The sequence below is a fragment of the Flavobacterium panici genome (assembly GCF_024499525.1).
In the GTDB taxonomy this organism is placed as follows: domain Bacteria; phylum Bacteroidota; class Bacteroidia; order Flavobacteriales; family Flavobacteriaceae; genus Flavobacterium; species Flavobacterium panici.
The window spans coordinates 1-57,671 of record NZ_CP100437.1 but is presented as its reverse complement, the minus strand read 5'-3'; the positions used below and the strand labels follow the sequence as shown (position 1 = coordinate 57,671).

The 57,671-nt window shown below is 34.4% G+C and carries 53 protein-coding genes, 5 tRNA genes and 3 rRNA genes (1 of these 61 running past the window's edge); 26 read left to right on the top strand and 35 right to left on the bottom strand.

Going from position 1 to position 57,671, the window contains the following annotated elements:
* Positions 1 to 1,961 carry the 3' portion of a DUF7619 domain-containing protein gene (locus NLJ00_RS00305; protein WP_256635861.1) on the top strand. Its footprint begins 1,177 nt before the window's first position, so only the last 1,961 of its 3,138 coding nucleotides appear in the window; the start codon falls outside the window, past its left edge; it ends in the stop codon at positions 1,959 to 1,961.
* A gap of 69 nt (positions 1,962 to 2,030) precedes the next feature.
* On the opposite strand, the gene NLJ00_RS00300 is transcribed toward NLJ00_RS00305, so the two are convergent.
* Positions 2,031 to 2,240, bottom strand: coding sequence for a hypothetical protein (locus NLJ00_RS00300; RefSeq protein WP_053474283.1), 210 nt, complete (start codon positions 2,238 to 2,240; stop codon positions 2,031 to 2,033).
* A gap of 149 nt (positions 2,241 to 2,389) precedes the next feature.
* A complete protein-coding gene (locus NLJ00_RS00295; protein ID WP_256635860.1) occupies positions 2,390 to 3,088 on the bottom strand; it encodes a hypothetical protein in 699 nt (232 codons plus the stop codon).
* 156 nt (positions 3,089 to 3,244) lie between these two features.
* On the opposite strand from NLJ00_RS00295, the gene NLJ00_RS00290 reads away from it, so the two are divergent.
* Positions 3,245 to 3,571 carry a winged helix-turn-helix transcriptional regulator gene (locus tag NLJ00_RS00290; protein ID WP_180859828.1) on the top strand — a complete coding sequence of 109 codons (327 nt, stop codon included), beginning with the start codon at positions 3,245 to 3,247 and terminating at the stop codon, positions 3,569 to 3,571.
* Between the two features lie 126 nt (positions 3,572 to 3,697).
* Here NLJ00_RS00290 and NLJ00_RS00285 read toward each other — a convergent pair whose 3' ends face one another.
* From NLJ00_RS00285 to NLJ00_RS00270, 4 genes are all read right to left on the bottom strand, one after another.
* Positions 3,698 to 4,777, bottom strand: coding sequence for a cell division protein ZipA C-terminal FtsZ-binding domain-containing protein (locus NLJ00_RS00285; protein ID WP_256635859.1), 1,080 nt, complete (start codon positions 4,775 to 4,777; stop codon positions 3,698 to 3,700).
* Between the two features lie 255 nt (positions 4,778 to 5,032).
* A tRNA-Leu gene (locus NLJ00_RS00280) sits at positions 5,033 to 5,115 on the bottom strand.
* A gap of 43 nt (positions 5,116 to 5,158) precedes the next feature.
* Positions 5,159 to 5,231, bottom strand: a tRNA-Lys gene (locus tag NLJ00_RS00275).
* 40 nt (positions 5,232 to 5,271) lie between these two features.
* Positions 5,272 to 5,344 (bottom strand) — tRNA-Lys (locus NLJ00_RS00270).
* Positions 5,345 to 5,471: 127 nt separating this feature from the next.
* Here NLJ00_RS00270 and NLJ00_RS00265 point away from each other — a divergent pair.
* Positions 5,472 to 5,990: a shikimate kinase gene (locus NLJ00_RS00265; RefSeq protein ID WP_256635858.1), complete on the top strand. Its 519-nt coding sequence runs from the start codon at positions 5,472 to 5,474 to the stop codon at positions 5,988 to 5,990.
* Here NLJ00_RS00265 and NLJ00_RS00260 read toward each other — a convergent pair.
* Together NLJ00_RS00260 and NLJ00_RS00255 are read right to left on the bottom strand one after the other, a co-directional pair.
* Positions 5,982 to 6,482, bottom strand: coding sequence for a phosphoribosyltransferase domain-containing protein (locus tag NLJ00_RS00260; protein WP_256635857.1), 501 nt, complete (start codon positions 6,480 to 6,482; stop codon positions 5,982 to 5,984). The genes NLJ00_RS00265 and NLJ00_RS00260 overlap by 9 nt on opposite strands.
* Positions 6,483 to 6,672: 190 nt before the next feature.
* The gene (locus tag NLJ00_RS00255; RefSeq protein WP_053474277.1) at positions 6,673 to 7,062 is read right to left on the bottom strand and encodes an RNA-binding S4 domain-containing protein; all 390 of its coding nucleotides are present in this window, start codon (positions 7,060 to 7,062) and stop codon (positions 6,673 to 6,675) included.
* A 79-nt stretch (positions 7,063 to 7,141) separates the two neighbouring features.
* Here NLJ00_RS00255 and NLJ00_RS00250 point away from each other — a divergent pair, with 79 nt between their 5' ends.
* Positions 7,142 to 8,275, top strand: a complete 1,134-nt coding sequence (locus tag NLJ00_RS00250; protein ID WP_256635856.1) for an FKBP-type peptidyl-prolyl cis-trans isomerase — start codon at positions 7,142 to 7,144, stop codon at positions 8,273 to 8,275.
* Between the two features lie 75 nt (positions 8,276 to 8,350).
* Here the strand turns inward: NLJ00_RS00250 and NLJ00_RS00245 are convergent, their stop codons facing one another.
* The 4 genes from NLJ00_RS00245 to NLJ00_RS00230 form a co-directional block, all read right to left on the bottom strand.
* Positions 8,351 to 9,304, bottom strand: coding sequence for a transketolase family protein (locus tag NLJ00_RS00245; RefSeq protein ID WP_256635855.1), 954 nt, complete (start codon positions 9,302 to 9,304; stop codon positions 8,351 to 8,353).
* A gap of 74 nt (positions 9,305 to 9,378) precedes the next feature.
* Positions 9,379 to 10,227, bottom strand: coding sequence for a transketolase (locus NLJ00_RS00240; protein WP_053474275.1), 849 nt, complete (start codon positions 10,225 to 10,227; stop codon positions 9,379 to 9,381).
* Between the two features lie 239 nt (positions 10,228 to 10,466).
* Entirely contained in the window at positions 10,467 to 10,769 is a 303-nt protein-coding gene (locus NLJ00_RS00235; RefSeq protein ID WP_180859822.1) for a hypothetical protein, read from the bottom strand.
* A gap of 116 nt (positions 10,770 to 10,885) precedes the next feature.
* Entirely contained in the window at positions 10,886 to 11,758 is an 873-nt protein-coding gene (locus NLJ00_RS00230; RefSeq protein ID WP_256635854.1) for a polysaccharide deacetylase family protein, read from the bottom strand.
* Positions 11,759 to 12,195: 437 nt separating this feature from the next.
* On the opposite strand from NLJ00_RS00230, the gene tgt reads away from it, so the two are divergent.
* The 10 genes from tgt (at position 12,196) to NLJ00_RS00180 (ending at position 22,546) form a co-directional block, all read left to right on the top strand.
* Positions 12,196 to 13,326: a tRNA guanosine(34) transglycosylase Tgt gene (gene tgt / locus NLJ00_RS00225; RefSeq protein ID WP_035649585.1), complete on the top strand. Its 1,131-nt coding sequence runs from the start codon at positions 12,196 to 12,198 to the stop codon at positions 13,324 to 13,326.
* A gap of 116 nt (positions 13,327 to 13,442) precedes the next feature.
* Positions 13,443 to 14,531 (top strand): LptF/LptG family permease, encoded by a 1,089-nt coding sequence (locus NLJ00_RS00220; RefSeq protein WP_056201516.1) that lies wholly within the window; start codon positions 13,443 to 13,445, stop codon positions 14,529 to 14,531.
* A complete protein-coding gene (locus tag NLJ00_RS00215; RefSeq protein ID WP_256635853.1) occupies positions 14,518 to 15,405 on the top strand; it encodes a DMT family transporter in 888 nt (295 codons plus the stop codon). The genes NLJ00_RS00220 and NLJ00_RS00215 overlap by 14 nt, the downstream gene beginning before the upstream one ends.
* Before the next feature lie 112 nt (positions 15,406 to 15,517).
* Positions 15,518 to 16,471: an acetyl-CoA carboxylase carboxyltransferase subunit alpha gene (locus tag NLJ00_RS00210; RefSeq protein ID WP_256635852.1), complete on the top strand. Its 954-nt coding sequence runs from the start codon at positions 15,518 to 15,520 to the stop codon at positions 16,469 to 16,471.
* A 140-nt stretch (positions 16,472 to 16,611) separates the two neighbouring features.
* Complete coding sequence (gene dnaB, locus NLJ00_RS00205; RefSeq protein WP_053474270.1) at positions 16,612 to 18,156, top strand: replicative DNA helicase; 1,545 nt, start codon at positions 16,612 to 16,614, stop codon at positions 18,154 to 18,156.
* Positions 18,157 to 18,343: 187 nt separating this feature from the next.
* On the top strand, positions 18,344 to 18,697 hold the full coding sequence (locus NLJ00_RS00200; protein ID WP_053474269.1) for a hypothetical protein: 354 nt from the start codon (positions 18,344 to 18,346) through the stop codon (positions 18,695 to 18,697).
* A 17-nt stretch (positions 18,698 to 18,714) separates the two neighbouring features.
* Positions 18,715 to 19,356 (top strand): hypothetical protein, encoded by a 642-nt coding sequence (locus NLJ00_RS00195; protein ID WP_180859818.1) that lies wholly within the window; start codon positions 18,715 to 18,717, stop codon positions 19,354 to 19,356.
* Positions 19,357 to 19,377: 21 nt separating this feature from the next.
* The gene (locus tag NLJ00_RS00190; RefSeq protein WP_256635851.1) at positions 19,378 to 20,166 is read left to right on the top strand and encodes a sensor histidine kinase; all 789 of its coding nucleotides are present in this window, start codon (positions 19,378 to 19,380) and stop codon (positions 20,164 to 20,166) included.
* A 111-nt stretch (positions 20,167 to 20,277) separates the two neighbouring features.
* Positions 20,278 to 20,943, top strand: a complete 666-nt coding sequence (locus NLJ00_RS00185; protein ID WP_053474266.1) for a response regulator transcription factor — start codon at positions 20,278 to 20,280, stop codon at positions 20,941 to 20,943.
* 343 nt (positions 20,944 to 21,286) lie between these two features.
* On the top strand, positions 21,287 to 22,546 hold the full coding sequence (locus NLJ00_RS00180) for an asparagine synthetase B (RefSeq protein ID WP_256635850.1): 1,260 nt from the start codon (positions 21,287 to 21,289) through the stop codon (positions 22,544 to 22,546).
* Between the two features lies 1 nt (position 22,547).
* On the opposite strand, the gene NLJ00_RS00175 is transcribed toward NLJ00_RS00180, so the two are convergent.
* From NLJ00_RS00175 to thrS, 9 genes are all read right to left on the bottom strand, one after another.
* Positions 22,548 to 23,354, bottom strand: a complete 807-nt coding sequence (locus NLJ00_RS00175) for an endonuclease/exonuclease/phosphatase family protein (protein ID WP_256635849.1) — start codon at positions 23,352 to 23,354, stop codon at positions 22,548 to 22,550.
* Positions 23,355 to 23,406: 52 nt separating this feature from the next.
* Positions 23,407 to 23,637 carry a hypothetical protein gene (locus NLJ00_RS00170; RefSeq protein ID WP_053474263.1) on the bottom strand — a complete coding sequence of 77 codons (231 nt, stop codon included), beginning with the start codon at positions 23,635 to 23,637 and terminating at the stop codon, positions 23,407 to 23,409.
* A gap of 14 nt (positions 23,638 to 23,651) precedes the next feature.
* On the bottom strand, positions 23,652 to 24,320 hold the full coding sequence (locus NLJ00_RS00165; protein WP_053474262.1) for a DNA-binding transcriptional response regulator: 669 nt from the start codon (positions 24,318 to 24,320) through the stop codon (positions 23,652 to 23,654).
* Between the two features lie 430 nt (positions 24,321 to 24,750).
* Entirely contained in the window at positions 24,751 to 25,185 is a 435-nt protein-coding gene (locus NLJ00_RS00160) for a carboxymuconolactone decarboxylase family protein (RefSeq protein ID WP_053474261.1), read from the bottom strand.
* Between the two features lie 79 nt (positions 25,186 to 25,264).
* Positions 25,265 to 25,837: a Crp/Fnr family transcriptional regulator gene (locus NLJ00_RS00155; protein WP_256635848.1), complete on the bottom strand. Its 573-nt coding sequence runs from the start codon at positions 25,835 to 25,837 to the stop codon at positions 25,265 to 25,267.
* 123 nt (positions 25,838 to 25,960) lie between these two features.
* Positions 25,961 to 26,305, bottom strand: a complete 345-nt coding sequence (rplT, locus tag NLJ00_RS00150) for a 50S ribosomal protein L20 (RefSeq protein ID WP_008464948.1) — start codon at positions 26,303 to 26,305, stop codon at positions 25,961 to 25,963.
* 101 nt (positions 26,306 to 26,406) lie between these two features.
* The gene (gene rpmI / locus NLJ00_RS00145) at positions 26,407 to 26,604 is read right to left on the bottom strand and encodes a 50S ribosomal protein L35 (protein ID WP_007810722.1); all 198 of its coding nucleotides are present in this window, start codon (positions 26,602 to 26,604) and stop codon (positions 26,407 to 26,409) included.
* A 104-nt stretch (positions 26,605 to 26,708) separates the two neighbouring features.
* The gene (gene infC / locus NLJ00_RS00140) at positions 26,709 to 27,260 is read right to left on the bottom strand and encodes a translation initiation factor IF-3 (protein ID WP_073489566.1); all 552 of its coding nucleotides are present in this window, start codon (positions 27,258 to 27,260) and stop codon (positions 26,709 to 26,711) included.
* Between the two features lie 22 nt (positions 27,261 to 27,282).
* Entirely contained in the window at positions 27,283 to 29,229 is a 1,947-nt protein-coding gene (thrS, locus tag NLJ00_RS00135) for a threonine--tRNA ligase (protein WP_053474258.1), read from the bottom strand.
* Between the two features lie 1,074 nt (positions 29,230 to 30,303).
* On the opposite strand from thrS, the gene NLJ00_RS00130 reads away from it, so the two are divergent.
* The 6 genes from NLJ00_RS00130 (at position 30,304) to pafA (ending at position 37,351) form a co-directional block, all read left to right on the top strand.
* Positions 30,304 to 31,817, top strand: a 16S ribosomal RNA gene (locus NLJ00_RS00130).
* Between the two features lie 122 nt (positions 31,818 to 31,939).
* A tRNA-Ile gene (locus tag NLJ00_RS00125) sits at positions 31,940 to 32,013 on the top strand.
* Between the two features lie 156 nt (positions 32,014 to 32,169).
* Positions 32,170 to 32,243 (top strand) — tRNA-Ala (locus tag NLJ00_RS00120).
* Between the two features lie 137 nt (positions 32,244 to 32,380).
* Positions 32,381 to 35,262, top strand: a 23S ribosomal RNA gene (locus NLJ00_RS00115).
* A 181-nt stretch (positions 35,263 to 35,443) separates the two neighbouring features.
* Positions 35,444 to 35,553 (top strand): 5S ribosomal RNA (gene rrf, locus NLJ00_RS00110).
* The 16S, 23S and 5S rRNA genes sit together here with 2 tRNA genes alongside, the layout of an rRNA operon.
* Positions 35,554 to 35,731: 178 nt before the next feature.
* Entirely contained in the window at positions 35,732 to 37,351 is a 1,620-nt protein-coding gene (gene pafA / locus NLJ00_RS00105) for an alkaline phosphatase PafA (protein WP_256635847.1), read from the top strand.
* A gap of 119 nt (positions 37,352 to 37,470) precedes the next feature.
* Here pafA and ald read toward each other — a convergent pair whose 3' ends face one another.
* Entirely contained in the window at positions 37,471 to 38,589 is a 1,119-nt protein-coding gene (gene ald / locus NLJ00_RS00100; RefSeq protein WP_256635846.1) for an alanine dehydrogenase, read from the bottom strand.
* A 199-nt stretch (positions 38,590 to 38,788) separates the two neighbouring features.
* Here ald and NLJ00_RS00095 point away from each other — a divergent pair, with 199 nt between their 5' ends.
* Positions 38,789 to 39,247 (top strand): Lrp/AsnC family transcriptional regulator, encoded by a 459-nt coding sequence (locus NLJ00_RS00095; RefSeq protein WP_053474073.1) that lies wholly within the window; start codon positions 38,789 to 38,791, stop codon positions 39,245 to 39,247.
* Positions 39,248 to 39,303: 56 nt separating this feature from the next.
* On the opposite strand, the gene NLJ00_RS00090 is transcribed toward NLJ00_RS00095, so the two are convergent.
* A complete protein-coding gene (locus NLJ00_RS00090) occupies positions 39,304 to 40,752 on the bottom strand; it encodes a glyceraldehyde-3-phosphate dehydrogenase (RefSeq protein ID WP_256635845.1) in 1,449 nt (482 codons plus the stop codon).
* Between the two features lie 210 nt (positions 40,753 to 40,962).
* Positions 40,963 to 42,363 carry a trypsin-like peptidase domain-containing protein gene (locus tag NLJ00_RS00085; RefSeq protein ID WP_256635844.1) on the bottom strand — a complete coding sequence of 467 codons (1,401 nt, stop codon included), beginning with the start codon at positions 42,361 to 42,363 and terminating at the stop codon, positions 40,963 to 40,965.
* A gap of 171 nt (positions 42,364 to 42,534) precedes the next feature.
* Here NLJ00_RS00085 and dapF point away from each other — a divergent pair, with 171 nt between their 5' ends.
* From dapF to NLJ00_RS00060, 5 genes are all read left to right on the top strand, one after another.
* Positions 42,535 to 43,317 carry a diaminopimelate epimerase gene (gene dapF / locus NLJ00_RS00080; RefSeq protein ID WP_256635843.1) on the top strand — a complete coding sequence of 261 codons (783 nt, stop codon included), beginning with the start codon at positions 42,535 to 42,537 and terminating at the stop codon, positions 43,315 to 43,317.
* Positions 43,318 to 43,390: 73 nt separating this feature from the next.
* Positions 43,391 to 43,924 (top strand): GNAT family N-acetyltransferase, encoded by a 534-nt coding sequence (locus NLJ00_RS00075; RefSeq protein ID WP_073484255.1) that lies wholly within the window; start codon positions 43,391 to 43,393, stop codon positions 43,922 to 43,924.
* 10 nt (positions 43,925 to 43,934) lie between these two features.
* On the top strand, positions 43,935 to 44,975 hold the full coding sequence (mltG, locus tag NLJ00_RS00070; protein ID WP_256635842.1) for an endolytic transglycosylase MltG: 1,041 nt from the start codon (positions 43,935 to 43,937) through the stop codon (positions 44,973 to 44,975).
* Positions 44,976 to 44,977: 2 nt separating this feature from the next.
* The gene (locus NLJ00_RS00065; RefSeq protein ID WP_256635841.1) at positions 44,978 to 45,895 is read left to right on the top strand and encodes a DUF2279 domain-containing protein; all 918 of its coding nucleotides are present in this window, start codon (positions 44,978 to 44,980) and stop codon (positions 45,893 to 45,895) included.
* A 99-nt stretch (positions 45,896 to 45,994) separates the two neighbouring features.
* Complete coding sequence (locus tag NLJ00_RS00060) at positions 45,995 to 46,639, top strand: hypothetical protein (RefSeq protein WP_053474066.1); 645 nt, start codon at positions 45,995 to 45,997, stop codon at positions 46,637 to 46,639.
* Between the two features lie 49 nt (positions 46,640 to 46,688).
* Here the strand turns inward: NLJ00_RS00060 and scpA are convergent, their stop codons facing one another.
* From scpA to dnaA, 11 genes are all read right to left on the bottom strand, one after another.
* Positions 46,689 to 48,812: a methylmalonyl-CoA mutase gene (scpA, locus tag NLJ00_RS00055; RefSeq protein ID WP_256635840.1), complete on the bottom strand. Its 2,124-nt coding sequence runs from the start codon at positions 48,810 to 48,812 to the stop codon at positions 46,689 to 46,691.
* 2 nt (positions 48,813 to 48,814) lie between these two features.
* The gene (locus NLJ00_RS00050) at positions 48,815 to 49,564 is read right to left on the bottom strand and encodes an energy transducer TonB (RefSeq protein WP_256635839.1); all 750 of its coding nucleotides are present in this window, start codon (positions 49,562 to 49,564) and stop codon (positions 48,815 to 48,817) included.
* Between the two features lie 31 nt (positions 49,565 to 49,595).
* Positions 49,596 to 50,960 (bottom strand): methylmalonyl-CoA mutase subunit beta, encoded by a 1,365-nt coding sequence (locus NLJ00_RS00045; protein WP_256635838.1) that lies wholly within the window; start codon positions 50,958 to 50,960, stop codon positions 49,596 to 49,598.
* 16 nt (positions 50,961 to 50,976) lie between these two features.
* Complete coding sequence (locus NLJ00_RS00040) at positions 50,977 to 51,309, bottom strand: FtsB family cell division protein (RefSeq protein ID WP_053474062.1); 333 nt, start codon at positions 51,307 to 51,309, stop codon at positions 50,977 to 50,979.
* A gap of 204 nt (positions 51,310 to 51,513) precedes the next feature.
* Positions 51,514 to 52,122, bottom strand: coding sequence for a uridine kinase (gene udk / locus NLJ00_RS00035; RefSeq protein ID WP_053474061.1), 609 nt, complete (start codon positions 52,120 to 52,122; stop codon positions 51,514 to 51,516).
* A gap of 249 nt (positions 52,123 to 52,371) precedes the next feature.
* Positions 52,372 to 53,253: an SDR family oxidoreductase gene (locus tag NLJ00_RS00030; protein WP_253788571.1), complete on the bottom strand. Its 882-nt coding sequence runs from the start codon at positions 53,251 to 53,253 to the stop codon at positions 52,372 to 52,374.
* 74 nt (positions 53,254 to 53,327) lie between these two features.
* The gene (locus NLJ00_RS00025) at positions 53,328 to 54,455 is read right to left on the bottom strand and encodes a methionine aminotransferase (RefSeq protein WP_256635837.1); all 1,128 of its coding nucleotides are present in this window, start codon (positions 54,453 to 54,455) and stop codon (positions 53,328 to 53,330) included.
* 33 nt (positions 54,456 to 54,488) lie between these two features.
* A complete protein-coding gene (locus NLJ00_RS00020) occupies positions 54,489 to 54,959 on the bottom strand; it encodes an energy transducer TonB (RefSeq protein ID WP_082356481.1) in 471 nt (156 codons plus the stop codon).
* An 18-nt stretch (positions 54,960 to 54,977) separates the two neighbouring features.
* On the bottom strand, positions 54,978 to 55,691 hold the full coding sequence (locus NLJ00_RS00015; protein WP_073484276.1) for an SAM-dependent methyltransferase: 714 nt from the start codon (positions 55,689 to 55,691) through the stop codon (positions 54,978 to 54,980).
* 75 nt (positions 55,692 to 55,766) lie between these two features.
* Positions 55,767 to 56,234 (bottom strand): low molecular weight protein-tyrosine-phosphatase, encoded by a 468-nt coding sequence (locus NLJ00_RS00010; protein WP_256635836.1) that lies wholly within the window; start codon positions 56,232 to 56,234, stop codon positions 55,767 to 55,769.
* Positions 56,235 to 56,243: 9 nt separating this feature from the next.
* The gene (dnaA, locus tag NLJ00_RS00005; protein ID WP_011921525.1) at positions 56,244 to 57,671 is read right to left on the bottom strand and encodes a chromosomal replication initiator protein DnaA; all 1,428 of its coding nucleotides are present in this window, start codon (positions 57,669 to 57,671) and stop codon (positions 56,244 to 56,246) included.

Here is a 57,671-nt window from a genome sequence, read left to right as displayed (position 1 = left end):
TAAAAGTTTTAAGCATTCAGGATGTTCCGTTAGTGACCGCCGACTTTTCAAATTGCAATGCGCTTACTGTTATTAGTAATACTAGTGAAGCATTGAATTCAATAAATGTTCAGGGATGTGCTGCGCTTGAAACACTTGTACTTGCCGGCACAGCCGTTCAAAAAGCGCCTATAACTTCATTGAATCTATCTGGATTGACTAATTTGAAACTTTTAAACTGCAGTTATAGCAACATCAATTCAGTTGATTTAACAAATTGCAGTGCGTTGATAAATGTATTTTATTCTGATATGCCTTTAGCGACAGCTGATTTCTCTGATTCGCCAAATATTACAGTTTTAAATATTACTAAAACTGGATTGCAAAATATTGATGTTTCGAATTTTTCAGCCTTTCAATCCTTGACAGCAAATGATAATCCGAATCTTAAAACGGTATTTGCAAAAAATGGGAGAGATGAAGATTTGTTTATTAATAACGGAAACTCGAATTTAATTTTTGTTTGTCAGGATGATACAGATGTAGCTGATACAAAAAGTTATTTGGTAGGTATTGGTTTACCGACAGTTGTTGTAAACTCATATTGCAGTTTTAATCCAGGCGGAAATTATAACACCATAACCGGAACAATTGCTTTTGATGTTGATAATAATGGCTGTGATGCTGCCGATTCAAAACAAGCGAATGTAAAAGTGAATTTAAACGATGGTTCTTCTCTAAGTTCAACTTTTACAGATTTAAACGGAAAATATACTTTCTTTACCGATGCCGGAAACTTTAATATAACCACAGCGGTTGAAAATCCTGCTTTCTTTACTGTTTCGCCAACAACGCCGATTGTTTCATTTGCAGATAACAACAATAATACCGCACAGCAAAACTTCTGTGTAAGCGCATTAGGAACAAACAGCGACGCTGAAATCGTGATTGCGCCTATATATCCTGCAAAACCCGGATTTATGGCCTGGTACGAGATTTTGATACGAAATAAAGGAAATCAAACGCTAAATGGTACAGCTAACTTTACCTACAATCAAAATGTATTGCATTATGGAATAGCAACGCTGGCGCCAAATGTTCAAACTCCAGGAAATCTTGGTTGGAATTACGCTAATTTACTTCCATTTGAAACTAGGAGAATTTATCTGGGATTAAATGTAAATAGTCCGGTACAGGTTCCGCCGGCAAACATTGGGGATATTTTAAACTTCACTGCTTCAATAAATCCTATTGCAGGAGATAGTAATCCGGCAGACAATCAGTTTGTTTTTAATCAGGAAATAGTGGGTTCATTTGATCCAAATGATATTACTTGTTTAGAAGGTGAGAGCGTTTCTCCTTCAACAATTGGGAATTATTTGCATTATGGAATCAATTTTGAAAATACAGGCACGGCTGAAGCCGAAAATGTGGTTGTAAAGGTTGTTATAGATCAAAGTAAATATGATATTAATTCACTTCAGTTATTAGATGCATCGCATGCAGTACATGTTGTCATAAAAGGAAATACTGCCGAATTTGTTTTTGCAAAAATTAAATTGAGTACCTCAAAAGCGCCGCCGGTTGGAGGTCATGGAAATATTTTGTTTAAGATAAAAACACTGCCTTCGCTTCAGTCAGGGGATGAGGTTGGACAAGATGCCAGTATCTATTTTGATTATAACGAAGCAGTTGATACAAATATAGCCGAAACCATTTTTAAATCATTAGGAAATAAAGATTTTGAAAAAGACAGCACGATAAATATATATCCAAATCCAACAAAAGGCGAGGTGTTTATTAATTGTGATAATACCATAAAAAGAATTGAATTGTTTGATATTCAGGGAAGAATTCTTCAATCTGTAATTGAAAACAAAAACAGTTCAAAAATTAATTTATCCAACAAATCAAACGGATTGTATTTTATCAGAGTAACTTCTGAAAAAGGAATCTCAGTTGAGAAAATAATTAAGGAATAAATTTAGGTTACAATTTTTATTCTGATTTAAAAGCCTTTCAAAGTTTGATGACTTTGAGAGGCTTTTTTATTAAATTTTGAATTTCTCAATTCGTTTAGAATATAAATTAACACCAAAAATTATTGCTCCCATAACGAATGGAACAAAGTGAGAAATTTGCCAAAAAAGATCAGTTCCAGTTTTCAATCCTTCATTTGATACTTCAAATATGCCCAATCCTATAAAGAATAAGCAGATAACAAATAAAACAAATTGAATTTTATAGTTTATCTTAATCATAGTTTTTAATTTTATAAGAAAAATCAACTAATTTAATTTGAAATGCTTTAATAAAAAAATATTTTGGGAATTGTTTATACAAGAAATTGTAATTTGTTGTTATCAGCTTTTGTGAAGTAAAAGAAATCTTGAAATTGATAAATTTCTATTTAGCTGTCCAAATTCAAAAGAACTAATTGATTCTGAATGGTTATTAATTCTTGCATCGAATTTTTTAAATCAGCCGGCATAGCATCAATTCCCTTTTGTTTGGCATAAAACTCATTTTTATCTTTGTAATGTGTAATACTCACTAAAAGGTTCTTATCTTGAAAAACAGGTAATCTTGGGAAATCATTTTCAGCCATTTCGCTTACCCAAAGTGTTATATCTTCTATTTTTAAATTTTTAAGAAAAGGAATATACGTAGTTTCAAATAGTTCAATAACCTTTTCAAGTGTGTTGTTGCAAATATAAAAATCAACAACGCTGAATGTTTTATCCGTTTTCAGCAACCCACTATTGATTTCTTTTTTTAACGGTCGCAACAAATAAACATTATCAGAGTTTATCATCATCTCGTTTGCTGCTTTGCCATATTCTTTCCAGGTTGTGCTATTGATATAAAAATCATTCAGGAATTCTAATCTTGTTTTCATATCAGTAAAACCACGAAACCAAACAAATCGGTCGTTTATGTTTTCAATTTTGAATTCTCCCAATGTGTAACCGCCTAATTCGTTCATTGGCGTAACAAATTTCGAATGAAAATAATCGCGAAACTTATTGGTCAAATTTGGTTTTAATAAATAATTCCGAATTTCTAATACTTTTATGTTTTCTGAATTTTGTTGGGTTAGATTACTCATATTGGTTTATGTATAATTAATTGCTGCCATTTTCTTCTAAAGGTCTTAACAAATAAAGTAATTTAATATCTTTATCGCAAGTACGTACATTTTAGTTCTTTAGGTTCTAAAAGTATACTATTGTTGATTATTAGTATTTTATATAATGAAATAATAATGGAGAAAAGAAATATTAAAGTATATTGCCCGGTTGATTATGCTTTTCAAAGAATAGGCGGGAAATACAAAGGAAGAATTTTGTGGTATTTAAAAGATGGTTTGATGAGATATGGTGAATTGAAAAAAGCTGTTGAAGGCATAACGCCAAAAATGCTTACCCAAACACTCAAAGAGTTAGAAGCTGATGAGCTGATTTCAAGAAAGGTTTATCCCGAAGTTCCGCCTCGTGTTGAATATACGCTTATTGAAAATGGACAAGAATTAATTCCTTTTATCAATCAAATGAGAATTTGGGGAGAAAAGCAAATGGGTTTGAATAAATGATTCAATTGTTTTTGATTTAGTTTTACTTACTGATGCGGAAATATAAAATAGTATAAAAAACAATAAAAACGCCTTTAAATAAGGCGTTTTTATTATAAATAAGTATTTATAGTGTGTATCCTAAATCTAGAACATTGTTAATGCTTTGTCAGAACCCGCTTTTATTCCTCGATTATTCATTTTCTTTACAAGTTCATTTATTTTATTTCTTTCGTTTGTAACATTAATAGGGTTCATGTCTTTGTCTAAGATTTTCCCACCTAAACGTTTCTGGCAATATTCCGCTGCACTTAACATAACTTCAAAAACATTCTTAGGATCTGCGCTTCTTGGTACAGAGAAACCAAAAATCAAATTTTGAGGATTCATGTTACCATCTTTAATTTCTTCGGGCAAAAAATATCCAGGCTCTGTTGTTGTCCATACACTAAAATATTGGTCATGGCCATAATCTGTATTGTTACTCCAATGAAATAAGTCTCCATCACCCCAGCTTAGTCCGACACTTTGAAGAGTGTCCCAAGTTTTAAGACCATCAAACTGCTTGTTACTTTGTAATACAATTATCATATTTATATTAAATTCATTATAAATACTTACAAGCTCTTTAGCTTTTTGAATAGCACTTTCTATAGATTCACTTTGTTCAAGTCTTATTTTGGTTGGATATTTTTTAATTCTTTTTTCAAGTTCAACAATATATCGTTCAAGTTTTTTGGGTGTGTATTCTGGATTTTGCTCATTAAATATTCCCTGAACATCAATTGCTACTTGTAGTTTACTATATATTTCTGGTGTTCCTCCCGCGTTAGCAAAAGTCCACTTGTTGTCTTCAGGCGAAAAACCATAAATAGTAGATTGAAAATTAGTTCTCCAATCATAGTCAAACATTTTAGAAAAGTCTTCTTTCTTAAAATTTTCACCATTTAAAGGTATTAAATTAATGATCCAATCTTTATTTGGATCTGCTTTATATTCAATACTTCCATCTTCAACAGGTATATTGTGAAATGATAGCTTTGTTGTGTCTAATATATAAGTAGCATCTTCTGATGGCTTATCAAGATTTAAATCTTTGATTCTTTCTTTACTTTGAGATTGAGTTGACATAAAATATTTATCATGTTCCGATTCTGAATTTGACTTCAGAAAAGAATAAGCGATAAACCCCACTAATAAAAGACCTGCAATAATGTAGATTGTCATTCTGTTCATTGTTTTTTTTGTTTGAGAATCTATTTCGTAACGTTGGATGTCGAAACAAAAGATGAAGACGAAGTTAAGAATTATATTAACTCTATAGTATTAAAGTAAAAGTTAGATTTAAAAATTGAAAGATCTCGATGGAATTTAAAAAATTATCATGAATACTGATTTCGCAAAAAGAAAAAATCTCGAAAGAATTTTCGAGACATAAAAAAAGCCTGAGAATCTTTTCTCAGGCTTTTCCTTTTTTTAAAGTGACCATGGAGGGATTTGAACCCTCACGCCCTTGCGAGCACCACCCCCTCAAGATGGCGAGTCTACCGTTTCTCCACATGGCCTAAATGCAAAAAAGGTCAAGTAAATTAATACTCGACCTTTTTGTGACCCGACTGGGGCTCGAACCCAGGACCCCATCATTAAAAGTGATGTGCTCTACCGACTGAGCTATCGAGTCATTGCTTTCAAGAAACTTATTTTGTTAATCACAAATTTTGTGACCCGACTGGGGCTCGAACCCAGGACCCCATCATTAAAAGTGATGTGCTCTACCGACTGAGCTATCGAGTCATATTCGTTTCTTGAATGCGGGTGCAAATATAAGGAGTTTATTTTATTAATTGCAAGCAATTTTATTATAAATTTGTCTTTTTTTAAACAAAATTTACAATCCCCTAATTTATAGTGTTTTATTAGAATGAAAAAAATCGTCTTATTAGGTTATATGGGCTGCGGAAAGTCAACAATTGCCCAAAACCTTTCAAAAATTACAAATATTCCATTTTTAGATTTAGATAAATGTATCGAAAAAAAAGCAAATTTGTCCATAAATGAGATTTTCGAACAACATGGAGAGATTTATTTTAGAAAATTAGAACACGAAATGTTTCTAGAATTGCTGCAATCTTCAGAAAACACCATTATTGGTTTAGGCGGAGGAACTCCTTGTTATGCAAATAATCATTTATTATTGCAAAGAGAGGATATTACATCTATATATTTAAAAGCTTCAATAGAGACTTTATATAATAGATTAGTTCACAATAAAAGTAAACGTCCTTTAATTGCGAATATGGATGAGGAAGAAATGAAAGAATTTATCGCAAAGCATTTATTCGACAGAAGTTTTTATTACAATCACGCACAACACAAAGTTGTGGTAGATAATAAAACCGTCGATGAAACAGTTGATGATATTTTAGAAATCTTAGCTTAGAAAGGCGTAATTGTCTCCGTTTTCATCAAAAACAACCTGAACGTGCTCTAATAAAGATGTAGATAAAGAAATTCCTTTAAAATCGGCTTTTACAGGGTATTTTTTATGATTTCGGTCTACAAGTACTGCAGTTTTGAATTTTTTAAGCGGAACGTCCAGAAAATGACGAACAGCGTAGATTAATGTTGTTCCTGAATTTAGGACATCATCAACCAGGACTAATCCTTTATTAGAATATTCTTCTGCAGTTAAAGAAGTCTGAATAGGCAGCTGCGGATTTTGTTTGTCAACTCGTACTTCGCATAGAGAAATTTTTAGAGTAGATATGTCGCTTAACACCGAAGCAATTTTTTGAGCAAAAACAGAACCGCTGGAAGCAATTCCGGCAATTACAACTTCTTCTTCGTCTACAAACGTCTCGTAAATTTGATAAGCGATACGTTTTATTTTGTGTTCGATTTCCTGATTGTTTAAGATGATGTTTTTGCTCATGATTTATTTTTTTGCTAATATAACTAATTTAAATTCCAATATAAAAAATCCAAATTCCAATTTTTATAAAGGAAATTCCAAATTTTTTAAATCCCAAATTCCAATGTTGAGCTTTTGATTTTAGAGTGTTTGGGATTTGCAATTTGAATTTTTGTGTTTTTATAAAGTTTTGGAATTTAAAAATTGAAATTTACTCCGTTTCTTCTTCATCAATAAAATCGCTTCCATAATCGTCAATATCTCTTCGGTCTTTTTTAGTCGGTCTTCCGGTTCCGGCTTTACGATAATGTTCTTTGGAGAGTTTTAATAACTCTAAATGTTCGTAAGCTTCTGCAGGGGTTTCATTCTTACGGTAAATGTCAACAAGTTTAGCTCCCACACGACTTTCCGGAATATCGAGTACGGTTATAATTTGTGTAATTTGATCTTTTCTAAAAGTAATTCTATCAGTAGGAAAAACTTCTTTAGATGGTTTTGCAACTTGCCCATTTACCGTAACATGGTTCTTTTTACAAGCCTCAGTTACCATGTTTCTGGTCTTATAATAACGCACGCACCATAAGTATTTATCTATTCTCATAATTTTTCTAAAATCCAAGTTAAATTCTTTACAAAAATAAATCAATATTGTATCTTGCGCACCTAAAAAATTAACAATAATGAATAAATTTAAATATTATTTTATTTTATTAATTGCAGTTATAGCTGTAGTTTCTTGTAGTAAAGACCATGATGATCCGGAAACAGTTCCTTTGAGAGATTATAAAGAACAATATAAAGCTGACAACGATTCTATTGTTAAATATTTAAATACTCATTATATAAAAGAAGTAACGGCTAATTTTGATATAACGATTGAAAAAATTCCGGCAGGAGGAACACAAACTTCAATCATGAATCAAACAGTATATCCTTTACTATCCAGAGATGTTTATAATCACGATGTTACTTATAAAGTGTATTACTTATCTTTAAATAAAGGTAGTGGAGATTCTCCAACAAATACGGACAAAGTTTTTGCTTCCTATACAGGAAGTTTGCTAGACGGGACTGTATTTGATTCTTCTTATGGTGTAGGAAGAAGTTTTGAATTGTATTTGTATGCAGCACAATCTGTAATTGATGGATGGGGCGAAATTTTCCCTCAGTTTAAAACAGGTACACCTAGCGCTCCGGGTCCTGATGGTACAATAACATATACAGATTTTGGTGCGGGAGTAATGTTTTTACCTTCCGGATTAGGATATTATGGTTCAGGACAAGATGCTATTCCGGCTTATTCACCTTTAGTGTTTAGTTTTAAATTGTTCAGCCTTCAAAGATTAGATCATGATTTTGATGGTGTTTTTGATTATCAGGAAGATTTAAATGGAGATGGGTATATTTATGATTTTAGAGATACTGCAAGATATCCAACTCCGCCGGCAACAATGGTGGCAGATGATACAGACAAAGATGGTGTTCCGGATTGTGTAGATACTGATGATGATGGAGATGGTTATTCTACTTACTACGAAATTACAAAACCAACAAACCATATTGGCTGGGTAGATGGAGTATTTAATGGTTCAAGTACGTATTATCCTTTTGATCCTGTTGTAGACAATCCAAGTACGCCAAATACAGACGAAACGGAGCCAAGAGGAATTCCTAGAAGACCAACTGGTCCTCTTAAAACTGAAGGGCAGCCAGAATCAATTGATAATCCTAAAAGTTTTTTACCAGCAGATTATACAGCTGCAGGAAGATTAAGAATTCATTTGGATAAATCGTATCCTTATCAAAAGAAATAATAAAATATAAGACATAAAAAAACCTCGAAATCACTTTCGAGGTTTTTTATTTTTATAAAGTAAGAAAACTAAAAATTATTTTCTTTTAATAACTCTTTCTACAGCTTCAACAATTGCTTGATTGTTTAATTTGTATTTTTCCATTAATTGCTCTGGAGTTCCAGATTCACCAAAACTATCTTGTACTGCTACAAATTCTTGCGGAGTTGGATTGTTTAAAGCTAATACTCCAGAAACGCTTTCTCCTAAACCTCCAAGGTAGTTGTGCTCTTCAGCAGTAACCACGCATCTTGTTTTAGCAACCGATTTAAGGATAGCTTCTTCGTCAAGTGGTTTAATAGTATGAATGTTGATTACTTCAGCAGAAATTCCTTTTGCTTCAAGAGCTTCAGCAGCAATAAGAGCTTCCCAAACCAAGTGCCCTGTTGCAATAATAGTAACATCAGTTCCTTCGTTTAATAAAATTGCTTTTCCAATTACGAATGGTTCGTCAGCAGGAGTGAAGTTAGGCACAACCGGACGACCGAAACGTAAATAAGCAGGACCATGATGATCTGCTAATGCTAATGTTGCAGCTTTAGTTTGATTGTAATCGCAAGTATTGATTACAGTCATTCCCGGTAACATTTTCATTAATCCAATATCTTCTAAGATTTGGTGCGTTGCACCATCTTCTCCTAATGTTAAACCAGCGTGAGAAGCACAGATTTTTACGTTTTTGTCTGAATAAGCAACAGATTGACGAATTTGGTCGTAAACTCTTCCTGTTGAAAAGTTAGCGAAAGTTCCAGTAAATGGAATTTTTCCTCCAATTGTTAAACCTGCAGCGATACCAATCATGTTTGCTTCTGCAATACCAATTTGGAAAAAACGCTCCGGGTGATTTTTCTTGAAATCGTCAAATTTTAATGATCCAATTAAATCTGCACAAAGTGCTACTACATTTTCATTTTTTTGACCTAGTTCAGTCATTCCCGCTCCAAAACCAGAACGAGTATCTTTACTTCCTGTATTTTCGTATTTTTTCATTTTATATTTTGCTGTACGCAATAGGCTGTAGGCAATAGGCATAAAGCATACTGCTTAAAGCTTAAAGCTGGTTTTTAATAGTCTGCTAAAGTTGAGATGTTTTGACCTAAAGCACCTGCTAACTGGTCGTTGTTTGGTGCTTTACCATGCCATGCATGAGTATGCATCATAAAATCAACACCATTACCCATTTCAGTATGTAGTAAAATGCAAACTGGTTTACCTTTTCCTGTTCTTGATTTTGCATCATTTAAACCTGCAAGAATTGCATCAATGTCGTTTCCTTTTTCGATATCGAGAACATCCCAGCCAAAAGCTTCAAATTTAGCACGGATACTTCCCATTGGTAAAACTTCGTCAGTTGTACCATCAATTTGTTTTCCGTTAAGGTCAATTGTCGAAATTATGTTGTCTACTTTTTTAGCAGAAGCATACATGATAGCTTCCCAGTTTTGACCTTCTTGTAATTCTCCGTCTCCGTGTAAAGAATAAATTAAATGATTGTCTCCATTTAATTTTTTAGCTTGAGCTGCTCCAAGAGCTACAGATAAACCTTGTCCTAACGAACCAGAAGCTATACGAACTCCAGGTAACCCTTCGTGAGTTGTAGGGTGTCCTTGTAAACGTGAGTTTAATAATCTGAAAGTTGCAAGTTCTGAAACAGGGAAATAACCGCTACGTGCTAATACGCTATAAAAAACTGGAGAAATATGCCCATTAGAAAGGAAGAAAAGATCTTCTCCAATTCCGTTCATATCAAAACCTTCTTTGCGGTCCATAATATTTTGGTATAGTGTAACCAAAAATTCAGTACAACCTAGTGATCCACCTGGGTGGCCAGAGTTTACAGCATGTACCATTCTAAGAATATCTCTTCTTACTTGGATCGTTAAATCGCTTAATTGTTGTGTGTTAGGCTTCATTTTATATGTAAAAGTTAAACTGTTGCAAAAGTAATCGTTATTTTGCGGGGAGACAAATGATTTTCTGCTTTAGTTTATCACAATTGTTAAATTCTGTTTCTTTTTTTATTAATCTTAAAAAAAAAGCCAATTTGGTTTAGAATTTTTAAATTCCACATTTTAGATGTTATGATTTCCAGTAATTTGCTAAACAAAAAAAGCCCCTTAAGGAGCTTTTGGAATAATCGAACGATATAAAGCTAATTATTATCGCCCTCGCTGTAGAAATTATTTTCTTCGTCTTCTGAACCTATTTCTTCCTGATCATCATCAAGTTCAGAACCCGGAACATCAAGATCATTTCCAAGTTTATCACTATTTTGTTTCCATTCATGATTGTCCTGATTAATGATTCTTTCGCCAGAAATGCCTTCCGGGTCAATATCTTCTAATTTATCTTCCTGATTGTAAATATCTTCATTTGCCGGATAATCCAGGTTTTCCAGATTTCTTTCAATTTGTTCATCCCTGATTTGATCTAATTTTTCTTCTGAGTTTATCATGATTTCTTTATTTTAATATTTTTTATAAAGTTATGAAATCAATGATTTTTGCTTCTTATACTTTTAATAACAGGATATTGTAATATTCACATTAAAATAGAAAATTATCTCATTGTCTAAATTGACAAATCATCTAATTGTCCAATCTCTTTCCAGGTAATTAATTGAATTCCGTTTTCTTTTAATTTCGTTTTGCATTCATCGCTTGTAAAATAATCAAAATCAATTTGACGCCATTCTGAACCAAAATTGGGATGATTTACAGTAATCCCCTGCATTTCAAAATCATCAAAAGCAGGATGAAGCAGGAAAACATTAAATCCTGTAGTAATACTGTCTAAAGCTTTTTCGTAAGATTTTTTAAGTTCTCCTTTTTCGAAATCATTATAATATCCAATTAAAAGATTGTCTGCTAAAAGAGTATTCTCAAAATCATATTTTTCATCAGATAAACTAATGGATTCTACAAAATCTTTATTGATGAAAACAGGTAAATTGTATGTTTTTCCGAGTTCTTTATAAATATCTAAAATTTCTGGAGTTACGCCAACACTGCACATATGCGAGTCAAGATGTGTAGGCTGAATACCAAATTGCAAAGCTTTTTCAATTTGGGCGATTAGTTCTTTTTTGATTTCAGAAGGTTTTGCATTTTCTTTAAAATCCTTTCTGGTTTTATAAAAATAACCGTTTTGATCGACTAAACCCGGAACTTCAGAAACTGGAAGAACAGGTCCGAATTTATAATTTTCCCATTCGCAAGTTAATGTCAAATGTATTCCGCAATCATAATTTGGATTGCTTTTCGCAAATACTGCCATTTCATAAAACCACGGGCAAGGTACCATTATACTATATGAGTTTACAGATCCGTTTTGAAGTGCTTTAATCGTTGCCTGATTTTCGGAATGTGATAATCCGGCATCATCCGCATGAATGATTAATAGTTTTGAGTTTTCAGGATATCCAAGTTTTTGAGCTAAATTCATTTTATTTTGTTTGAGTTAATGGCACACGGGTTTTCATGGCTTTAAACAGGTTTTGTTTTTTGTTTGATGGCTCTGCTTTGTGAGCGCTTCGACTTTCCTCAGCCTGACAATGTTGAATTTTTTGTTCTTCAAAGAATTTTTAATACTATTCAAATTTAAAAATTTCTCGTGTAACGGTCACGTCTTTTTTGCGTTAGGGATAGAAGCGACATCCTTTTGTGACAAATGTTTGGGCTTAATTAACAATGAGTTTTTCTGGAACAAAAGATATAGCGGATAGCCCGACCGAAGGGAACGCCCAATAGAAGTTAAATGTTATACATAATGTGGTTAGAAGTTTTGTTTTTGAATTAACTCAATTTTATAATGGACAAATTATCTAATTAATTAAATTTCCCTGAAATTAACTTATCTTTGCCGACTGAAAAAAGAAACACATGAAGTTTGATTTATTACAAAAAGATCCGCAGTCTAAAGCAAGAGCGGGAAGTATAACTACTGATCACGGCGTAATCGAAACGCCTATTTTTATGCCTGTTGGAACAGTGGCTTCGGTAAAAGGAGTGCATCAGCGTGAATTAAAAGACGATATAAATCCGGATATTATTCTGGGAAATACGTACCATTTATATTTACGTCCGCAGACAGAAATTCTTGAAAAAGCAGGAGGATTGCATAAATTCATGAATTGGGATCGTAATATTTTGACAGATTCGGGTGGATATCAGGTTTATTCTCTTTCTTCAAACAGAAAAATTAAAGAAGAAGGAGTGAAGTTTAAATCGCATATTGACGGTTCTTACCACTTTTTTACTCCGGAAAATGTAATGGAAATTCAGCGTACTATTGGAGCCGATATTATTATGGCTTTTGACGAATGTACGCCTTATCCTTGCGATTACAGATACGCACAAAGATCAATGCACATGACACACCGCTGGCTGGACCGCTGTATTAATCATTTAGAAAAAGTTCCTTATAAATACGGTTACGAGCAGACCTTTTTTCCAATTGTTCAGGGAAGTACTTATAAAGATTTGCGTCGTCAGTCAGCCGAATATATTGCTAATTCTGGGCAACAGGGAAATGCAATTGGAGGATTATCAGTAGGAGAACCTGCAGAAGAAATGTATGCAATGACCGAAGTTGTCTGCGAGATTCTTCCGGAAGATAAACCTCGTTATTTAATGGGAGTAGGAACTCCTATTAATATATTAGAAAACATTGCATTAGGAATAGATATGTTTGACTGTGTTATGCCAACACGTAATGCAAGAAACGGTATGTTGTTTACGGCAAACGGAACAATCAATATCAAAAACAAAAAGTGGGAAGCTGATTTTTCTCCTATTGATGAAATGGGGCATACTTTTGTAGATACAGAATACACAAAAGCATATTTACGCCACTTATTTGCCGCTAACGAATATTTAGGAAAACAAATTGCCACAATTCATAATCTTGGTTTCTATATGTGGTTGGTTCGTGAAGCTAGAAAACATATCTTAGCAGGCGATTTTAGACCATGGAAAGAAATGATGGTTAAAAATATGAGTCAAAGACTTTAAAAAAAAAGAGTTTCAAGTTTCAGGTTTCATGTTTCACGTTCTACAGAACTTGAAACATGACCCGAGGCAACGCCGAATTGGCGAAGCAAACCTGAAACAACAAAAACAAAAACTATATGCTGTCAATAATAGATAAATACATCTTAAAAAGATATCTCGGAACTTTCTCTGTGATGCTGCTTTTGTTTGCGCCAATTGGAATCGTAATTGACGTTTCTGAAAAAGTAAATAAGATGCTCGAAAACAAGATTCCATTTATGGATATCGCGTTCTATTATTACAATTTTACGATCTATTTTATAAACTCTTTATTTCCGATATTTTTGTTTTTATCGGTAATCTGGTTTACTTCAAAACTGGCAAATAATACAGAGATTATTGCAATTTTAAGTTCAGGAATTTCATTTACGCGCTTCTTACGTCCTTATATCATAGGTGCAACAATCGTTTCGATTTTCGTTTTGCTGATGGGATTTTTTATTGTTCCGGCTGCAAGTGAAGGGTATAATAATTTTAGGTATACTTATTTGAAAGGAAATGGAAAGGAACTCATGCGGGGTGAAAACACCAATGTTTACAGACAGATCAATGATCATGATTTTATTTTTGTAAACAGTTTTAATGAAGAGTCTAAAACAGCGTTTAATTTTACGTTAGAGCATTTTGAAAAAGATAAACTAACGTATAAAATTACAGCAAGCCGTATTAAATGGGACCCGAAATTAAAAACCTATATTTTGTATGATTATACAAAAAGAACTCTAGCTGATTTAAATGATGTAATTGAAAAAGAACCTGAGAAAAAAATAAAATTTAAGTTTGAACTTGCTGATTTAACGCCTGTTGTTTATATAGCAGAAACATTGACTTTAGGCAAATTAATTGATTTTATTGAGAAAGAAAGAAAAAGAGGTTCAGGAAACATCAATACCTATTTAGTAGTTCTTTATAAAAAATACAGTATTCCGGTTTCTGCCTTTATCCTGACTATTATTGCAGTATCCGTTTCTGCAATGAAACGCCGCGGTGGTATGGGAATGAATTTAGCAATTGGAATCGCAATTGCGTTTTCATTTGTATTCTTTGATAAAATATTTGGTACTCTTGCCGAAAAATCTACTTTTTCACCTTTATTAGCTGTTTGGTTCCCCAATATTGTTTTTGGAATTTTGGCAGTTTACTTATTACGTAATGCGAAACGATAATTTAAAAAGTTACTTAAACCTTCATTTAATTGTTTTTATTTGGGGATTTACCGCTATTCTTGGAGCTTTAATTACAATTGATGCCGAAAATTTAGTGTGGTTTAGAATGTTGATTGCCGGAATTTTTCTTGGTGGATTTATTCTTTATAAAAAGCAGTCTTTTAAAATATCAGCACAATCTTTTGCTAAATTAATTTTCGTTGGGTTATTAATTGCACTCCATTGGATTTTCTTTTTTAAAGCCATTCACGTATCAAATGTTTCTATAACATTGTCGATTTTTTCGCTTGGCGCTTTTTTTGCGTCTTTATTAGAACCGCTTTTTTACGGAAGAAAGATTTTATGGTACGAAGTTTTCTTCGGATTAATCATTATTGCCGGACTAGGATTGATATTACAGGTTGAAATTAAATATCTCACAGGAGTTTATTATGCCTTAATTTCGATAATTCTTGGGGTTTTATTTACGCTGATGAATGGAAAATTAATCTCAGATCACGAACCTTCAGTTATTACATTTTATGAATTTGGTGCAGGCGTTTTCTTTATCTCCATTTATTTTTTAGTGATAGGAAAATTCAATGCAGACTTTTTTGTAATGTCATTAAATAACTGGATTTTGCTGTTAATTTTGGCTTCTGTCTGCACGGCTTATGCCTTCACCGCTTCGGTAAAAGTAATGCAGCGTTTAACCCCTTACACTGTAATGTTAACCACTAATTTAGAGCCGGTTTACGGTATTCTTTTGGCTTATTTTATCTTGGGTGGAAAGGAAAAAATGAGCACCGAATTTTACATAGGGGCTGTAATAATTGTTATTACAGTTATCTTAAATGGTGTTTTTAAACATTATAAGAATAAAGAAAAAGTGTAGTATTTGCCTTATTTTTAAATTACATTTTTACATTTTAAACACGAAATAATCACACGAATAGTATAATATTTTTATATTTGCGATTCGATTTAAAAACAAAATTCAAAAATCCATGGAATATTTAGATTTTGAGCTTCCAATAAAAGAACTTGAAGAACAGTTAGAAAAGTGTGTTATAATTGGAAAAGAATCTGACGTTGATGTTACGCCAACATGTAAAGAAATCAACAAGAAATTAGTAGAGACTAAAAAAGAAATATACAAAAACCTTACGGCTTGGCAGCGTGTACAATTGTCAAGACATCCAAATAGACCTTATACTTTAGACTATATCAGAGCAATTTGCGGTGATACATTCTTAGAACTTCATGGAGACAGAGGTTTTAAAGATGATAAAGCAATGGTTGGTGGTCTTGGTAAAGTAAACGGGCAATCGTTTATGATCGTTGGTCAGCAAAAAGGTTTTAATACAAAAACACGTCAATACCGTAATTTTGGTATGGCAAATCCGGAAGGATACCGTAAAGCTTTACGTTTGATGAAAATGGCAGAGAAATTCGGAATCCCGGTTTTAACTTTAGTAGATACTCCGGGTGCATATCCGGGACTTGAAGCGGAAGAAAGAGGACAAGGAGAAGCTATTGCAAGAAACATTTTCGAAATGGTTCGTTTACAAGTGCCAATCATTACTATTATTGTAGGTGAAGGTGCTTCTGGAGGAGCTTTAGGAATAGGTGTTGGAGATAAAGTTTATATGTTAGAGAATACTTGGTATTCTGTAATTTCTCCAGAATCATGTTCGTCTATTTTATGGAAAAGCTGGGAGTACAAAGAACGTGCTGCAGATGCTTTAAAATTGACTTCTTCTGACATGAAAAAACAAAAATTAGTTGATGATGTAATTCCTGAACCACTAGGCGGAGCGCACTACGACCGCGAAACTACTTTTAAAACAGTGGCAGAATACATTACCAAAGGATATAACGAATTGAAAGACTTATCAACAGCCGAGCTAATTGCCCAAAGAATGGACAAATACAGCAACATGGGCGAGTATAAAGAGTAAATTCATATAATATGATTAAAAATCCGAAGCCCTGCGGTTTCGGATTTTTTTTTGGTTATCAACAAATCAAGATTATTTATAAACAATTATTAGTTATAACTAGATAGCAGATTTTTTTTAAATTTTGCTACTTTCGCTATATGGAAAATTTCAAGAATGTAAATCCTGTAAAGGTAGATAAAACCACTATTATTAATCTCGAGAAAGGGAAATTGCCACCGCAAGCACTTGATCTGGAGGAAGCTGTGTTGGGAGCAATGATGATTGATAAAAAGGGGGTTGACGATGTAATTGATATTTTGCAGCCCGATGCTTTTTACAAAGATGCACACCGACATATTTTTGAAGCGATTTTACAGCTTTTTACCGAAACTCAGCCAATCGATATCTTAACAGTTTCAACTCAGTTAAAGAAAAACGGAAAGTTGGATTTAGCAGGTGGAGATTTTTATTTGATTCAGCTTACTCAAAAAATTGCTTCTTCAGCGCATATCGAATTTCACTCGCGTATTATTCTTCAAAAATTTATTCAAAGAAGTTTGATTAGAATTTCTTCAGAAATTATAGAAGAATCATATGATGAAAGTGCAGATGTTTTTGATTTATTAGATAAAGCGGAATCTAAATTATACGAAGTAACACAGGGAAATATTAAACGTAGTTCTGAAACTGCACAAAGTTTAGTTTTACAAGCTAAAAAGAAAATTGAAGAAATTTCTAAAAAAGAAGGATTAAGTGGTGTAGAAACTGGTTTTCATAATCTGGATAAGCTAACGTCTGGATGGCAGCCGAGTGATTTAATTATTATCGCGGCCAGACCAGCGATGGGAAAAACGGCATTTGTACTTTCTATGGCTAGAAATATTGCTATTCAATATGGGCATGCAGTAGCTTTATTCTCTCTGGAGATGGCATCTGTTCAGTTAATTACAAGGCTTATTTCTTCTGAAACAGGATTGTCATCAGAAAAATTACGTACAGGTAAATTAGAGGCTCATGAATGGACAATGTTGAGTACTAAAGTGAAAGATTTAGAAAAAGCGCCTTTATTTATTGATGATACACCCTCACTTTCTATTTTCGATTTAAGAGCAAAATGCCGTCGTTTAGCATCGCAGCATGGTATTAAGATTATCATTATAGATTATTTGCAATTGATGACTGCTGGAGGAAATAATAAAGGAGGAGGAAATCGTGAGCAGGAAATTTCGACAATTTCCCGAAACTTAAAAGCTTTGGCAAAAGAACTTAACGTCCCGGTTATTGCACTTTCTCAGCTGTCGCGTGCTGTAGAAACACGTGGTTCTAGTAAACGTCCGTTGCTATCAGATCTTCGTGAATCTGGAGCAATTGAACAGGATGCCGATATCGTTTCGTTTTTATACCGACCAGAATATTACAAAATTGAGGAATGGGATGATGAAGAGGCTTCGCCAACAGCTGGTCAGGCCGAAATTATGATAGCCAAACACCGTAATGGTGGTATTGAAAACATCCGTTTGAAATTTTTAGGACACTTAGGAAAATTTGATAATCTTGATGAATTTTCGGGTAGTTATGATGATTTACCATCAAAAATGAATCATGATGATAATCCGTTTATAACTAATAATCTTCCTTCGGCAAATGAAGCCTTTGGAAGCAATTTAAATGATGACGATGACGACAGTGATGTTCCATTTTAATTTAAATAAAATTCTAAATAAAAAAATCTTTATGAGCAGCCAGCTTGTAAAGATTTTTTTTTATTCAGCGATTAATCACGTCCATATATAATTTCACAAAATAATATTTCTACATAAAAATTAATTCGGTAGATTAGCAAAACCATAAACAATTCTAAAACTATTAACTAATTAAAATTCAAAAACTATGAGCGAAAAAAACTTTCCGGGGCCAATCCAAATCCCGTTGGCTACTGCAGAAGTATGGGAAAAAAGATACGAGGATGATACCACAATCGAAACCCGAGAAAACAAAGTAAAATCTTTTTTAATCCCACGAGAAAGCTTAGAAAATGTACTTGCACTAAATACAGATGCTGTTCGTGCATATATTGGTATCAATGATCAACAAGAAAAAACCTTACTTTTTGTTGGTGCACAATATGATAAAGAAACGGGTAAATATGTAGATGTTTACGGGCATTCATCATCTCAGCAAAATAGAGCAGAATCTGCTGATGATATTGTGTTCGATGGCACACGTCCTAGTCCTCCATATTAATATTCAGCATATAAAAAATGAATGAAGAATTATTAATATACTCGACGTATACCGTTTTATTAATAAACCTAATAGTCTATTCATATAGCTTTTTCCGAAAGGGAAAAGCTAATGTTTTTTTTGTCTCTTATTTAGCTTTTTGCTTTACTATGCAATTTAGTATGGAACTATGCTATCACCTTGGAATGACGAATTTAATTTTTGTCAATATGTTCTTTATTGGACAAATGATATTACTTGGAATTTTTTATAATTCACTAACTCAGATAAAGAGCCAAAAAATATTTATAAAAATTAGCCTTACCATAGCATTGTTAGTTTTAGCGATACAATTTTATATAGATTCAAGTGAGTTTTTTAAGTTTAATTTGTTTGAAATTACTTTGACTAATCTGCTTATTGTAATTTATGCCTTGTTTCATTTTTATAATATGCTGACAGAAAATAAAAGTTATTATTATACTACCGTAGGTCTTGTCTTTTACTTACTAGCAAGCACAGTGTTGTATTTAATTGGAAATTTTTCTTTAGGACTTAGCAGCGAACTTAAATATCTGACCTGGATATTAAATGCTTTTTTAATTTTAATCTATCAGTTTTTCATTTTATACGATTGGATAAAAAGTTTTTACAAAAGTTCGGTTAACTTAAAATCTTAATGTTTAATATAGAATTTTGATATGAATACCCATTCAATCCCTGAAAAAGAACTTGTTGCCATTATATTGTATATCTCTCTTTTCTTTATAATTGTAGCAGTTGTATTGATAATATTTTTCTATTTCTCCAGAAAAAAAATAATACAGAAAGAACTCGAGAAAAAAGATCTTGTATTACAGTATCAAAAAGAACAGCTTCACGCCATTATAGTGACACAAGAGGAAGAACGTAAACGTATTGCACAAGATTTGCACGATGATATAAGTTCAAAACTTAATATTGTTTCTTTAAATACGCATTTACTTTCTGCACCTAATTTAACCGAAGCAGAAACTATCGAGATCACAGATAATATTATAAACCTGACGGCAAAGGCCTTAGAGAATTCCAGAAAAATTGCTCATAATTTATTACCGCCGGTTTTTGAGAAATTCGGATTAAATGCCGGTGTTGAAGAATTATGTGAAGAATTTGAAAGCAGTAAATCAGTTAAAACCTATTATAAAAATGAAATTGATTTTGATGATAACCTTGATCGTCATTTGCACATTTTTAGAATTTTGCAGGAATTGATGAATAATTCGCTTCGACATGGAAAAGCAACAGAAATTTGGATTGCGTTTAAAGATAATAACGGAGTAAATACTTGTTATTATGAAGATAACGGAATTGGTTTTGACAGCAAAAATAGCGAAAATCAAAAAGGACTTGGAATGAAAAATATTGACAGCCGGGTTTCCTTTTTAAACGGAACTATAAAAATAGATTCAGAAATAAATAAAGGTATTGCTGTAATTTTTACCTTTTAATATAAATTTTAGTAAATAATTATGCTTTAGGATCAATAAAACAAGGTTGTGTAGTTATTATTAATTCATATTTTGTAATTTCGGGAAACCAAATGACCAAAAACAAACAAAATGAATGCCGTAATTAAAATCGCCTTAGTCGATGACGAAGTATTGTTTCGGAAAGGAATAGCTTTTTTATTGCAAAGAGAAGACAATATTGAAATTATTTTTGAAGCTTCAAACGGTGAAGAGCTGGTTAACAAATTACAAAATAATGATGTCAAGCCAGATATCATTATCATGGATTTGAAAATGCCGGTTTTAAATGGCGTCGAAGCAACAAAAATTATTCGAAAATCTTTTCCCGATATTAAAATTATAGCACTGACCAGCTATGATTCAAAATCATTTATTGCAAATATGATTCAGGTTGGGGCAGTGGCATACCTCATTAAAAACACAACTCCAAAAGATCTAATCAAAACGATTAATGAAGTTAACAGAAAAGGATTTTTTTACAACGAAAATGTATTAAAAACTATTCAGGAAACTATTGTATCTTCTAAAAACTCGAAAGGGAATCTTGAAACAAGTTTTCTTTCTCCGCGTGAAATTGAAATTTTACAGCTTATCTGTCAGCAAAAAACAACTACAGAGATAGCAGAACATCTTTTTTTAAGTCCGCGAACTGTAGAAGGACATCGTAATAATTTATTGCTAAAAACAGAATCACGAAATATTGCCGGTTTAGTTGTTTATGCTATTCAAAATGAAATTGCTGTTTTGACATTATAATTTTAACTTGTTAAAAATTGAATGGATAAAACATAATAAACAATTATTGTAAAAACGAGTACACAAATACCTATTTTTTGCATTATGCTAAATTCTTTTGGTTGATTATTTTGGTTGTAATTCATTTGGTTTGATTTTAATCGATTAATTTGGTCGATTTTAGATTCCAAATTTAGGCAGAAAAAGTTGTCATAGTTTACGTATTTTTACCTGTTTTTTACAAAATTTCAATCTTTCAACTTTTTTGTATTCTTGTTAATTAACAGTTTTATATTATTATAAAACTAGTCTTCTATTGTGATTTTATAAGCTTCCTTTATATCTTTACTTAAAATATTTTTTGATGAAAAAAAGTTTAGTTTATATTTTCATTTTATTGCTTTCCTTTAATGCAAAAGCTTCGTTTATTTTACTCCCGATGGATGAAACAACGCAGCAAAATCACTTAAAAGCTTACGGTATTACCTATTGGTGTTTGAGCAGAGATTACAAAGCTAGTTGGTTGCTTAATTACCGCGGAGGTTCCTTTTTATTGCCGGATGCTGATGAAATTCGTAAAGAATGCAAAATTCGAGGTGTTAGCTTTGAGATACTTTCAGATAGCGAAGAAGCCTCAATTTTAAATGATATTTCGAGTCCATCTCAAAATATGGAATCAGTTGTTCTTGAAAAAGCTCCAAAAATTGCAGTTTACACTCCAAAAGGAAAACAACCTTGGGACGATGCTGTAACTTTGGTTTTAACTTATGCAGAAATTCCATTTACCCCAATATATGATGAAGAAGTTTTAAGTGATCAATTATTACTGTATGATTGGCTGCATTTACATCACGAAGATTTTACCGGACAATATGGAAAGTTTTATGCTGCTTATAAAAATACACCTTGGTATATCGAGCAGAAAAAGGATGCAGAAGCTTTAGCAACTAAATTGGGTTACTCTAAAGTATCTCAGGAAAAAGGCGCAGTAGCAAAAAAAATAAGAGATTTTGTTATCGGCGGTGGATTTATGTTCGCCATGTGTTCAGCAACTGACAGTTTTGATATTGCGCTTGCAGCAGATGGTGTAGATATTTGCGAAACCATGTTTGATGGAGATCCAAGTGAATCTAATTATCAATCAAAACTAAATTATGCAAACTCTTTTGCATTCAAAGACTTTATTTTAGAGCGAAGACCAGAAGTTTATGAGTTTTCGGATATTGATATGACAGGTAAAAGAAGAGTCCCAATGGAAAAAGATTACTTCACCTTAATGGAATTTTCTGCAAAATGGGACCCAATTCCAAGTATGTTATGTCAAAATCATACCCAATTAGTAAAAGGATTTATGGGACAAACGACTTCTTTTAATGAAACTTTGGTGAAATCTAATGTATTAGTGATGGGAACTTGTGAACTAAATGGTGAAGCAAGATACATTCACGGAGAAAAGGGAAAAGGAATGTTTACCTTTTTTGGAGGCCACGATCCCGAAGATTTTCAGCATCAGGTTGGAGATCCGCCAACTGTTTTAGATTTACATCCTAATTCTCCAGGATATCGTTTAATCTTAAATAACGTTTTATTCCCTGCCGCAAAAAAGAAAAAGCTCAAAACATAATTTAATTCAGGGAAAATTCAAGCCAAATAGGAATATGATCGGATATTTTTCGGGCATCCTGCAGTGAATTGAATTTTTTATAGAATAAAATTACACCAGAATCAATGTGATTTAATCTATTTGGATTATAAAAAGTATTATCAAATTCAGAAGCAAGGCAAATATCTCCATTACATTTTTGCTTTAAAGTAGTTTTTTGCTTCTGCAGCGTCGAAGTATATCCCATTTTCTTTAACGGATTAAAAACAGTATGGGACTCTGGACAATTAAAATCTCCTGTAAATACTAAATTGAGATTGGGATATTGCTGTGGCAGAAATTTAAAATATTTAATTTCAGTTTCCGGCTGTTTGCTTTTTGTGATTGCATGAAAATTGACCAGAGTAAATGTTTTTTTATTTACTTCGAAAGTTGCAAAATAAGGTTCACGATCAATTTCTAAATTATACTTTTTTTCAAGCCATGGCTCTCCTTTTAATTTTGCTCTATTTGTTTTCCAAAGAAAAGCATAGCGCTCTTTTTTATAGCTGGTTCCACTTGTAGGATCACTAATAGTATAATCCCATTTTGCCCCTTTTTCATTTAGCAGTGCAGCAAGTTTTGCAACAGTCTGCGAACCGCCATATCCGGCAACAACTTCCTGAATGGCAACAATGTCATAATCGCGTACCGTATTAGCTATAAAATTTAAAGTAGATTGTGATTTAGATTTTCCAAAGTTTTCCAAATTCCAGGAAATAATTTTAGTCTGTGCTAAAGATTGTAAAGAAATGAATAGTAAGAGAACGTACTTTATAACGATTTTCATGAGGCTTTAAAAAATCAAATATAAGCATTTCGATATTTTTAAATCAAAATACTTAAAGCTTTTTATATCTATTTTGTAAAGCTTTTCCAATAATTATTATTTGCAGAACAAGAAGTGCAGGAATAAAAATAATCTTCCAGTCTATTTCAAGCCAGCCCGTTTTTTCAGAAACATAAGCAAAACATATAGACAAGAAAAGACAAAGCAGTAATGTTTTTATGATAATTTTATTACTGGCTGTGTTGATCTTCGATATCAGATTAAATTTATATTTAAGTTTCATAAAGTTTAATAGAATTAAATTAAGCCGAAATCTTTGGCTATAGCAATTAAGTGCACATTGTTATTAGCTTTAAAATATATTTTTAATTTATTAATTCGTTTCTCAATGCTGCTGGTTCCGTTTGGAGTTATCGATTTTGCCTTAAATTCATTTGAAATGTTTCCTAAAATATAGCCTCTTGCCATTAAGGTTAAAATAGAAATGTCATAAGATTCAATTTCAATTAAAGATTTATCATTAAAACTAAAGCTCAAATCTGAAGAAAGTATTTTCTCTTCATTTTTATAAGCCTTTTGCATAGCAATTTTTAACTCCTCAATACTGTTTCTTCCTTTAGAAACATAAGCCGTGATCTTTGATTCATTAAAAAGCTTTTTTATTCTATATGATTTATCTTCCGATGAAAATACAATTTTCTTTAATTGCGGATGTATTTTATTCACGGAGTTAATAAGCTCTTCACCGTTCAAAATGTTGGTATTTCGATGATCCATTTTAAAAGATAAATCGGTAATTAGCAAATCATATGGCTCATTATCAAGAAGACTTTTTCTGATTTTTAATAAACCATCATCATAATATTTTACATGATGAATTACCGGAATTTCTAATTCTTCAAGAACTTTTATAATTGTTGCACTAATACTGTCTATGTCCTCTGCAATTAAAACCTTTTTGAACATACAAATTTTATTTTATAGTAAATTGAAACCTATTCTTTTTTCAAAATTAATTCTCTTAGTTATAGCCTTCGTACGGATTTCCGTATTTCCCCGTACTTATAAATAACTAATGAAAAATCCGATGAAGATTTATACTTGTTATATTTTTGAGTTGTGAGTTTTTTAAATTAGAAGAATTAGAATACTCCTTCTGACATGCAAAAAAGACAAAAGAAACTGCCATAGAGTATGAATTTATTGTAGTGTATTTTGAAATCATAAATCAAAAATAGAAAACCTAAATTCCTATGAAAGAGTATAAATACCTGTTTTTGTAAAATGATTGAATTTTTATTTAACTGAGTCTCATTTACAGGTAAATACAAAGAAACCCTCTGGCAGGAGGGTTTAGAATTTTAAAAATGTTGTAAAATTTATCCTTATAAAGGAATTATACAGCTCTTAATCCTGTAGTAATTGCCAATCTGTTCCAAGAGTTAATAGTAATGATTGCAAGGATAATCTCTGCCAAATATTTTTCATCAAATAAGTTTGCTGCATTTTGATAAACTTCGTCAGTAACATGATTGTTAATTAAAGTTACCTGTTCTGTTAAAGCTAAAATAGCTTTTTCTTCTTCAGTATAAACATCAGCTTCACGCCATGCACTCGTTAAGTATATTCTCTGTTCAGAAATACCATGTTTTCTTGCATCAGCAGTGTGCATGTTGATACAATAAGCACAACCATTAATTTGAGAAGCGCGTATTTTAATTAATTCTTTATGAACTGGAGTTAATGAAGTAGTAGAGATATATTTTTCTAAGTTAATTAAAGCTTGATAAGCTTGTGGGGCAGCTTCTGGGATAAGAATTCTTGATTTCATTTTTATGTGTTTTAAAAGTTCATTACAAAGGTCAGTAATGTATTCTTTTAAAAACTTGAACTACTTCAAGAAATTGAAATCATACTTTTCCAGCCCTGATTTTACTCATAAATTCTGCAGAAAAATCTAAATAGGAGGCAAGCATGTATTGTGGTACACGCTGTACAAACTCCGGATTTTGATTATTAAAATGATGATACCTTTCTTCGGCAGACATTGTGAATAAAAATTTAATACGCATTTGGGCCGCGCCAAATGATTTTTGAGAAACAATTCTAAAATATCTTTCCAGCTTCGGAATTTCAATTAATAGAAATTCTAAAGTCCCTTTTTCAATCGCTATTAATTCACAGTTTTCAACAGTTTGAATATAGAAGTGAGATGGAGTACTGTTATGATAACTTAAATAGTCTGTTATCCACCAATTTTCAACAGCAAATTGCAATGTTTGTTCTACACCTTTCGGATTAATGATATATTGTCTCGCACAGCCTTTTAGTATAAAATATAAGGTATTACAAACTTGGCCTTCCTGTAATAGATGTTCTTTCCTTTTTACTTTCGAAATAGTTAGGCATGCTTCTAGTGTCTCAATTTCTGAAGGCTCTAATGTTATGAATTTTTGTATATGATCAAATAGTGCCGTAAACATTTTACAATTGTTTTATAAGAAGATTAAAGGTAAAGCAGATTATTGTAAAAACAAAAAACCATCCGAATTAACGAATGGTTTCTTTATGATAAGTAAGTAATCTAAATTGAGTTTATAAAACGTTTATTTTACTTTATTAAGTATTGCTTTGAAAGCTTCTGGGTGGTTCATAGCTAAATCTGCAAGAACTTTACGGTTCAATTCGATTCCGTTAGCTTTAACTTTCCCCATGAATTGAGAATAAGACATTCCTTCTAATCTAGCTCCAGCGTTAATACGTTGAATCCATAATGAACGGAAATTTCTTTTATTCTGTTTTCTGTCACGGTAAGCGTAGCTCATCGCTTTCTCTACCGCGTTCTTAGCAACTGTCCAAACGTTTTTACGTCTACCAAAGAAACCTTTGGCTTGCTTCATTATTTTTTTTCTTCTTGCTCTTTTAGCAACTGAATTTACCGATCTTGGCATAATTTTAATGTGTTTTTGTAGCAGGCGTCCTGAATTGAATCAAAGGAACTTGAAAGCCATACTCCAAGGTTATATAAATAATTTTTTAACCTAAAGAATTATTAGATAATTCTTAATTGTTGTTTGATGCTTTTCATATCTGTTGAGTGAACTAGCGCTGAGTGTGTCAAAGCTAATTTACGTTTTTTAGATTTTTTAGTCAAGATGTGACTTTTAAAAGCATGCTTTCTTTTAATCTTTCCAGAACCAGTAACTTTAAAACGTTTCTTAGCGCTAGATTTAGTTTTCATTTTAGGCATTTTTCCTAGTGTTTTAATTTATTCTTACTTACTTATTTTTTTAGTTGTCAGTCTCGGTTTTCAGTTTACAATGCGAAAACTGAAAACTGCGACTGCAAACTGTTTTACTTTTTCTTTTTCGGAGCAATGAACATAATCATTCTCTTTCCTTCAAGAACCGGCATAGCTTCCACTTTACCATGCTCTTCTAAATCTGTTGCCAAACGTAAAAGTAAAATTTGTCCTTGATCTTTATAGATGATCGAACGTCCTTTAAAGAAAACAAATGCTTTTAATTTAGCTCCCTCTTTTAAGAACTTCTCAGCATTCTTTCTTTTAAATTCATAATCATGCTCATCTGTTTGAGGACCAAAACGAATCTCTTTTACTACAACCTGCGATGATTTAGCTTTTAATGCCTTATCACGCTTCTTTTGTTCGTAAACAAATTTCTTGTAATCCATGATTTTACAAACCGGCGGCTCAGCATTTGGCGAAATTTCAACCAAGTCTAATTCAAACTGATCTGCTAGACGTAAAGCTTCTGCAAGCTTAAATACACCTGGTTCGATGTTCTCGCCTACTAACCTTACTTCCTGTACACCACGAATATTGTTATTTATTCTGTGGGCGTCTTTTTTTTCTACTCGAGGTTGAAAACCTCTGTTACTTTTTATTGCTATGACTTTCTAATTTAAGTTAAACTGTAAATACTTTTAATGTCTTTTTTATTTCTTCGTCTACAATCGAAGCAAATTCTTCGATAGAAACTGTGATATTACCTTTTCCTTCTTGCCCGTGGCGACGAATAGAAATTGTACCGTTTTTCTCCTCTTCCTCACCCACGATAAGCATAAATGGAATTTTTTGCATTTCTGCATCTCTAATTTTCTTACCGATAGTTTCATTTCGGTTGTCAATTAGGGCGCGAATTTCGTGATTTTCTAGCAAATCTAAAACTTTTTTAGCATAATTTTCGTATTTCTCGCTCAAAGACAATATAATAGCCTGCTCAGGCATTAGCCAAAGTGGGAAATTTCCTGCAGTGTGCTCCAGTAAAATTGCTATAAAACGTTCCATAGATCCAAAAGGAGCTCTGTGAATCATAACCGGGCGATGTAATTCATTATCAGCACCTTTGTATGTCAAATCAAAACGCTCAGGAAGGTTATAATCAACCTGAATTGTTCCTAACTGCCATTGTCTTCCCAAAGCATCCTTAACCATAAAGTCAAGCTTAGGTCCGTAAAATGCAGCTTCACCATATTCTACAACAGTATTCAAACCTTTGTCAGCTGCAGCATTGATAATTGCGTTTTCAGCTTTCTCCCAGTTTTCATCTGTACCAATATATTTCTCTCTATTCTCCTGATCTCTCAATGAAATTTGAGCAGTAAAGTTTTCAAAACCTAACGAACCAAATACATATAGTACAAGGTCAATTACTTTTTTGAACTCTTCATCTAATTGTTCCGGAGTACAGAAAATATGTGCATCATCCTGAGTAAAACCTCTAACACGAGTTAAACCATGTAACTCACCAGATTGCTCATATCTATATACAGTACCAAATTCAGCATAACGCTTAGGTAAATCTTTATACGACCAAGGTCTTACATTGTAAATTTCACAGTGGTGAGGACAGTTCATTGGTTTCAATAAAAACTCTTCACCTTCAGCAGGAGTATGTATCGGCTGAAAACTATCAGCACCATATTTAGCATAGTGACCAGAAGTTACGTAAAGTTCTTTTTGTCCAATATGCGGACTCACAACTTGCTCGTAACCTGCTTTCTTTTGAGCTCTCTTTAAAAATTGCTCCAAACGCTCTCTAAGCGCAGCACCTTTTGGTAACCATAAAGGTAAACCTTGGCCCACTTTCTGAGAGAAAGCAAACAATTCAAGTTCCTTTCCTAATTTACGGTGATCACGACGTTTAGCTTCTTCAAGAAGTTCAAGATACTCAGTTAAATCTTTTTGTTTAGGGAAAGAAGTTCCGTAAACACGAGTCAGCTGCTTGTTCTTTTCGTCTCCTCTCCAGTAAGCACCGGCAACACTCATAATTTTCATAGCTTTGATAATTCCGGTATTCGGAATATGTCCACCACGGCATAAATCAGTAAAAGTAGAGTGATCGCAAAAAGTAATCGTACCGTCTTCAAGATTAGAAATCAATTCAGTCTTGTAAACATTGTCTTTGTACATCTCTAATGCATCAGCCTTACTAACCGGACGCATTTTGAATTCATGTTTACCTCTTGAAATCTCAAGAACACGATCTTCGATCTTTTTAAAATCAGCCTCAGAGATCTTTTGGTCTTCAAAATCCACATCATAGTAAAACCCATTAGCAATTGCCGGCCCAAGAGTTAATTTAATTCCAGGGTACAATTCCTCTAGAGCTTGCGCCATTACGTGCGAAGTCGAATGCCAGAAAGCTTTTTTACCTTCAGCATCATTCCAAGTATATAATATAAGATTACCATCGGTCGTTAATGGAGTCTCGGTTTCAATAGTTGTACCATTAAAAGATGCAGAAATAACATTTCTTGCAAAACCTTCGCTAATGTTTTTAGCGACCTCCATTGGAGTTACGCCTTGAGCGAACTCTCTAATTGACCCATCGGGTAAAGTAATCTTGATCATTGTTTATAATTTTGTGAATGCAAATATAAGTGATTACAAAAATACATACAATATATATATGTAGAAGATTGCTTTATTATGTAAGTATATATAATTGTGGTGTCCATTTGTATAACTGGACATATTTATAAAGCCTCCAGTTTGTTTATATAAGTAGAAAGCTCTACTATAATATATATAAGAGTGAAAAACTCTAAGGTTTGAGTGAAATCGTTATGATTTGAATACCGATTGTCCGGCTGAGCGAAGTCGAAGTCCTTTTAAGTTTAAAATTTAATAAGGAGCTGTTTCCCGCTATCCGCTTCAATCTTTTGTGCCGAACCCCGGCATAAAAGGATTTCCGCTTCTATCGGGGCTAGGGCATAAGTTTCCAGAATAAAATTTAGCAAAAGACATTTCCAGAAGAAAAAAGAAGAAAAAAAGAGAAACTCTGCGCCTTTTCGCCTCTGCGAGATTAAAAAGAACAGCGAAAAACCAGACTTTGCGTTTTAGTGCCTTCGCGGCAGAATCAGGCAGAGCGAAGCCAAACCGCCAAAATCCCCAATAAAGATAAAACCACGAAAAAAACTTTACCTTGTAAAAAGCAAGATACCAGCGACTTATAAAAAAGATGGAAAAAATATAAAAAAAAGGCTTGTAAATGTAAATAAAGGTTCTACTTTTGCACCCGCAACAACGAAAGACGTTCACTGAAAGACTGACAAGAGAAGAAATCAAAACTGAAAAATTTTTCAGAAAAAAGATTAGAAAAAGCTTGTGAGATTTGAAAAATGCTTTTACATTTGCACCCCGCAAAACACGGAAGTTCATTGAGAGACTGGAAGAAAAATTAAGAAAAAGGAAACGAAAAAAAAGTTTCAAATTTTTTTTAAATTTTTCTTGCGAGAAACAAAAAGAAGTTTTAGTTTTGCACCCGCTTTGAAACACAAGCGAAGATAAAAAGAAGACACGTTCGTAGACATATTGAATTGACAGCCGTTCCGATGCAAATCGGAACAAAAGAATAAGAGTAATAGAATCGTAAGATTTGAAAAGAACCACTAGAGTAAGCATCGAATAATAATATTAAAATATACGATGAAGAGTTTGATCCTGGCTCAGGATGAACGCTAGCGGCAGGCTTAACACATGCAAGTCGAGGGGTAGAGCACTTCGGTGCTTGAGACCGGCGCACGGGTGCGTAACGCGTATGCAATCTGCCTTTCACAGAGGGATAGCCCAGAGAAATTTGGATTAATACCTCATAGTATTATGGAGTGGCATCACTTTATAATTAAAGTCACAACGGTGAAAGATGAGCATGCGTCCCATTAGCTAGTTGGTAAGGTAACGGCTTACCAAGGCAACGATGGGTAGGGGTCCTGAGAGGGAGATCCCCCACACTGGTACTGAGACACGGACCAGACTCCTACGGGAGGCAGCAGTGAGGAATATTGGACAATGGGCGCAAGCCTGATCCAGCCATGCCGCGTGCAGGATGACGGTCCTATGGATTGTAAACTGCTTTTGTACGAGAAGAAACATCCCGACGTGTCGGGACTTGACGGTATCGTAAGAATAAGGATCGGCTAACTCCGTGCCAGCAGCCGCGGTAATACGGAGGATCCAAGCGTTATCCGGAATCATTGGGTTTAAAGGGTCCGTAGGCGGTTTAGTAAGTCAGTGGTGAAAGCCCATCGCTCAACGGTGGAACGGCCATTGATACTGCTGAACTTGAATTACTGGGAAGTAACTAGAATATGTAGTGTAGCGGTGAAATGCTTAGATATTACATGGAATACCAATTGCGAAGGCAGGTTACTACCAGTTGATTGACGCTGATGGACGAAAGCGTGGGGAGCGAACAGGATTAGATACCCTGGTAGTCCACGCCGTAAACGATGGATACTAGCTGTTGGGAGCAATTTCAGTGGCTAAGCGAAAGTGATAAGTATCCCACCTGGGGAGTACGTTCGCAAGAATGAAACTCAAAGGAATTGACGGGGGCCCGCACAAGCGGTGGAGCATGTGGTTTAATTCGATGATACGCGAGGAACCTTACCAAGGCTTAAATGTAGATTGACCGTTTTGGAAACAGAACTTTCGCAAGACAATTTACAAGGTGCTGCATGGTTGTCGTCAGCTCGTGCCGTGAGGTGTCAGGTTAAGTCCTATAACGAGCGCAACCCCTGTTGTTAGTTGCCAGCGAGTCATGTCGGGAACTCTAACAAGACTGCCAGTGCAAACTGTGAGGAAGGTGGGGATGACGTCAAATCATCACGGCCCTTACGCCTTGGGCTACACACGTGCTACAATGGCCGGTACAGAGAGCAGCCACTGGGTGACCAGGAGCGAATCTATAAAACCGGTCACAGTTCGGATCGGAGTCTGCAACTCGACTCCGTGAAGCTGGAATCGCTAGTAATCGGATATCAGCCATGATCCGGTGAATACGTTCCCGGGCCTTGTACACACCGCCCGTCAAGCCATGGAAGCTGGGGGTGCCTGAAGTCGGTGACCGCAAGGAGCTGCCTAGGGTAAAACTGGTAACTAGGGCTAAGTCGTAACAAGGTAGCCGTACCGGAAGGTGCGGCTGGAACACCTCCTTTCTAGAGCCTTAGTGTTAGCTATATGCACGCTGGGGAAAAAAGATGCGAAACCTGTTGGTTTTGAATCGAGGATTATATTACTCTTGCTGTTAGTTCAAATAATAAATTTTTAAGTAAAACAGAGTCTCGTAGCTCAGCTGGTTAGAGTACTACACTGATAATGTAGGGGTCGGCAGTTCGAGTCTGCCCGGGACTACTTTTTAAGAATTGTTAATTATAAATTATGAATTGTAAATTATAAGAAACAAGAACAAATTAAAAAGACTGAAACTTAGAAAAAAGGAAATTTTAGAGGTTGAGTAACCGTTTTAAGTACTGTTAACTGAAAACTGTTAACTGACAACTAAAAAATGGGGGATTAGCTCAGCTGGCTAGAGCGCCTGCCTTGCACGCAGGAGGTCAACGGTTCGACTCCGTTATTCTCCACTGATTATCTGTAAAGATAGATAATAAAAGTTCATTGACATATTGAGATAAGAAAATAATAAGAAAGTAGAAAGCGTTTTTTACGATTTATTGTAAAAAACAAAAAAAAAGGTCTCGTTTTAAGAACGAGATTGGTACAATAAGCAAAATAAGGGCGTATGGGGGATGCCTAGGCTCTCAGAGGCGATGAAGGGCGTGATAAGCTGCGAAAAGCTGCGGGGACAAGCACACATTGATTGATCCGCAGATACCCGAATGGGGCAACCCACTATGTTGAAGACATAGTACACCGATAGGTGGGCAAACCCGCTGAACTGAAACATCTAAGTAGGCGGAGGAGAAGAAAACAAAAGTGATTCCGTAAGTAGTGGCGAGCGAACGCGGATTAGCCCAAACCAGTGTTGTTACGGCAATGCTGGGGTTGTAGGACCACGAGATTTTATGCATGCAGAACCGGAAGTTACTGGAAAGTGACACCATAGAGGGTGATAGTCCCGTATGGGTAATAAATGTAATAGATAGTGGTATCCTGAGTAGGGCGGGGCACGTGAAACCCTGTCTGAATTTGGCGGGACCATCCGCTAAGGCTAAATACTCCTGAGAGACCGATAGTGAACCAGTACCGTGAGGGAAAGGTGAAAAGAACCGTGAATAACGGAGTGAAATAGATCCTGAAACCATACGCTTACAAGCGGTCGGAGCCCTTTCGTGGGGTGACGGCGTGCCTTTTGCATAATGAGCCTACGAGTTAACGCTGCTGGCGAGGTTAAGTGGTTAAGCCACGGATCCGCAGCGAAAGCGAGTCTGAATAGGGCGCTTTAGTCAGTAGTGTTAGACGCGAAACCGTGTGATCTACCCATGGGCAGGATGAAGCTGTGGTAACACACAGTGGAGGTCCGAACCGGTTGACGTTGAAAAGTCTTCGGATGACCTGTGGGTAGGGGTGAAAGGCCAATCAAACTCGGAAATAGCTCGTACTCCCCGAAATGCATTTAGGTGCAGCGCTGAATTAAGTTATATAGAGGTAGAGCTACTGATTGGATGCGGGGGCTTCACCGCCTACCAATTCCTGACAAACTCCGAATGCTATATAATGTTTCTCAGCAGTGAGGGCTTGGGTGCTAAGGTCCAAGTCCGAGAGGGAAAGAACCCAGACCATCAGCTAAGGTCCCCAAATATACACTAAGTTGAAAGAACGAGGTTTGTCTGCCCAGACAGCTAGGATGTTGGCTTGGAAGCAGCCATTCATTTAAAGAGTGCGTAACAGCTCACTAGTCGAGCGGACGAGCATGGATAATAATCGGGCATAAGTGTATTACCGAAGCTATGGATTTACAGTTTACTGTAAGTGGTAGGGGAGCATTCTAACAGGGTTGAAGGTGTATCGTCAGGTATGCTGGACTGGTTAGAAAAGAAAATGTAGGCATAAGTAACGATAATGCGGGCGAGAAACCCGCACACCGAAAAACTAAGGTTTCCACAGCTATGCTAATCAGCTGTGGGTTAGTCTGGTCCTAAGGCGAACCCGAAAGGGACAGTCGATGGCTAACGGGTTAATATTCCCGTACTACTAATTACTGTGATGGGGTGACGGAGTGATGAAAGCGCCGCGAACTGACGGAATAGTTCGTTAAAGTACCTAGCTATAGGCTCTGCAGGCAAATCCGCAGAGACTGGTGAAATACGATAGTACTCGGAGTCTTCGGACAAAGAGATAGTGCGCCTAAGGGCTTCCAAGAAAAACCTCTAAACTTCAGGTAATTAGTACCAGTACCGTAAACCGACACAGGTAGTTGAGGAGAGAATCCTAAGGTGCTCGAGAGATTCATGGCTAAGGAATTAGGCAAAATAGACCTGTAACTTCGGGAGAAAGGTCGCCCTGAGCAATCAGGGCCGCAGTGAAGAGGTCCAGGCGACTGTTTATCAAAAACACAGGGCTCTGCAAAATCGTAAGATGAAGTATAGGGCCTGACACCTGCCCGGTGCTGGAAGGTTAAGAGGAGATGTTATCTTCGGAGAAGCATTGAATTGAAGCCCCAGTAAACGGCGGCCGTAACTATAACGGTCCTAAGGTAGCGAAATTCCTTGTCGGGTAAGTTCCGACCTGCACGAATGGTGTAACGATCTGGACACTGTCTCAGCCATGAGCTCGGTGAAATTGTAGTAACGGTGAAGATGCCGTTTACCCGCAGTGGGACGAAAAGACCCTGTGCACCTTTACTATAGCTTAGTATTGACCTTGGATAAATGATGTGTAGGATAGGTTGGAGACTGTGAAGCGGCGTCGCCAGGCGTTGTGGAGTCATTGTTGAAATACAACCCTTTGTTTATCTGAGGCCTAACCCCGCGCTGCGGGGGACATTGCTTGGTGGGTAGTTTGACTGGGGTGGTCGCCTCCAAAAGAGTAACGGAGGCTTCTAAAGGTTCCCTCAGTACGCTTGGTAACCGTGCGTAGAGTGCAATGGCATAAGGGAGCTTGACTGAGAGACATACAGGTCGATCAGGTACGAAAGTAGAGCATAGTGATCCGGTGGTTCCGCATGGAAGGGCCATCGCTCAAAGGATAAAAGGTACGCCGGGGATAACAGGCTGATCTCCCCCAAGAGCTCATATCGACGGGGGGGTTTGGCACCTCGATGTCGGCTCGTCACATCCTGGGGCTGGAGAAGGTCCCAAGGGTTGGGCTGTTCGCCCATTAAAGTGGCACGCGAGCTGGGTTCAGAACGTCGTGAGACAGTTCGGTCTCTATCTACTGTGGGCGTTAGAAATTTGAGTGGATCTGATTCTAGTACGAGAGGACCGAATTGGACAAACCTCTAGTGTATCTGTTGTCCCGCCAGGGGCACCGCAGAGTAGCTACGTTTGGAAGGGATAAGCGCTGAAAGCATATAAGCGCGAAACCCACCACAAGATGAGATTTCTTTTAAGGATCGTGGAAGATGACCACGTTGATAGGCTATAGATGTAAAGGCAGTAATGTCATAGTCGAGTAGTACTAATAATCCGTAAGCTTATGTACAACCTTTTCCCCTCTCGTCCCAGACGAGAGGGGAGGAAACTTTCTAAACAAAAACTTATTTTTCTTTATCTCAGTATGTTAAAATATTTGCCCGTCGCGGGCAGTCTTTAAGTCGAAAGATTAAAGTCAAAAGTCGAAAGACTTTACAACTTTAAGACTTGTGACTTTAGACTAACAACCTTAAGGTGGTTATTGCGGCGGGGCTCACCTCTTCCCATCCCGAACAGAGTAGTTAAGCCCGCCTGCGCAGATGGTACTGCAGTATTGTGGGAGAGTATGTCGTCGCCTTTCTTTTGAAAAACCCTATCCAATCCGGATAGGGTTTTTTGTTTTGTATAGGTTTGCTAAAAGCTACTTAGATTAAAAGATTAAACTGTTAAATTATAGTCAATTGTTTGTTCTTCATCATTCATACTTTAGAAGTTTTAAATAGGATTGAGTATTTTTGTGTTTAAATTATTTATTAAACATGAAGAAAAGTATTTTACTGTTGACACTTTTTGTTATTACAAATTTAAGTGCGCAACAACGTCCCAAATTAGTCGTAGGTATAGTAGTTGATCAAATGAAAATGGAATATTTATATCGATTTTCAGATGATTTTTCCCCAAATGGTTTTAAGAGATTAATGAATGATGGATTTGTTTTCCAGAATATGCATTATAATTATATGCCAACTTACACTGCGCCAGGACACGCTTCGATATATACTGGGACAACACCTGCTACACATGGAATTGTTGGTAACGAATGGTTTAGCAGAACTCTTGGTAAAGATATGTACTGTACAGACGATGCTGGTGTAAAAACTGTTGGAGACGGAACTGCGGAAGAAGGTGCAATGTCTCCTAAAAATCTTCAAAGTACTACAATTACTGACGAAGTTCGTATGGCTACCAATTTTAATGGGAAAGTTATTGGAATGAGTCTTAAAGACCGTGGTGCAATTCTTCCTGCTGGACATTTTGCAAATTGGGCATTTTGGTACAGTAAAACCGGATCGTTTATTTCTAGTACTTTTTACGGAGAAAAATTACCAGAATGGGTGTCAGAATTTAATAACGAAAAAAATTACCTCAAATACATTAATAAAGGTTGGGATTTATACAAACCAGCTTCTGTATACAATGAAAGTCTTCCTGACAATAACCCTTATGAAGGTAAATTATATGGAAGTGCAGCTCCAGTTTTTCCATATGATTTAAAATCAATGTATGAGAAAAATGACGCAGGAGTAATTCGTGCAACTCCATATGGAAACGATTTACTTGCTGATTTTGCTAAAAGAGCAATCGAAAAAGAAAACTTAGGTAAAGATAATATTACTGATTTTTTGACGGTTAGCTTTTCTTCTACAGATTATGTTGGTCATTTACTTGGGCCAAGATCTATGGAACTTCAGGATACTTATTTAAGATTAGATCAAACGATTGCTGATTTCTTAGCTTATTTAGATAAAACAGTTGGAAAAGGGAATTATTTACTTTTCTTAACTGCTGACCATGCAGGTGCTGAGAATATAATCTATTTAAAAGACCGTAAATATAATGTAGACAATTATCCATCAAAAGATGTTAAGAAGAGTCTACAGGATTTTTCTACGAAGACTTTTGGAGTTGATTTGATTCAAAATTATTCAAATTTTAATGTTTTCTTTAATAGACAAATTATAAAAGAAAAAGGGTTAGAATTGGCAAAAGTTAAACAAGCTTTTAAAGAGTTTTTAATTTCTCAGCCACAAGTTAAAAAAGTGTATACAGAAGAAGAAATTTTAGCCAATGCCGGAAACGATTATTCTTTAAATTTTGTGGCTAAAGGTTATGATGTAACTCAAAATGGAGATCTTGTAATTGTTGACAAACCAGGAGATATCGAATATGCTACTACTGGAACTTCACATGGTACAATATATAGCTATGATACTCATGTTCCAGCTATTTTTTACGGATGGCATATTAAAAAAGGAGAATCTTACGATAAAAAGGCTATTACAGAAATAGCACCAACAATTGCACAAAAAATTAAAGTTACTTTCCCTAATGGAACTGAAGCAAAAGTATTGCAAGAAGTTTTAGATGAAAAGAAATAAACTATAAATGGAAAAACCTGTCTTTCAAGACAGTTTTTTTTTATGCCATAAAAAAAGGCTTTTCATTACGAAAAGCCTTTTTACTTTATTGCTTAGTAAGCACTTATATAATATTGGCACTATGCGTTTGCCAATACTAATTCTTCATTAAAAGGAAGGTTCCATGCTTCAGCAACTCCTTTGTAAAGGATTTTTCCGTTAGCAATATTTAAACCTTTTTTCAATTCTTCGTTTTCTGCACACGCTTTTTCCCATCCTTTGTTTGCTAATTGTACTGCATAAGGCAAAGTAGCATTAGTCAAAGCCAAAGTAGATGTATAAGGAACAGCTCCTGGCATATTTGCAACACAATAGTGTACGATATCGTCAATAATAAAAGTTGGGTTTTCGTGAGTTGTAGGAGTACAAGTTTCGATACATCCACCTTGGTCAACTGCAACGTCAACAACAACAGTTCCCGGACGCATTAATTTAAGCATATCACGTGTAATTAAGTGAGGTGCTTTTGCTCCTGGAATTAAAACTGCTCCAACAATTAAGTCAGCATCTTTAATTGCTCTTGTAATATTATAGTGGTTAGACATTTCTGTATTTACATTTGCTGGCATAATATCATCTAATTGACGTAAACGTGGCAAACTTAAATCCATGATAGTAACCTGAGCTCCTAAACCAGCAGCCATTTTTGCTGCTTGAGTTCCAACAATTCCTCCCCCTAAAACTAATACTTTTGCTGGTGGAACACCTGGAACACCACCTAAAAGAATTCCTCTTCCTTTTAATGGTTTTTCAAGATATTTTGCTCCTTGCTGAATAGCCATACGACCAGCAACTTCAGACATTGGAACTAATAATGGTAAACTGCGGTCTGTTTTTTCAACAGTTTCATAAGCTAAACAAACTGCACCTTTTTCAAGCATTGCATGAGTTAATGGCTCAGATGAAGCAAAGTGGAAATAAGTAAATAATAATTGATCTTTTTTGATTAATTCATATTCAGATGCAATTGGTTCTTTAACTTTGATGATCATTTCTGCAATTGCATAAACTTCTTCAATAGTTGGTAAAACTACAGCACCAGCTTGCGCATATTCTTCATCCGCAAAACCACTACCTAAACCAGCAGTAGCTTGTACATAAACTGTATGTCCATGTTTTTTCATTTCAGAAACACCAGCAGGAGTTAAAGCAACTCTGTTCTCGTTGTTTTTTATTTCTTTTGGAACACCTATTATCATTTGATATATTTTTTGTTTTTTATTGAATTTGTTTTACAAAGCTACAGAGAGAGAATAAATTATGGTTTACCGATTAATAAATAAGAAAATATTATTTTATTTTTTACTTTTACAGAAAATTATTCTGTTTTGACCCGTAATTTATTCTTCAAAAAGAAAAAAAAACTAAAAAATACTACTCTAATAAAACGTTTTCGTTATGGCTTTAGATGAAATTGACAAAAAAATCTTACGTCTTTTACAGGAAGATGCGCACTATACTTTAAAAGACATCGCAAACAAAATAAATTTGTCTTTAACTCCGGTTCACGATCGGGTGAAACGTCTTGAAAAAGATGGGATTATAGAAAAATACGTTACGATTTTAGACAAGAAAAAACTCGGAAATAATTTAACAGTTTACTGCCAGGTTACGCTTACAAAACAGACTTATGATACTTCAGAAGGATTTAATCAGTCCATTTTAAATTTACCTGAGGTTGTAGAATGCAATTACGTTTCTGGAAACTTCGATTATATGCTTAAAATTATAATTCCAGATATGGAAAGCTATCACCATTTTCATCAAAAAAAATTATCTGTTTTACCTGAAGTTTCACTTATAAATACCGTCTTTGTAATATCTGAAGTAAAGAGTACAACCGTTTTACCTATTTAATAAAAAACAAAAACCACCAAGTAAACTTGATGGTTTAAGTAAGTAGTTAGATTGAATTAATAATAAGTATAACGTCTTACCTTGGCAATATATTTTGCAAGACGAATAACTTGATGACTATAACCGTATTCATTATCGTACCAAATGTAGAGTACAATGTTTTTCCCATCCTTCGAAACAATAGTGGCATTACTGTCATAGATTGAAGGAGCAGAAGTTCCCACAATATCAGATGAAACCAATTCATTGTTCAGTGAATATTTAATTTGCTCTACCAGTTCTCCTTCAAGAGCATATTTTTTCATGATTTTATTGATAGCAGTAATTGATGTTGCTTTTTTAACTTCTAAATTTAAAACCACTAAAGAACCATTAGGAACAGGAACCCGAATAGCATTTGAAGTTAATTTTCCTTCTAAAGATGGTAAAGCTTTTGAAACAGCACTTCCCGCACCAGTTTCAGTAATCACCATATTTAAAGCAGCAGCTCTTCCGCGACGGTATTTTCTATGCATATTATCAACCAAATTTTGATCGTTGGTATAAGAATGAATAGTTTCTAAATGCCCTTTTACAACACCCAAAGTATCTTCAATAACTTTTAAAACTGGCGTAATGGCATTTGTTGTGCAGGATGCCGCAGAGAAAATATTATTTTCATCTGGATTATAATCATTATGGTTAACTCCGTGAACAATATTTGGAACACCTTTTCCCGGAGCAGTCAATAAAACTTTATGAACCCCATTTGAGGTTAAATGTCTTTTTAAAGCTTCTTCAGTTGTAAATGCTCCTGTATTATCGATTACTAAAGCATCATTAATTTCATATTCGGTATAATCAATTTCTTCTGGAGAATTTGCTGAAATAATATGAACCGTAGTTCCATTAATTATTAATGCATTGTTTTTGGCATCTGCAATTACAGAACCTTGAAAATCCCCGTGAATAGAATCGTAACGCAATAAAGAAGCACGTTTCTCTAAAGTTACAGCATCATTTTTATCTCGGGTTACAATCGCTCTCAAACGCAATTGATTTCCTTTTCCGGTTTTAGACATTAATTCTCTGGCCAATAAACGCCCGATTCTTCCAAAACCATAAAGAACAACATCTTTAGGCTGAATTTCTTGTGAAGTTTTTGATTTTTTCAATTTTTCGATAACAAAATACCTCGCGTCCGGATATTTCTCATCTTCTAAATGATACTCGTAAGTTAATTTTCCAAGATCTATTTTCGCAGGCGGAAGATCTAAAGACAAAACAACTTTTGCGATTTCGACTGAATCGAAAATGGTGATAGGTTTACCCACAAATTCACCCGCATATTGATGAAGATTGATAATATCGCTGACATTTTTATCCAGTAATTGATTTTTAAATAAAACCATTTCTATGGATTTGTCATACCATAAATCACTGATCACTTTAATTAATTCGACACCAGCTCTTCTGCGGTCGACTTGTAATGATACCTCTTTTTGGTACAAAGAATTTTTGCTCATAATTGATTAAATTGAAATAATAAAACACTCACTTATTTTATAATTTGGCGCAAAAGTATCCATTTCAATCGATTTCGTAAACTATTTTAGCATTTATTTTTCAAAACAAAAAAAGCCACCTTAATTTCTTAAGATGGCTTTTTTAAAGTTTTCAGTCGCAGTCACAGTTTACAGTTTCCAAGAACTGAATACTGTGACTGTAAACTGAGACTAAATAATAATTCTAAATATTTCACCGTTTTTATTGATCATTTCGATGCGTACACTTTGTCCTTCATCTTTTTTATTTAAAAGTTTAGAAACAGTTTCAACATTTGTTGCTTTTACGTTATCGATGCTCAAAATAATGTTTCCCTGTAATTCATTTTGATACTGCATTAAATTCTCATTGGTGATGTTTTTGATTTTTACACCATAATCAATTTTGAATTTCTTTTTATCGGCAGCATCAATATTTTCTAATTCAATTCCTTTAAATTCAGTGCTGAAAAATTCATTTTTACTTAAAGTAACTGGAACAGTTTTCGTTTTTCCATCTTTAATATAAGTTACTTTTACAACGTCATTTGGGCGTTTTGTATTGATGTAACCTGAAAGATCAGCAAAAGTTGCAATGTTTTGCTCGTCCAGTTTTACAATAATATCACCTTTAGTAAGACCTGCTTTTTCGGCACCAGAATTTTTAGAAACTTTATTAATGTAGAAACCTTGTGTTTCAGTAATTCCTAATTCTTTTGAAGCTGTACTGTTTAATTCACCGCCTTCAACACCCAGGATTCCTCTTTGAACATTTCCATATTCCATAATATCCTCAATAATTTTTCGAGCGATATTTGACGGAACTGCAAAAGAATATCCAACATATGATCCTGTCATAGACGAAATCATTGTATTAATTCCAATTAATTCACCTCTTGTATTTACTAATGCACCTCCAGAATTTCCTGGATTTACAGCTGCATCAGTTTGAATGAAAGATTGAATACCGCTTTGGTCTAAATTTCTGGCTTTCGCCGAAACAATTCCGGCAGTAACTGTTGAAGTTAAATTATACGGATTTCCCACTGCCAAAACCCATTCTCCAATTTTTACAGAATCAGAGTTTGCAAAAGCAGTATAAGGTAATTTTTCATCAGCACTTATTTTTAATAAGGCAATGTCCATTTTAGAATCTGTACCAACTAATTTTGCTTTGTACGATTTTTTATTGTTCAAAGTGATTTCAATTTCAGATGCATCTTTAATAACGTGATTGTTTGTTACGATATATCCATCTTCAGAAATAATAACACCAGATCCGGTTCCTACTTGCTCTTGCTGCTGTTGTCCGCCATAACCGTAGAAAAATTCCATCATAGGATTACTGACAGTTCTTCTCGAAACATTTTTTACGTGAACAACAGTGTGAATTGTTTTATCTGCAGCTTCTGTAAAATCAACTGCTTCACCAGGTAATCCAACGGTTCTTCCGTATAAATTAGGAGCCAAGGTAACAACAGAGTTTCCTTTTCCAAAAAAAGAATCACTGCCGTCAAATAATAACTTATAAGCACCAAGTGTAGTAGCACCGCTTAGTAGTGAAACTAGAAATAAGGTTGAAAATCTTTTCATATTGCATTTATGTTTTGAGTTATTTAGGGATTTGTTTTTAACATTTATAACGTAAAATTATGCCAAAAAATTATTTGAAAAAATGGTTTAACTCTCTTTAACATTGATTAACATTTCATTAATTAATCTTCATAGATTCTTCGTACTTTTGTATTTCTTAATGAATAAAAAATGGAAGTAGAATTTTATAAATATCAAGGTACAGGCAACGATTTTGTAATGATCGACAACAGATCTAATTTCTTTCCAAAAGAAGATGTAAAGTTGATTGAACGCTTGTGCGACAGACGTTTCGGAATTGGAGCTGACGGATTAATTTTGTTAGAAAATGACTCTGAAACTGACTTTAGAATGGTTTACTATAATTCAGACGGAAACCAAAGTTCAATGTGTGGAAATGGCGGACGCTGTTTGGTAGCTTTTGCAAATCAATTGGGAGTTATCGACGATAAAACTACTTTTATTGCTACAGATGGTTTACACCATGCATCAGTAGGAGATGATGCGATTGTTTCACTTCAAATGATTGATGTTGATAAAGTGCAAAAAAATGACTCTTATACTTTTTTAGATACAGGATCACCACATCACGTACAAATTGTTGACGATTTAGAACATTATAATGTAAAAGAAAACGGAGCAGCGATTCGTTACGGAGATTTATACGGAGAAAAAGGAAGCAACGTTAATTTTGTGAAAAAAGTAGATGATGATACTTTCTCTCTTCGTACTTATGAAAGAGGAGTTGAAGACGAAACTTTAGCCTGCGGAACCGGAGCAACAGCCGTAGCAATCGCCATGAATGCAATTGGACAAACAGATAAAACTTCAATCAACTTAAATGTTGAAGGAGGAAAATTAGTTGTTTCTTTCGATAAATTAGGAGATCATTTTACCAATGTTTTCCTAACCGGCCCAGCGAAATTTGTTTTCAAAGGAACTATAGAAATATAAAATTCCAAATTCTAAAATCCAAATTCCAAGATTGACAATCTAAAATCAACAATCTAAAATCTAAAATTGCAAAATGATCACACTCAAAGGCGAAACCATTTATCTGCGTGCACTAGAACCTGAAGATTTAGGGTTTGTGCATTCGATGGAAAATGATCAAAGCATTTGGGAAGTCAGCAATACCAATACGCCATATAGTCGGTTTTTGATTCGTCAATATCTTGAAAATGCACAACAGGATATTTATGAAGCCAAACAATTACGCTTGGCAATTTGTCAGGACGAAGATTTTCCGGCGATTGGATTGATCGATTTATTTGAATTTGATCCAAGGAATAACAGGGCAGGAGTTGGTATTGTCATTCAAAAAAATAAAAACAGAAGACAAAATATTGGTTCTGAGGCATTAGAACTTCTAATTAAATATTCTTTTTTTAATTTAAATCTGCATCAGCTTTATGCAAATATTAGTACAAATAATGAAGCAAGTATAGCTCTTTTTACTAAATTTGGTTTTGAGAAAATAGGAATTAAAAAAGACTGGATTTTGCTAAATAACCACTATCAAGACGAAGCAATCTTTCAGTTAATCAATAAAAACATTTAAACTAATAGCTTTGAAATTAAAAAAAATAATCACACTAGCTGCTGTAGCCGTAATTTCTGTTTTACTGATTTACGGTTTTATTTTAATCAGCCAAATTTTTAGTGCCAATACAAAATTTGAAGAAAAAGAAGTTTACGTTTATGTTCCAACCGGGGCAAATTATACCGATGTAAAAAAAATATTAGAACCATATATCAAAAACTTTGACAATTTTGAACTGGTTGCCAGTAAAAGAAGTTATCCTGAAAATGTAAAATCAGGACGTTTTCTTTTGAAAAAAGATATGAATAACATTGACTTAGTTCGTGCAATGCGTTCAAATGTTCCGGTTAAATTAGCTTTTAACAATCAGGAACGCCTGGAAAATTTTGCAGGAAGAGTTGGTTCTGAAATCGAAGCAGACAGTTTATCTTTAATGAAAGCTTTTAAAGATCCCGAATTTTTAGCAGAAAACGGATTTAATGAAGAAAATGTTTTCGCTATGTTTATTCCAAATACATATGAAGTATATTGGAACACATCTGCAGAAAAATTCCGTGATAAAATGATCAAGGAATATCATAATTTTTGGACAGATAAAAGAATTGAAGAAGCAAAAAAACAAGGTCTAACTCCGGTTCAGGTTTCTATTTTGGCTTCTATTGTTCACAAAGAATCAGTTAAAAAAGACGAAAGACCTCGTATTGCAGGTGTTTACTTAAACCGTTTACGTTTAGAAATGCCCTTACAGGCAGATCCAACTGTAATTTATGCTTTAAAATTAAGAGACAATAATTTTGATCAGGTTATAAAACGAGTTTTTTATAATGATTTGGTTATGAAGTCTCCATACAATACTTACGTTAATATCGGCCTTCCTCCGGGACCAATTGCTATGGCAGATATTACAGCACTTGAAGCAGTTTTAAATCCAGAGAAAAACGATTACATATATTTTTGTGCAAGCGTTGATCGTTTTGGGTACCATGAATTTGCTTCAAATTATGCAGAGCACACAAAAAATGCAAAAAAATATTCAGACTGGATTGCTAGTCAAGGCGTAACAAGATAGTTTTGAATTTAAAAGAATACCTTTTATTATCGGTTTTATTTATACTAAGCTTTCAATCTTTTTCTCAAAGTAAGATTGAAAGCTTTTTAACTCCATCGGATACCTTAAATAAAAAAAGACAAAACACAGTAATAGTAACTGAGACTGCTTTGGCTTCGGCTACTTTACTGGGTTTAAATCAAATTTGGTATGCCGATTATCCAAGATCAAAGTTTCATTTTATAAATGATAACAACGAATGGCTTCAAATGGATAAAGTAGGACATATGTATTCTGCTTATCATTTAGGAAGATTTGGTGCCGAAATGCTGAACTGGAGCGGTGCAGATCAAAAAAAGCAATTAATTTACGGTGCAGGTTTAGGTTTTGCTTTCTTAACTACGGTTGAAGTTTTAGACGGATATTCATCACAATGGGGAGCTTCTCCGGGTGATATTATTGCGAATGCTACCGGAACAGGTTTATATGTTTCTCAGGAATTATTGTGGAAAGAACAGCGTATCACTCCAAAATTTTCGTTTCATACCACGCAATATGCGAGTATGCGCCCAAATCTTTTAGGGAAATCATTAAATGAGCAGATTTTAAAAGATTATAACGGACAAACTTATTGGCTTTCTGTCAATGTTTATTCTTTTGTAAAAGAGAGCAAAATTCCGAAGTGGCTGAATGTTGCTTTTGGATATGGAGCCGAAGGAATGATTTCCGGAAATGTTCAGAACGATATTCCAATTTCGGTCGAAAATCCAGAAAGATATCGTCAGTTTTTTCTTTCATTTGATGTGAATTTAGCTAAAATTGACACAAAATCGCATTTTTTGAAAACTATTTTTTCTGTTTTTAATACGATAAAAATTCCGGCGCCAACTCTCGAATACTCCGCCAATAAAGGCTTCAAAGCACATGCACTCTATTTTTAATTTCGGTTAAACTACTGAATATCAGATTTTTTTGTTTTTCATTACCTTTGCACCGTAGAAATTTCAAAAAGGTGACAGCGTTTTGAAGAAAAACAATTTATGATAAAGAAGTGGTATTTTTATGCGAGTTTAATCGTTATTATTACATTTTTAAGTTTGGGTTTTAAACCCTTTAGTGTCGAAACCAAACCGTGGTTTCTAACAGAAAAAACAGATGGATCAGAATACATTTTTCCATCTTTAGAAAAGGATGATTATCCTAAAGTAAATCTAAACGTCCCATACACTGGAAATCATCTTATCGGTTTTAAAGAAGCAGTAGCTTTCAAAGAATCACAGGGAAAATACCGAATGGTAAATTCACTGGGTTACATGGGAAAATATCAATTTGGTTCAAAAGCATTACGCGCCATTGGAGTCAGAAATGAAAAAGACTTCTTAACAGATCCGGCATTACAAGAAAAAGCTTTTGTTGCGTTATTATCCAAAAACAAATGGATTTTGCGTAATGAAATCGAAAAGTACGAAGGAAAAGTTATTAATGGTGTTGAAATTACTGAATCTGGTATTTTAGCAGCTGCACATCTAGGAGGTGCAGGATCAGTAAAAAACTTTTTTAAACATGGGGGAAACAGGCATTTTAGAGATGCTTTCGGAACTTCTTTAAAAAGTTATATGCGAGATTTTGCCGGCTATGACCTTTCTTTTATTGAAGCAGACAGTAATGCGACAATAAACGATTAAAAACTAAAAAAAATCCCGAATGATAATTCGGGATTTTTTTTTGAATATTTTAGTCAATTAAGATTTCTAAAATTTTAATAGCCGCTTCACTTATTTTAGTTCCCGGCCCAAACACAGCTGCAGCGCCTGCATCAAATAAAAATTGATAGTCCTGTGCAGGAATTACGCCGCCAACTATTACCATAATATCTTCGCGATCATGTTTTTTAAGTTCTTCAATAACTTGAGGAACCAATGTTTTATGTCCCGCAGCAAGTGATGAAACGCCTAAAATATGAACATCATTTTCTACAGCTTGTTTTGCCGCTTCGGCCGGAGTTTGAAATAATGGGCCTATATCAACATCAAAACCTACATCGGCATAACCGGTTGCTACAACTTTTGCACCGCGATCATGACCGTCTTGCCCCATTTTTGCAATCATAATTCTTGGGCGTCTTCCTTCTTGTTTTGCAAAAGCATCTGCTAACTGTTTTGCTTTTTCAAAATTCTCGTCATTTTTTATTGCTGCACTATACACACCGCTAAATGATTTAATTTGCGCTTTAAACCTTCCGAAAATAGTTTCAAGAGCATCACTTATTTCGCCTAATGTTGCTCTGTTTCTGGCAGCTTCAACAGCGATTTCTAACAAGTTTCCTTCTCCGGTTTTAGCACAATGAATTAATTTTTCCAGTGATTGATTTACTTTTTCAGTATCTCTTTTTGCTTTAATATTTTCAAGCTGCTCTATTTGCTGTTTACGAACCATTTGGTTATCAACATCTAAAATATGCAGCGGATCTTCTTTCTCTAATCTAAATTTATTTACACCAACAATAATATCCTGCCCGCTGTCAATTCGCGCTTGCTTTCTTGCTGCTGCTTCTTCAATTCGAAGTTTCGGAATTCCGGCTTCAATTGCTTTTGTCATGCCTCCCAATTCTTCAACCTCTTCAATTAATTTCCAGGTACTTTCTAAAATTTCATTGGTCAAAGATTCTACATAATAACTACCGCCCCATGGATCAACTGTTTTGGTAATTTTGGTTTCTTCCTGTAAATAAATCTGTGTATTTCGTGCAATTCTCGCCGAAAAGTCAGTTGGCAAAGCAATTGCTTCATCGAGTGCGTTGGTGTGCAAAGACTGTGTTCCGCCAAATGCTGCTGCAGTAGCTTCAATACAAGTTCGGGCTACATTATTAAACGGATCTTGTTCTGTTAAACTCCAGCCGCTGGTTTGGCAATGCGTTCTTAAGGCTAATGATTTATCACTTTTCGGATTAAACTGCTGTAATAGTTTTGCCCAAATCATTCGGCCGGCTCTCATTTTTGCAATTTCCATAAAATGATTCATTCCAATTGCCCAAAAGAAAGAAAGGCGTGGAGCAAATTCATCAATTGTCATTCCAGTCGATAATCCAGTTCGAATATATTCTAAACCATCTGCTAAAGTATAAGCCAATTCAATATCAGCCGTTGCTCCGGCTTCCTGCATATGATATCCTGAAATAGAGATAGAATTGAACTTCGGCATTTTTTTGCTCGTAAATTCAAATATATCGGCAATGATTTTCATTGACGGGGTTGGCGGATAAATATAAGTATTACGCACCATGAATTCCTTCAAAATATCATTCTGGATAGTTCCCGAAAGTTTGTTTAATTCAACACCTTGCTCTTCGGCTGCCACAATATAAAATGCCATAATGGGTAAAACGGCACCGTTCATGGTCATGGATACTGACATTTCATCAAGCGGAATCTGATCAAACAATACTTTCATATCTTCAACAGAATCGATCGCTACTCCCGCTTTCCCTACATCGCCAACAACTCTTTCATGATCTGAGTCGTAACCGCGATGCGTTGGTAAATCAAAAGCTATTGAAAGTCCTTTTTGACCTGCAGCAAGATTTCGTCTGTAAAAAGCATTACTTTCTTCTGCAGTCGAAAATCCAGCGTACTGACGAATCGTCCACGGACGACGAACATACATTGTAGCGTAAGGTCCGCGTAAATTGGGTGTAAAGCCAGCTCCGAAATCCAGAAACTCTAAATCCTCTATATCTTTTTCAGAATATGATTGTTTTATAGCAATTCCTTCAGCAGTAAGGAAGCTATTAGTTTCTTGCTTATTTTCTCTTTTTTCTGGCTTATCTATCTTAATATGTTGAATGTTCTTTCTCGACATAATTATTTTTTTACAGGCTCAGGTTTAATTTCAGATATTGGAAATGGCATTGAATACAGTACCCGTACTATTTTTCCATTTTGTTTTCCTGGAATCCATTTAGGTGAGAGCTTAAGCACACGAATACATTCCTTGCCTGTTCCGTACCCAATGTCACGAAGAATCTTTATTTCCGATAAGGTGCCATCTTTCTCTACGACGAAAGTTGCGTAAATCTTTCCTTTTAAACCTTCTTCATCAGGTATTTGGAAGTTGTTGTTGAAAAACTGATAGAATTTTTCCAATCCTCCCGGGAAGTTAGGTTTTACTTCTATACCAGCCGTATTGTAAATCAAATTGTCATCGTCAGGGATTATTGTAGTCGTAGGACTTGGTTCATCTACAGTAAGCGCACTTATACCACCTTCTTCATCAGCCCAAGGATTGTACATGCCTCTCTTCAGACGACACGGAACAGTTTTTCCTGCCAAGGTTGCCGGAGACCATTTCGGGCTTAATGCCATAACACGTAATGCCTCTTTTTCGTTTACAGTTGGTTTTGGATTAATTATCTTAATATCGGTAATTGCACCATTTTTTTGTACCGTAAACTCTACTTGAATGTGTTGGGCTCCTTTTTTTTCTGGTGCCCATTGCATGTTTTTTTGAACAAAATCAACCCATTCGTTCCATCCGCCTGGGAAAACCGGATTGTTATCAACTTCTTCCTCAGTGTAAATTTTAGCTTGGGCAAGCATTACTTGTGAGCTCACAAGCAAAATAAGTATGGCAATTTTTTTCATATCATTCTTCAGATTCTAAACGCTCTTGTTCCAATTTTTCAGCTAATCTCTTCTCTATAATTGGTGTAATTAATGTTTTTCTCGGTTTGATTTTTACAAAAGGAAACAATTCTAAATCATGTTTCATTCTGTCTTCTTTGTTTGGATATTTATTAGTGCCTAATAAAACTTCTTTTTTAGAATCGAATAATTCCTGTTCTTTAGCGGCACTTTCCTGAATTTTCTTTTTTATCGTTCCGTCGTTTAAAAGTTTAAGGAAACCTCCGTCAGCTTCAATATCTTTAAATAAGTTTAAACTTTTTTCTGCCAATTGCATCGTTAAACTTTCAATGTAATAACTTCCATCGGCAGGATTATCGACTTTGTCAAAATAACTTTCGTGTTTTAAAACTAAAAGCTGATTTCGTGCAATTCTATCTCCAAATTCGTTGTCCTTGTGATATAAAGCATCGTAAGGTAAATTCGCAACAGCATCGGCTCCGCCTAAAATTGCAGACATACATTCGGTTGTGGTACGAAGCATATTGACATTATAATCGTAAATAGTTTTATTTCGTTTGGTTGGCGTAACTAAAAAATGACAATCTAAATCAGGATTGTATTCTGCAGCAATTAATTTGAAAAGCATTCGTAAAGCACGAAGTTTTGCAATTTCAAAAAAGTAATTAGTTCCAACAGCTATTTCAAAAACGATTGGTTTTGTTGAAGTTGAGAAACGGTTTAAATATTCATTAGCATGTGCTAAACTGTAGGCAATTTGCTGGGTGATATTAGCTCCTGAATTTTGATACAAACCTAAATCTACACTAAGAAATGGAAGTTTGGTTTGGTTTGAAATTTTTTCAAGCGTTTCAAAATTATTTTTATCCGATGTTGTAAACCAGTTTCCGTCGCGTGCTAATTGTCCAATTGGATCAAGATTGCAATAAAAAGTTGCGCTTTTTTGCGTAGAAATAGCGTCCAGTTTTTTTACGAAATCGATTGAGAGAAAACTCAAATGAAAATAAACAGTTCTATTTTCTAAAGGAAGATTTTCTAATAATTTTTGAATGTCGGTATTTTCGTTCTGGATCGTAAAACGTAAACTTTCGGCACCTCTTTCAATCGTATTTATTGCTCTGCTGATAGATTTTTCAACATCATGAACAAATATGTTTTGACAGATTTTAAATTCTGAAGCCTGAGTGTGAACAGCAGCACTTTTGGTAAATTCGTCGCTGTGATAAAAAGGTTTTACCTGAATATCTTCTGGAGAACTCCAAATTACGGTTTGGTTATAATCGGCTCCATCTAATTCAAACTGAATTTTTTGTTTCCATTGTTTGGATGAAATCGGATTAAAATCGTCGAATAGGTTAGTGGCCATTTAGTATTTTTTGTGTTTATTCTTTATCTTGAATGGTATCTCCTTCAAACTGGATGATGTAAATATCTTCGCTGTCTTTTTTCATAAAGTACTTTTCGCGAGCATATTTTTCTATTTGTTCAGGATTTTTAAGTTGTTTGATCTGTTCCTGATCTTTCTTTATTTCTTCCTGATAATATTTTTTATTGTCTTGTAATTCATTGATCTGTCCGTCTAAAAAGCGATGATCAAAATAGGAGTAATTGTCTAAAAACAACATCCAGATTACAAAAAACAGCAAAACCCAGACGTATTTATTGCCTAGATATTTGAACCACTTTTTGTCTTTATATGGATTTTTTATTTTCATTTTTATAAACCTGTTATTTCTTTTGAATTTGATTGGTCTTTTTAGCCCCGATAGAAGTGAAAATCCTTTTGTGTCTCGTTTCTTTAACGAGACACAAAAGATTACTTCACTTAATTTTTATTTCAATCGGAGTTCAGTGAACTTCGTTTGAAACGTATAGCGGGATCAGCTCCTAATTATTATGGTTTAAATTTACGATAAAAATTATGAAATTCTCTGATTAATTACAGCGCGAACTACATCAATTGCTACCGTATTGTATTTATCATTTGGGATAATAATATCTGCAAATGCTTTTGAAGGCTCGATAAATTGCTCATGCATAGGTTTTAACGTGTTTTGATAACGGTTTAAAACCTCGTCGATATCACGTCCGCGTTCTGAAATATCTCTTTTTAAACGACGAATTAATCTTTCATCTGAATCTGCATGAACGAAAATTTTGATATCAAAAAGTTCACGCAATTCCGGATTTGTCAAAATTAAAATACCTTCAACAATCATTACTTTTCTTGGATGAGTTGAAACCGTATCATCAGTTCTGTTATGCTGAATAAAAGAATAAACCGGCTGATCGATAGTTTCTCCCGCTTTTAAAGCTTTAAGATGTCTTACCAATAATTCAAAATCGATTGCACGCGGATGATCAAAATTAATTAATGCTCTTTCGTCAAATGATAAATTATCGGTTTGTTTATAGTACGAATCCTGAGAAATTACACCCACTTCAGTGTCTGGTAATTCGTTCATGATTTGGTGTACTACCGTTGTTTTTCCACTTCCTGTTCCTCCTGCAATTCCAATAATGAGCATAAAATTTTTGTTTGATATTTGTTTGGCAAAAATAATAATTAAACTGAATTGCTAAACATATAATGTAATTTAACCATATAAGTAATGTAAGTAAATTTAAGCTAGCAGATGTTTAAACAAACCACTGCTTAATTGAACTTATATCACTTATATGGTGAAAAAATAAAAAATCCCGAAAGTAAACCTTCGGGATTTGGTGCAATCAGTATAGTTTTAATAAAATATTCTGAATTTAGTAAGCACTTGTAATTATTTGTTCTTCTTTGCTTTAATCATCATTTCAAGCTGATCCCAAAGTTCTTCTGGAATTGCTTCTAATAAATTGAATTGTCCGGCACCTTTTAACCATTCGCCGCCGTCAATCGTAATGACATCACCATTTACATAAGCTGAAAAATCAGACACTAAATAAGCTGCTAAATTGGCTAATTCCTGATGATCTCCCACACGTTTCAACGGCACTTTTTTTGCCATATCGAACTTTTCAGAAAGATCTCCCGGTAATAATCTGTCCCAAGCCCCTTTAGTAGGGAATGGTCCCGGAGCAATCGCATTAGAACGAATTCCGTATTTTGCCCATTCTACAGCAAGACTTCTTGTCATGGCTAAAACTCCAGCTTTTGCAGTCGCACTTGGCACCACATAAGCAGATCCTGTCCAGGCATAAGTAGTAACAATATTTAAAATCGTTGCCGATGTTTGTTTAGTATCAATCCAGTGTTTTCCAAAAGCCAGCGTACAGTTTTTAGAACCTTTAAGTACGATATCTATAACAGTATCAAATGCATTTGCAGATAAACGTTCTGTTGGAGAAATAAAATTTCCGGCTGCGTTGTTCAAAAGAACATCTACTTTTCCAAAAGCTTTTAAAGTTTCCTGAAGCATGTTTTCTACTTCTTCATAATGACGAACGTCACATTGAAGCGGTAAACATTTTCCGCCAGTTTCACTTTCAAGCTCTGCCGCAGTAGTTTTCAGCTTTTCTAAATCTCTTGAAGTTATGGCAACTTGTGCGCCTAATTCAAGAAAATATTTGGTCATTGCTTTTCCTAAACCGCTTCCGCCGCCTGTAACTACAATGACTTTTCCCTTTAAAGCGTCGTCACGTAACATTTTATCTGTATAGCTCATACTTTTCTTTTTTTACAATATTAATTAAAAAAATAGGATGCACGCATAATATTGTTATAAAATTTTGATAAACTTTATATATCACATAGTTTTTTCGCGGCAGATTCTAAAGTAAAATCGTCTTTGGCAAAGCAAAAACGTATTAATTTTTGATCTTTATGATCGGAGTAAAAAGTTGAAATAGGAATCGCAGCAACGCCATGATTGATGATTAGATTTTTGCAGAATGTAACATCATCTTCATCTGAAATATTAGCATAAGAAGCAACCTGAAAATAAGTTCCTTCGCATGGTTTTAATTGAAATTTGCTGTTTTTGAGAAGTTTTTGAAAGTAATCTCTTTTTTCCTGATAGAATTTCCCAAGTAAATTAACATCAACAACATCTAAATATTCACTTATGGCAAATTGTGAAATACTGTTGACACTGAAAACCAAGAACTGATGTACTTTTTTAATTTCCTTCATTAAATATTCGGGAGCAATGGTATAGCCAATTTTCCAGCCAGTAATATGAAATGATTTCCCGAAAGATGAAACCATAATACAACGATCTAAAAGAAAGTTTTTGGTATGTGCCGAAATATGTTTTTCTTCAAAAGTGATGTATTCATAAACTTCATCAGATAAAACAATGATATTAGGATATTTTGAAAGTATTTTTTCAAGCTGAAGAAAATCGGCTTCATTCAATATTTTTCCTGTTGGATTATGCGGATTGTTGATGATAATCATTCGGCTTTTATCCGAACAGGCTTTTTCGATTGTTTCCCAATTGGGCGTGTAATCGTCGTTTAGAGCCACACGAACTGGTTTTGCTTTGCAAAGTAAAACCGGAGATTCGTAAGAATCATAACTTGGATCGAGAATAATTACTTCGTCGTTTTCTTTTACCAAAGCTAAAATCGAAGTAAAAATTCCCTGCGTTGCGCCAGCCGTAACTAAAAGTTCTAAATCAGGATTGATTGTTCTGTTATAAGAACTCTGAGTTAATGTTGCAATTTTATTCATCAATGGAGGATAACCTGCCATTGGCGTATATTGATGTACATTTTCCTTTGCTAATCGCGCAACAATATCCGTTAATCTTTCATCAACAGGAAAATTTGGAAATCCCTGCGAAAGATTTATCGCATTGTATTCGGCTGCCATTTTTGACATTACCGTGAAGATGCTTGTGGTTACGTTTGGGAGTTTACTCATGATAAAGTTTGATTTGGGGAAAACTTGGAGTAATTATTTTGGAGAACTATTTACATACATTGGTGCAGAATAAAGAACTCTAACGTTTTTATTGTTTTGTTTTCCAGGACTCCATTTAGGAGACATTTTTAAAACACGAATTGCTTCCCTTCCTGTTTCGAAGCCAATATCTCTCAATATTCTAATATCGCTTAAAGAACCATCTTTTTCTATGACAAAAGTGACATAAACTTTTCCTTTTAATTCTGGATTACTTGCAGGAATTTTAAAATTCTTCTCAACAAATTTATTAAATTCAATCATTCCTCCTGGGAAATCAGGTTTGATATCTATTCCAGCAGTATTATAAACACTATAATCATCATTAGGAACGTCGCCTTCTGGGTAAGCTTTATCAGTAGGTTCGTCAATTGTGAGAATATCGTCAGTTTTTGTTTTTGGAGTTTGAGCAAATGTATTTTGTACAAAACAAATTAAAATTAAAAGAAGAAACTTTTTCATCATGATGGTTTTAAAGTGAGTTTACATTTTATGAATAATAAAAATCGTCGGTCGATTATGTAAATCTACTTTTAATTTTTTCCAATCCGAAATTTTCATCGTTTTAATGAATTCTGTAGGCAGTGTAATATCTGTTGCAATACATAAATGTGTAGATGGATTTACAATTTGCAGAATATCTTCAACCAATTTATTGTTTCTGTAAGGAGTTTCAATAAAAATCTGCGATTGGTTTTTATCCTGAGATAATTTCTCAAAATGTCTCAATGCTGATTTTTTCTCGTCTTTGTCAATAGGTAAATAACCATTGAAAGTAAAACTCTGACCGTTCATTCCAGAAGCCATCATAGCCAATAGGATAGAAGAAGGGCCGACTAAAGGCACAACCTGAATTCCTTTTTCATGTGCCAGTTTTACAATGACAGCACCGGGATCAGCAACGCCCGGACATCCGGCTTCGCTCATTAATCCCATGTTTTTTCCTTCTAACAAAGGTTTTATAAAATCTAAATGTTCGCTTGGTTCTGTTCTTTTATTTAGGGTAAAAAGTACCAATTCCGATTGTTTTTTTTCAGGATAAACTGCTTTTATAGATTTTCTGGCTGTTTTATCATTCTCAACAATATAGTGGTCAATAAGTTCTATTGCTCTTCTTACGGTTTGTGGTAAAACATCCATCGGATCGCTTTCGCCCATTGTGGTTGGAATTAAATATAGTTTTCCTAGGAGTTTCATTTTGAGATATTTTATAAATTAAAACAAAAAATGTATTTCAATTATATATTAAGGTATAATTGAAATACAAATTAGCTATGAATATTTTTCGATAAGTTTTTGTGCAATAATTTCAGAGACTTCGTCGAGCATTTGATATACATTGTCAAATCCGTTAACTGCTCCGTAATAAGGATCCGGAACATCTACATTTTCGTCTGGAAATAATTCGTTCAAAATAAGACGAACTTTGTTTTTATGTTCAGGAGTTTTAGCAAGATGAAGTACGTCACGCAAATTAGAACTGTCCATAACGTAGATGTAATCGAATTCGTCAAAATCTGAAGTTTTAAATTGTCTTCCTTTTTGACCGTCAATGCATAAACCGTTTTTTTGGGCAACAGCAATCGAACGTTTGTCTGGAGCGTGACCAATATGCCATGATCCTGTTCCGGCAGAATCAACAATAAATTTATCTTTAGGTAATTTTGATGCTAAAATTCCTTCTGCTAAAGGAGATCTGCAAATATTTCCTAAACAAACCATTAAAACTTTTACTGGCATGATTCGCGTTTATAGCGTTAGTTTTTTGTTGATGTCTTCGACAAATTTTTTGAACTGCTTGTCTGTAGAAACTAAATTATCAACGGTTTTACAAGCATGTAAAACGGTAGCGTGATCGCGGTCTCCAATTTGTGAACCAATGTTTGCCAAAGAAGCTTTTGTAAATTTCTTTGCAAAAAACATAGCCAATTGTCTTGCCTGAACAACGTGTCTTTTTCTGGTTTTAGATTGAAGAGTTTCAATATCCAGCTGAAAATAATCAGACACAATTTTTTGGATATAATCAATAGAGATTTCTCTCTTTACGTTTTTAACAAATTTCTCAACTACACTTTTCGCTAATTCAATCGTAACTTCTTTTTTATTGAAAGAAGACTGAGCAATTAACGAAATAATTGCACCTTCTAATTCTCTTACGTTAGACTTGATATTCCGTGCAACATACTCTAAAATGTCTTCCGGCATATCAACACCATCGCGATATAAAATGTTTTTTAAGATCGAGATACGGGTTTCATAATCAGGCTGGTGCAATTCTGCAGACAATCCCCATTTGAAACGAGATAATAAACGCTGTTCAATATCCTGCATATCTACAGGAGCTTTATCAGAAGTTAAAATTACCTGTTTTCCGTTTTGATGCAAATAGTTAAAAATGTGGAAAAATACGTCCTGAGTTCCTGATTTTCCAGATAAAAACTGAACATCATCAATAATTAAAACGTCGATTAATTGATAAAAGTGAATGAAATCGTTACGATTATTCTTTTTAACCGAATCAATATATTGTTGTGTGAAAATCTCGGCAGAAATATATAAAACCGTTTTTTCAGGATATTTGTCTTTTACTTCAACACCAATAGCATGCGCTAAGTGTGTTTTTCCTAAACCAACTCCTCCAAAAATCAATAACGGATTAAATGAAGTTCCTCCAGGTTTGTTGGCAACAGCCATACCTGCAGAACGGGCTAAACGGTTTGAATCTCCTTCAAGGAAATTATCAAAACTGTAATTAGGGTTTAACTGAGATTCAATTTTTAAATTTCTGATACCAGGAATTACAAACGGATTCTTAAGTTCAGGATTTAAGTTTTTAAACGGAGCGTCAACTTCTTGCGGTTTCATAGGAACTCTGTTAGAACTTGGCAGCTGCTCGGTAAACGGCTGTTTATTTCCATAAGTGTTCTCCATTTTAATTTTATAGAGTAACTTTGCGTTTTTTCCCAGTTCTTTGGTAAGTGCAACTTTCAATAATTTTACGTAATGCTCTTCGAGCCATTCGTAGAAAAATTTACTTGGTACTTGAATATATAACGCGTTGTCGGTTAGCTCAACTGATTTGATTGGTTCAAACCAAGTTTTGTATGCCTGATCTTGAATATTGTCCTTTATAAAAGACAAACAGTTTTCCCATACCGATTGAGCAGTTTTAGTCAT

Coding starts and splice junctions, on each gene's coding strand:
- NLJ00_RS00300 (WP_053474283.1), bottom strand. CDS start 2,240: ATGATTAAGATAAACTATAAAATTCAATTTGTTTTATTTGTTATCTGC.
- NLJ00_RS00295 (WP_256635860.1), bottom strand. CDS start 3,088: ATGAGTAATCTAACCCAACAAAATTCAGAAAACATAAAAGTATTAGAA.
- NLJ00_RS00290 (WP_180859828.1), top strand. CDS start 3,245: ATGGAGAAAAGAAATATTAAAGTATATTGCCCGGTTGATTATGCTTTT.
- NLJ00_RS00285 (WP_256635859.1), bottom strand. CDS start 4,777: ATGACAATCTACATTATTGCAGGTCTTTTATTAGTGGGGTTTATCGCT.
- NLJ00_RS00265 (WP_256635858.1), top strand. CDS start 5,472: ATGAAAAAAATCGTCTTATTAGGTTATATGGGCTGCGGAAAGTCAACA.
- NLJ00_RS00260 (WP_256635857.1), bottom strand. CDS start 6,482: ATGAGCAAAAACATCATCTTAAACAATCAGGAAATCGAACACAAAATA.
- NLJ00_RS00255 (WP_053474277.1), bottom strand. CDS start 7,062: ATGAGAATAGATAAATACTTATGGTGCGTGCGTTATTATAAGACCAGA.
- NLJ00_RS00250 (WP_256635856.1), top strand. CDS start 7,142: ATGAATAAATTTAAATATTATTTTATTTTATTAATTGCAGTTATAGCT.
- NLJ00_RS00245 (WP_256635855.1), bottom strand. CDS start 9,304: ATGAAAAAATACGAAAATACAGGAAGTAAAGATACTCGTTCTGGTTTT.
- NLJ00_RS00240 (WP_053474275.1), bottom strand. CDS start 10,227: ATGAAGCCTAACACACAACAATTAAGCGATTTAACGATCCAAGTAAGA.
- NLJ00_RS00235 (WP_180859822.1), bottom strand. CDS start 10,769: ATGATAAACTCAGAAGAAAAATTAGATCAAATCAGGGATGAACAAATT.
- NLJ00_RS00230 (WP_256635854.1), bottom strand. CDS start 11,758: ATGAATTTAGCTCAAAAACTTGGATATCCTGAAAACTCAAAACTATTA.
- tgt (WP_035649585.1), top strand. CDS start 12,196: ATGAAGTTTGATTTATTACAAAAAGATCCGCAGTCTAAAGCAAGAGCG.
- NLJ00_RS00220 (WP_056201516.1), top strand. CDS start 13,443: ATGCTGTCAATAATAGATAAATACATCTTAAAAAGATATCTCGGAACT.
- NLJ00_RS00215 (WP_256635853.1), top strand. CDS start 14,518: ATGCGAAACGATAATTTAAAAAGTTACTTAAACCTTCATTTAATTGTT.
- NLJ00_RS00210 (WP_256635852.1), top strand. CDS start 15,518: ATGGAATATTTAGATTTTGAGCTTCCAATAAAAGAACTTGAAGAACAG.
- dnaB (WP_053474270.1), top strand. CDS start 16,612: ATGGAAAATTTCAAGAATGTAAATCCTGTAAAGGTAGATAAAACCACT.
- NLJ00_RS00200 (WP_053474269.1), top strand. CDS start 18,344: ATGAGCGAAAAAAACTTTCCGGGGCCAATCCAAATCCCGTTGGCTACT.
- NLJ00_RS00195 (WP_180859818.1), top strand. CDS start 18,715: ATGAATGAAGAATTATTAATATACTCGACGTATACCGTTTTATTAATA.
- NLJ00_RS00190 (WP_256635851.1), top strand. CDS start 19,378: ATGAATACCCATTCAATCCCTGAAAAAGAACTTGTTGCCATTATATTG.
- NLJ00_RS00185 (WP_053474266.1), top strand. CDS start 20,278: ATGAATGCCGTAATTAAAATCGCCTTAGTCGATGACGAAGTATTGTTT.
- NLJ00_RS00180 (WP_256635850.1), top strand. CDS start 21,287: ATGAAAAAAAGTTTAGTTTATATTTTCATTTTATTGCTTTCCTTTAAT.
- NLJ00_RS00175 (WP_256635849.1), bottom strand. CDS start 23,354: ATGAAAATCGTTATAAAGTACGTTCTCTTACTATTCATTTCTTTACAA.
- NLJ00_RS00170 (WP_053474263.1), bottom strand. CDS start 23,637: ATGAAACTTAAATATAAATTTAATCTGATATCGAAGATCAACACAGCC.
- NLJ00_RS00165 (WP_053474262.1), bottom strand. CDS start 24,320: ATGTTCAAAAAGGTTTTAATTGCAGAGGACATAGACAGTATTAGTGCA.
- NLJ00_RS00160 (WP_053474261.1), bottom strand. CDS start 25,185: ATGAAATCAAGAATTCTTATCCCAGAAGCTGCCCCACAAGCTTATCAA.
- NLJ00_RS00155 (WP_256635848.1), bottom strand. CDS start 25,837: ATGTTTACGGCACTATTTGATCATATACAAAAATTCATAACATTAGAG.
- rplT (WP_008464948.1), bottom strand. CDS start 26,305: ATGCCAAGATCGGTAAATTCAGTTGCTAAAAGAGCAAGAAGAAAAAAA.
- rpmI (WP_007810722.1), bottom strand. CDS start 26,604: ATGCCTAAAATGAAAACTAAATCTAGCGCTAAGAAACGTTTTAAAGTT.
- thrS (WP_053474258.1), bottom strand. CDS start 29,229: ATGATCAAGATTACTTTACCCGATGGGTCAATTAGAGAGTTCGCTCAA.
- pafA (WP_256635847.1), top strand. CDS start 35,732: ATGAAGAAAAGTATTTTACTGTTGACACTTTTTGTTATTACAAATTTA.
- ald (WP_256635846.1), bottom strand. CDS start 38,589: ATGATAATAGGTGTTCCAAAAGAAATAAAAAACAACGAGAACAGAGTT.
- NLJ00_RS00095 (WP_053474073.1), top strand. CDS start 38,789: ATGGCTTTAGATGAAATTGACAAAAAAATCTTACGTCTTTTACAGGAA.
- NLJ00_RS00090 (WP_256635845.1), bottom strand. CDS start 40,752: ATGAGCAAAAATTCTTTGTACCAAAAAGAGGTATCATTACAAGTCGAC.
- NLJ00_RS00085 (WP_256635844.1), bottom strand. CDS start 42,363: ATGAAAAGATTTTCAACCTTATTTCTAGTTTCACTACTAAGCGGTGCT.
- dapF (WP_256635843.1), top strand. CDS start 42,535: ATGGAAGTAGAATTTTATAAATATCAAGGTACAGGCAACGATTTTGTA.
- NLJ00_RS00075 (WP_073484255.1), top strand. CDS start 43,391: ATGATCACACTCAAAGGCGAAACCATTTATCTGCGTGCACTAGAACCT.
- NLJ00_RS00060 (WP_053474066.1), top strand. CDS start 45,995: ATGATAAAGAAGTGGTATTTTTATGCGAGTTTAATCGTTATTATTACA.
- scpA (WP_256635840.1), bottom strand. CDS start 48,812: ATGTCGAGAAAGAACATTCAACATATTAAGATAGATAAGCCAGAAAAA.
- NLJ00_RS00045 (WP_256635838.1), bottom strand. CDS start 50,960: ATGGCCACTAACCTATTCGACGATTTTAATCCGATTTCATCCAAACAA.
- NLJ00_RS00040 (WP_053474062.1), bottom strand. CDS start 51,309: ATGAAAATAAAAAATCCATATAAAGACAAAAAGTGGTTCAAATATCTA.
- udk (WP_053474061.1), bottom strand. CDS start 52,122: ATGCTCATTATTGGAATTGCAGGAGGAACAGGAAGTGGAAAAACAACG.
- NLJ00_RS00030 (WP_253788571.1), bottom strand. CDS start 53,253: ATGAGCTATACAGATAAAATGTTACGTGACGACGCTTTAAAGGGAAAA.
- NLJ00_RS00025 (WP_256635837.1), bottom strand. CDS start 54,455: ATGAGTAAACTCCCAAACGTAACCACAAGCATCTTCACGGTAATGTCA.
- NLJ00_RS00020 (WP_082356481.1), bottom strand. CDS start 54,959: ATGATGAAAAAGTTTCTTCTTTTAATTTTAATTTGTTTTGTACAAAAT.
- NLJ00_RS00015 (WP_073484276.1), bottom strand. CDS start 55,691: ATGAAACTCCTAGGAAAACTATATTTAATTCCAACCACAATGGGCGAA.
- NLJ00_RS00010 (WP_256635836.1), bottom strand. CDS start 56,234: ATGCCAGTAAAAGTTTTAATGGTTTGTTTAGGAAATATTTGCAGATCT.
- dnaA (WP_011921525.1), bottom strand. CDS start 57,671: ATGACTAAAACTGCTCAATCGGTATGGGAAAACTGTTTGTCTTTTATA.